This window comes from Sphingobium sp. C100, assembly GCF_000508185.1.
Lineage (GTDB): Bacteria > Pseudomonadota > Alphaproteobacteria > Sphingomonadales > Sphingomonadaceae > Sphingobium.
Map to the genome: position 1 here is coordinate 1 of NZ_AYOY01000136.1, position 57,671 is coordinate 57,671.

Genomic DNA, 57,671 nt, shown 5'->3' on the forward strand with positions numbered 1-57,671 from the left:
CCGCCGCAGCCGGGGCACCGCCGACAGTTTGCGCGGAGGCGGTGGCGGCGAGGCTGGTGGCTGCGAGCAGGACGGCGGGGAGAAGGCGTGGGGATTTCATGGGTCAGGCTTTCTTCGGCTTGGTGTGTGTTGCCGGTGTGCCGGCGGGGTCTTCGGCATGCGGCGCACTGGCGTCAGGCGCGCTCGGCTTTTCCCTGTCGGAAGCATCTGCGGGTGACGATTGCGTGACGGCGACGTGCGAGGACGCAGACAGCAGCGCCTGGCGATCGAGCAGCGCCCGGAACCGGTCGAGCGAGGCGAGGTGATGATGCACCAGCGCGAGAATGCCCTGGCGGTGCCAGGCAACCACCGTCTCATCGTCGAGCGCGTTGAACTTTTCCGCGTCAACGATCTGGAAGCCGTCGAGCCCGAGCTTGCGGCCGTCCGGCAGCGTCGCATCAGCGCGCCGGTCGATCAGCAGATCCTTTTCCCTAAGTGCAGTGGAAAATAGCGCCGTCAATTGCGCATCGCGCCCGAAGGCCGCGCAGAATTCCAGTGCTTGCCTGGTCAGTTCGCTCGGCTCGCCGTCCTGGAACAAGGCCGCGCCTTCACTGCCGCCTTGTGCCACGCGGTCTGACCCGCTGTCGATGGCGAGGCTGAACCCGTCAAACCCCGGTTGCGTGACGAATGTGAAGGGATAACGACGGACATAGGCTGGCACATAAGCCTCCGCCGCCCAGCGCCCATTTTCGACAAACAGGTTGCGCAGCTCGAGGCCCAGCACCGCAACTGGCTGCGCGCCGTCCGCCGCGAACACGATCGGATAGCTATGCGCGGCGACCGCGATCTCACTGACCACGACCGGAACGAACGGCGTGTCATGGGCGAAAGAGGCATCGCCGCTCTTCAGCCGCCAATCGGCATGGATCTGAGCATGCAGCGGTTGCAGGGCCTTATAGAACAATGGAAGCATCGGGGCGCTTTCAGGCGCAATTGTAGTTTTGGCGGCAGGCTCTGCCATGATCTTCAATCTCCGAAATTATGGTCCGGGATGGCGGTTGGGAACGCCGCAGTCCCGGTGGGACAAACCGCTCGCAAGCGGCTCGATGTCGGTCAGGGGTTCTCGCCGAAGCCTAGCAGGCGAACCTGCACGATGACCGGCACCTCAGGGCGGACCTGCGGCCGAGAGCGCTCGGCGAGCTGGGCCGCTTCGTTGACGATCGCGCTGGTTGCGTTCGACGCTGCATTGAGAGCGCCGACATTGACCACCGGGATTTGCGGAATGCCGACCGCTTCGCCCGACACTTCGATATTGGCGGCGTTGACGACACGCAAGGCGGCGATGTTGAGATCGCCCACCACGCGGATACCGGCGTCGCCCGCGTTCACCTCGCCAAAGAAGGCCAACAGGTCGAGGCGACTGGCTTTGCGATTCTCATCCTCGCCATCAAAGGCATCCAGAACGCCGATACCTGCACCCGTGTTGGTGCCGAAGTTGTTCAGCGTAACTGCACCATCAGCATCCATCAGGTAGGCGAGCGGGGCGCTGCGCACACTGGTCTTAGATCCGAAGCCTGCCGTGATGTCCCCATACGACGTCCACATCAGGACATCGCCGCCCCCAAGCGTGAACACCCGCGAACTGGCGAGCGAGATTGTGCCATTAGCGACGATATTAAGGTCACCACCTCTGGAGGTGATGACGCCTGCATCGTTCACTCTAGTCACATCGATCTGCGGATTGCCGATGTCGACCCGCCCGTAGGGCGCCAGCAGCGTGATGTTTCCACCCGAGCGCGTCGCGATCAGACCGTTATTGATGACGATGTTCCCACCCGCCGGATTATCGCGCGATTCAAGCCCGGCGGTGCCGGGGAACAGCTGGTGCAAGGCGTCGTAGCCACGAGTGTATTGCTGATAGCGCGCGCCATCGGGATCATTGTAGTCGATACCGGTCGCCTGCAATTCGGAGATCAGCACCTGTTGAAGGAAGGTCTTCCGGCGAGTTCCGGGCAGGGTATTGAATAGCGCGAGCCTGTTCTCAGGAGTGACGTCGGTGAACCCCTGGTCCGAGAGCCAAGTCTCCAGTTCTTCCTCATAGGTTTGGACGACTTTACCCGCGTTCGTCGGATGGCTGAGCCCGAAGGTGGGGTCCGCGAGATTGGATGGGTCAAGATAGAGTGCGGCAAAGGCACCATAGTCGTTGCCCTGCGCCGTGCCTGCGGCGACAATGATCTCCGCACCCCGGTCGGGCAATGCCGGATTGCTCAGGTTGCCATTACTGAGGAGCCTCCCGTCCGGGCTGCGGTGGACATAGTCGCGTCCTGCTTCCACCCACAGCAAACCTGCGCCTGCGATGTTGGTCCCTGTAAAGCGGAAATCGCGGCCGGCAATCAGCGTTGAAACGTCGCTATCGCCGTTGTGCTGAATATCGAGTAGCGGCTGCACAATGTCTTGGCCAGCGTAGATGTAAACGGGCTTAGGCGAAGTCAGCTCCCAAGTCGCAAAGGGGTTGGTGGTTTGGAGCGGGTTTGCGATCGAGCCGGTGAGCGCGATCAGCCTCACCGGCTCCGTATCGCTGGTGTGCAGTGGCGTGAAGCCGCGATACTGATTATTTCCGACGTTTGAGAAGAAGTCCTGCTGGCTCGTAGACGCCAGCACCGAGACCCCCATCGTCCCCTGTGGCGCCAGCGCATTCCTAATATATTCGGATGCTGTGTTACCTATTACGATCCGACCTCCGCCGTACGCTTGGCTGTAGCTATTCCAAATGTCCCGCTGGGCAGCGACTTCGAACGTCCCACGCGGGGCCGAAGCGAGCTTAAGGCCTGGTTCCAAGCCTTCAGTTATTTCAGTTGCCGGAGACAGAATCACGTCGCCCGTAAGCGCTGCGATCCGCATTGTCCCCGGTGAAACCTGCGTTGCACCCGCCGTGCCGACTTGGAACGGAGCAAGCAACGTCGGACGGATTTGCCAAATGAGTTCCGGATTCCAGCGGCTCACCGCAGTTCCGGCATAACCATTGTCCCGGTATGCGGCATCGCCACCGACCGAAACGATTTCCACGGCGGCGCGATCGGAATACCCGACAAACGCGCTTCCCGTTCCACCTTGCGTTGTGCCGACCGCAGGGGTGGCACAAATGCCAACCAGATTCTCGCAGATTTGCGGCGACATTGTCGGGTCGTAAGCGCCTTCGATTGCGACGTCGCCACCAGCAGTAAACCGCGCGGTTGCGTCCATTAGTCCGATGACGGGATTGAGGCCGCGCTTCTCGGTAATCGGATTGGACTGCGTGATGTCTCGGATGATGACATCCGTCAGTGCCCCCTCGCCAATGCTCCCGGCCGCCGTCAGTTCGGCTTGACCGCGCCCGAGCAGGAAGAAACCGCCAAGGAGGCTGCCGCTCGTGCGGAGATCCAGGTCGCCGCCGCCTCGAACAACGAGATCTGCAGCAGAAGGATGCCCACCAACCGGCGTCGTCAAATGGCCGGTGGTCGGGATGGCAACCGTCAAGTCTCGGATATCGCCGCCAGCACGAACGCGCACACTACCACCACCCAAGGCGCCTACGCCTTCACGAAAGTTGCGGAAGACGATCGACCAGTTGGTCTGGTCTATGACGGTGGTGTTGGTCGCGATGCCATCCCAGGTGGCGTCTCCATAACGGAATAGCCAAGACGAGACGCTGTGGGTGGACACCGGAGCCACGATGGTCCCGCCCGCAGCGATGTCGATGTCGCCACCTTGCGTCGGGAACTCACCCAGAACGCGCGTCCCATCCGTTTTTTGTGTTCCATAGCCGCTGCGATCGAAACCCTCTTCGGTGCCCGTGCGCCGCCCGGCAGAGTAGATCGCCACGAGCGGTTCGATGTTGACATTCCTTCCTGCGCGAACGCGAATATCACCCCCCGTGCGGATCACCCGCGGCTGAGAAGGCTGTGCCTCGGGCGGATAGGTCAGCCCCTCCGGGAATACGTCGGCCGGCAGGACATAACCGGCCGGTATGTTGGTGGGCTGCAAAAAGTCGTTGCCGAACAGCGTGATCGTTGATCCGGCGGGGACAAGGGAGCCAAGCCGGGGATGGCTATTACTGGTATACAGATTGCCGTCCTCGGTCTGGATGAAATAATTGGACCCGAGCGCACGAAGGTCCCAATCGGCCTGAATGGTCAGAGAGATCAGCGGATCGGACGCCCTCGGTATGTCGAAAGCTTGTCCCGGTGCGATAATCACAGGAACCGACGCTACCGGATCCGGCGCTGTGAACAGCAGATCCCCGGCCGCCTCGAAACCGTAGCTGAACGACGAGCCATTGCCCAACTGCGCCTCAGGCACCACGCCGTCGAAGCCGGAGCTGATACTCGCATTAATGACGAGATCGCCGCCCGCCTCCAGCCCCAGCCAGCCCGGACCGGTGACGCCTGCGAGATCGATATCGTGCGCCACTGTCAAATCGCCTGCGCTGCGCACGACGATGCCAGCCCCCTTATTCCAGCCGGCTGGCACAGAAGCGCCCACCAGCCAGATGTTAGCGTCGTCCAGCAAGGTGGATACCAATCCGGCGTCCACTGTGTCGGCGGCATAGACGCGGCTGCCGATCAGGTTCTTTTCCACCGCGCCTGTTACAGTGCCGTTTAGGTCGGCATCTGCCCCAGTCGGCGTTCGGGCGGCACGGACCGAGACACGGCCGCCGCCGTCACGGCCACCTGAGACATCGATCACCGCCCCAGATGCAAACGTAACCCGGCCCTCGTCGGCCGCCAACTCGACATGCGCGCTCGCGGGTGCGAAGCTCGCCTCGTCTCCTTCCAGCGCCGCCGCGTCGATCCGCGCTCCGGATTCCAGCGCGACATTGCGCCCGGAAAGTTGCACTACACCGCCATCGCGATTGGCATTGCTGCCGCTTGCCGCGATAGTTCCGAGAATGCGGACGTCACCATCGTCCGCCCGCAACGTGACGCGATGCGCCTCGATGGTCTGACCTTGGGCGAGCACAATGTCCTGATCGCGAAGTCGTATCTCGCGGGAAGCGTTGAAACCGCCGCTATTGAGCACGGTGTTGATGCTCGCGAAATCAGCGGTGGCTGCATCTAGTGCGAATTCGCCGCCAGAATGCCCCTCGGCGGCATTCGCGACCAGCCGGCCTGCAAGCCTGGCGGTTCCGCCAGCCGTCACATTCACGACGCCGGCGTTGCCGCCCTTCGTCGCGCCGGATACGTCTATGCGCGAGGCCGCGTCGCTGACGACATCGCCGCTCGCGATGAGTTGCACTACGCCGCCGGGCGCGACCTTCACGACGTCGATGAAGTCCACAGCCGCGCCGGACACGTCCAGCACCGCATGTTCGCCCAGCGCGACGTCGCCGTCCCTCGCTACGAGCGCGATGGTTCCCCCGCGCGCCTGAGCGGCGCTGTCAAAGGCGAGGCTTGCGCCCGAAAGCGCCAGCTTGCCGCCAAGAAGCGTATCGGCATCCGCCGTTTGCTCCGACACCGCTCCGTGCGCGATGGACAGCGCCCCGGTGGCGTCGATCGCATAGTTCGAGCCGCTGCCCGCGATCACGCTGCCCACGGCGAGGTCTACGTCTCCGGCGACGGAGAGAGTGCCTTCGCCCTCCGTCCTGAGCGCGCCCGCCTGTCCGCCAAGTGCCGCGAAACCGTCCAGCGCGGTTGCGCCGGGGCCAAGCGCCAGCGTGTCCACGTCGAGGGTCAGGTGCCCGCCGCCGACGGCCGGCGTTGTGGCACTGCCGCCGGTGTTGTGGCACTGCCGCCGGTGTTGCGCAAGGTGAGTGTGCCAGCCGTCAGCGTCAGGCCCTCACCATCCGCGCTTTCGTCGCGCAGCAAGGCGGTGTCGAGCGTTATCGCCTGGAGATTCGCCGCGCCGTCGGCTCCGCGCTCGCCGAGGGCGACATCGCCGAACACCGCGATCGACTGATAGCCGCGCAGCAGCAGGTCGGCCGAGGCAGCGAGCCGTTCGAGCGTCGCCTGCCCCAGCGTCGTGCCCGCTTCACCTTCCGGCGTGGCGCCGAGGTTGATGCGATCGGTGGCGAGATCGAGCTGCGCGACATCAAGCGCGGCATTTTCGGCCAGAAGGAACCCCGCGCTGGCGTCGAGCGACAAGGAGCCTTCGGTTGTCAAGACACTGCCCGGCCCGATGGCGAGTGTTCCGGTTGAACCGCCGCCGCTGGAGCGGGTGAGGCCAACGCGTTCGCCCGCCGAAAGGCGGAGCAATGCGCCGTCGCCGGAAAGGAGAAGGTTGCTCGGATCGAATGAATCCGCCATGCCGGTCGCCGTCAGTCGCGCGCCTTCGCCGATGCTGATGCTATCACTCGCAAGCAGGAACAGTTCGCCGCCGCTGAACACGGTTCCGTCCGCGACCTGAACGTCGGTGGCGACGGTGGTTAGGGCGAGACCGGACCGGATCGGAGTACTGCTCTGCAGACCGTTCGGAACACCGGTGGTGCGCGGCCGAGTGCCGCCCAGTAGGACGCTGCCTGCGCCCAACGCTTCGATCTGACGGGCATCGACCCTAAGGTAGCCCTCAGGGATCGTGCTATCCGGATTGGCAAGAACGATCCGCGGGGCAACGATTTCCAGATTGCCGGCGAAGCCCTTGGCGGCATCGAACAGCCCTGTGCCTGCCAAATCGAGAGAATCGCGCGCCTTTATTGTTAGTGTGCCGGCATCTTTAAGCGTGCGCGTCGCGATACCGGCCGCCGCTGTCTGCGCTGCTTTGGTTTCGTTGAACGAATAGGTCGTAACCGCGCTGTATTGGCGCCAAGTGGCGCTATCCATCACCTCGAAGCTCGTCCAGAAGGGGTCACGGATGCCGGTATTGGCAACGGCGCGGTAGCCGCTGATGATGCGCGTGCCGTCATCCCGCTTGACCGCCGCGACCGGGGAAGCGAATTGCCCGCTGTTCGTCGCCGGCCGCACCAACAACGCGCCGTCGAGCACTGCATAACCTGCGGGTAACAGCGTGTAGTAGCCAGCAGAGAGTCCAGGCACGTCCTCCAACCATACCGTATCGCCGACGTTTAGGCGACTGTCGGCGAAGGGAGACGTTTGTCCTGCTATGCCCTCGTAGACCGGACGGTTCGGTGCGGGAGCATCGCCGAAGCTCGGCGCAACCGCAAAATAGCCATCCCCCGAAGTGCCGGATAGCAGGTTGCGGGTGCCGCCCGTGCCGGACGTGAACGCCCAACCCACGAGGTCGCCGCCCCCCGACACATCCAGCACCGAGCCTTCCTGCATGTCAACCGCAGCCCCATTCAACTCGATCGACTGGGTTGGCGCGCTGTCGGCGCGGGAGTATCCGCGGAACAAGCCGTCCTGAAGCGGATCGACCACGCCGAATGGCACTGTGATGCCGTCCAGCGCGGTCGAGGTCAGGCTGCCGGGAGCCAGCACGAGCCGTCCGGCGACCGGGTTGCCTTCCGCATCCATCGTGTCCACGGCTTCGAGCCGGAGCTGCCCGCCAGGCGATCGGAGCACACCAGCTTGCTCAATCACTGGCGCACGCAACGTAAGGCGCTCTCCGAACGTCAACGGCACAGTGGCCGCATTGCCGTTCGACGCGATGGTTATCGATTGTCCCGAACGAACCAGGAAGCCCGGATCCAGGTCATCTCGCTCGAAAACAGAACCGGGATTGGTCCCGACCAAACCTGTCGACACGTAAACCTGCGCCGCGTCGAAGCGGATCGCGCCCCCAGTCGAAAAGCCGCCGGAACGTGTGAGGCCGCTTGTGTCGGCGGAGTTGAGACCGGCGATCAGCCTGATGTCTCCCGCTGATCGAAGGTCCAGCAAGCCAAAACCGCCGTAAGCCGGTCCTAGGCAATTCGAGGTCGTGCAGTCGAAATTGATCCACCCAGCTAAGTCGATCAGTCCGGCATTGACTGTGAGTGTGCCGGATAGATTGTCCGCATAAGCAGGCACGGCGGCGTCGTAGAACGGGTTCGTGGTACCATTGAACTGCACATAGGCGGCCGAAAGCTCCACCGTCGCCGATTCACCTTCGGGGCTGGCGATACGCTGGATGTGATCTGTGCTCAGAGTGATCGAGCGCCGTGCAACAAGCGATACATCACCGTCAAACAGGATGCCGTGGGGATTGGTGTCATGCGCGAGTTCCAAACCCAACGAATCTAGACCTGAATTAGCCACACTATCTGCGATTAGCGTAAGATGTGATGCCGGCTCCGCCTCAGCATCATATGACTGGCGGACGAGAATGCCGGCCGCACCGCGATTGGTGGAATTTGTGACCGTCAAATTGCCCCCACGCCCCCGAGTACCTCCTGGGGCAAGGCGAAGGTCGCCGGCGATCAGGCCAGAGGCGGCAGCAATGGCGATTGAGCCAGCATCGCCGTCCACCTCCACTGAAGTAAACGGAGATTGCGCGCGCATGTTGAGGCTGCGACCGGCGTCGCCCGGTGCGACGTCAGCAAAGCCGTGGACACCTGACACGTCGAGAACGGCATAGGGATCGATCTGCACGGAATTGGCGACATTATTGCCGCCTTGAAGCGGAAGCCCGATATTGATCGTTCCCCCGGCGTGGACAAAGCGCTGCTCATATCCATCCGTCAGCAGCGTTTCCACATAGCCTGGGGCGAGGAGACGGGCAGCACTGCCAAGGCGAATCTGAGCCGATTCCCTTGCCACAGCGAGCGATATAGAGCCGCCGGGCGTCGAGATTGTGCCGTCAATCGAGAGGTTCGCCAGACTGTCGAGTACGACCCGCGACCCAGGTGTAAGGCGGATTTCAGCGCCTTCGCCCATCACGAAGCTTCCGGGATGATCGGTCAGCGTAGGCGGGTTGATCCCGAAACCCGATGACCGGCGATCACCATAGTCTAGGATGAAAGTAGACAAGGTCAGGTCCGTTGTCTGACGAAGACTTTCGGGGAGGTCGGCGGAGTTGACTAGTGTGACGCCGGTGTTCGGGCTTTGCGCGACCGTGCGCAAATCAGTGCCGCTGGCAAGATCGCGAACTGTGCCAGCGAGCGCGAGCGTATCGGCAGCCGGCTCGATGACCGTCCCTGGCTGGATCGTTATGCCGCGTGAGCCGGAGAGGCTGAAATTTGCAAATCCCTCCTGCGAGAAGGTGCTGCCGGCAAGGCGCTGGGGAAATGCAACAGAGATGTCGCTGTCGAGGATGGTGCCGGCGTCGAAGAACAGACCGGCGCCGAAAGTGATGGCGACATCAATCCTTGAGCCGGCAACCGCCGTCAACATTACCGGGTTCGCAAGCCTCAAGCCGTTTGGAAACACATCGGCGGGAAGCTCTGCACCAGAATCGAGAGTACCTGAAATAAAGTTGAGCACCGTGCCGGCCGGGACGACGGCGCCTCGGCGGTAAACCGAGCCATCGGTAGCGATAGCGGTGAATTGCCGGTTCGGCAAAGGCCAGTCGGCTCCCACCGTCACAGGATCGTTCCCGCAATCTGCTCCGCAACTGGAAAAACTTATGTAGGTCGATCCTGGCACCTTCACGCCAGCCGGAAGCGTATCTGAGGCATAGGTCGAGTCGAGTGGCAGCGGTTGACCCGGCGCGACTGTGAACGAGTCGGTTGTTCGGATTCTCGTAGGCGCTGGTGTTCCAGCTTCCAGCACGCCGTCGGCAATTGCGGCGAAGTCTCCCCATTGGTCCGCAACGGCAGCGCCACCGCCGCCGCGGAAATAGTCAGCCGTGACCAGTTTCAGGTCATTGTCGACCGACGCGTCTTGCTGGAGCACCGTGCCCTTTGCGAGCGTTGTGCCGGAAGGAATGGAGAAATCGTTCTCCAGCACTGTCCCCTTGGTGACGGTGAGCTTGATTTGGCTGTCGGCGGTTGCGATTCCGTCAGGGAACGCGGATGCTGGGATTTTCGTCCCTGCACGTATCGATCCGCTGATCTGGCCGATCTGAGTGCCCGCCGGCACCATGCTGCCGGGGCCAAAATAGTTCCAGCCAGTATCATAAATGGCTGGAAATCCTGCGGGAACGGTCCAGTCTGCGGCAACAATGATAGGATTGCCGAAATCAAAGAAATTCAAAGAACTGTCTGAGGCAACCGCGACATCAGGGGGGATCGTCCCGGACGTATACAAAGCGTCCACTGGTAGAGGCTGACCCGCCGGAACAACGAGATCACCCGTAAGCACCACATCTTTAGGTGCTGCTGTGCCGGCCTCCAGCACGCCGCCGGCGATAGCGGCGAGATCGCCCCAATCTTCACCGATCACCAAATCCCATGGTGTATCGATGATAAGCGTGCCGCCTTTGCCGGGCGCAGTGCCGATCAGACCCCCGTTCAGCGCCAGTTCTCCTCTGGCTATGCTAGACGTGGCGCCACTCAGCGTCGGTTCGCTGATGTCGAGCAGGATCGATCCGCCATCGCCCAGCGTCAGCGTCTTCCCATCCGTAGCGAGATGCGCGCCACCGCTCACGTCGATGAGCGAGCCCTCGTCGAGCGCAATCTTATAGCCAACGATGCTGACCGAGCCGCCATTAATCACTGGGGCTGTCAACGTCACTCCGCTGAGCGCTTCGAGCCAGTTATTGCTCCAGCGCCCCGCAACGTCGATTACGCCCGTTGAGCCAAGGTGAACGCTGGGCCGCAATGTCAGCGGCGTCTCATCGAGCGTGGCGTTGGTACTGCCGGTCAGCTTGGGCGTCCACGCCGCCACCAGCGAGACCGAGCCGCCCGGCGCGAGTATCGAGCCGTCCAGATTGGCCTGCCGTCCAGTGAATCTGAACGTTCCATGAGCGCCCAGATCAACCGTGACTCCTTCACCGATCGTGAGTACCCCACCCGTGGGCGGCACATCCTCGCGCCGGACAAGGTTACCCTCGGCGTCTTTCGCATAGCTCGCCTGCACTGCATCGCCGCTGTAAAGCGACACAGAGCCGAAAGTCTCTCCATCGAACCAGTTCGTTGGCAGCACGTGATCATGCGCAACGATGCCATCGACGAGCGAGGCCGCGTTGGCGCTGTAGTCAAACAACTCCGTGTCCGAGCTGAAATCGCTCGTGATCCGCGGCCCCGTACCCGCGATCGTGATGTTGCCACCAGTTGGTTCCAGTAGGAAGTTGCCGGACCAGTTGAGAGTTCCAAGCGCGGGACGCTCCCTCCAGATTTGCCCTACATCGGTAATAGATGCGCCAGCCGGCTTATCGACCTGATACGCCCCGGTGATGACACCGGCGCGCACTTCTCCATCAAAAATGCGCGCATGATCTGGAGCTTGGCCTCGGTAGAATCTATCGTCTGGGTTCGTGATCGTTTGAACATTGAGCGTTCCCGCCGAGCGGCCCTCGACATAGCCATCATACCAGGCACCCGAACGAATGCGTGAAAAGGCCGTTGTGAAGCGTTCAGTCACCCCCCACCGCGCATGACTGACGATGAAGTCGCCCTCGACGCCGGCATAGGCAACACCCGCCATCGCCTGCTCGATCGGCACGATCCGGCCATAGGCGTCGACAAGATTCGTGCTTTTCACGTAGCCGCTGTTGTAAAGGACGCTGCCACCCGAAAGGTCGATAGTCGAACCTTCACGGGCGATTATCTCCGCGCCCTTCATGGTGATCGAGCCGCCGGTGGTCATGAACTGCTCGACCGGGCGCTCGATCAGGTCATACCAGCCAGACAGATTTGCGACGCCAGTGCCGTCGGTCAACTTCTCGCCCAGCCGCGCGTCGAAATAGACAGTCTCGCCCCTTAGCGCGCTATCGCGCAGGACTGGATTGTCTGCGAGTTCGTTGGCCGTTAGATTGGCTTTGATCTCATTCTGCGCCATGTCGATCTCGACGCCGTTAAGACCGGAGACGTCCAGCGCCGCGCCCTTGCCGACGTAGAGGCGGCCCGGTTCGGCGTCACTTCCTTCACCATTGAAAGTCCCAGTGGATGACAGGAGATACACCCGAGCGCCCGGAGCGTAGAGCGTCGAATTATCCTCAAACATAATGTTGTGGGCGTGGACTTCGATCTGGGATGGCCTGAAAGAATTGCCGGCCTGTGCCTTGCCGCTGTCATCAGGGAGAATCGAAACAAAGCTCTCCGATCCGAACACCACATCGCCCCGATAGAACGGGCTTCCAACGATCACCCGGGGGTCGCTGACTTTGCCATAGGAAGCGTTGAGGATGATCGACCCGTTTGCGTCGATCGCCGTTGTGGCGGCGAGAACCCCATTCTGAAAGATGGACTTGCCTGTAAGGGTGATGTTGCCACGCTTCGTTTCAATCAAACCGCTGTTTTGAACCTGACCGCCATTCTCGGTGATCACGGCAAGTCCACGGATCGCTTCGGTGGGATCGCCCTCGCTCAGAGCCGCCCGCTTAAGACCGTCTTCAAGGTAAACTTCGCGCCCTGCGGCTAACACAACCTGTCCGTTTGACGCGATAATCGAGCCATGGTTGGTGACAGCATGACCGATTAGCACCGCCTGGCCGAGTGGGGCGACGTTGATCCGCGCGCCAGCCTCGACAGTCACGCCGTCGCCGCGCTCGAAAACGTCGATTGGACCGGCATCGATGGCTCCATCGCTAAAGGTCGCAGGCGGATATTGCGTTCCGGGCACGAGGCCATCCAGGAAGCGCTGATTCCGTGCTTCCAATGTTGCGGCATTGATGTCCAGGCTGGATGCGATCAGCGAGCGCACGTTCACCTGACTGGCGCCACCGAAAATCACGCCATTGGGATTGATGATATAAACCGAGCCATCGGCCTTGATAGAGCCGAGGATTTGAGTGGGATTCGCGCCGGGATCACTGACGCGGTTGAGGGCGATCCAGTTCTTGTTACCTTGCTGGTTGAACGTGAGATCGGTTTCACGACCGACGTTGAACGTCTCCCAGGTTAGGATGGCCTTTTCCTGGATCTGGTCGACGGCGACGTTCGTGCGACCGTTCGTGCCTTGGGACTGCGTCGGTCCCTTGGCGCCGACCCAGAGGCTGGGGTCGATGGTGATGTCGGCGGAAGGCTGAAGACCGCCCTTGCCAAGGCCGTTTGGAATGCTCGTCTGGGCCAGACGCGCCGCTTCACGCGCTGCATTCTGCGCGGCATCCATCTGCGCGCGGGCGCGGCTGGCGGCCTCGAACGACGCGCGGGTGCGCTGCGCCGCGGCTTCGGCCTGCGCGTTGCGGCTGGCGGCGTTCTGCGATGCTTGCGCGGCCGCCACCGCTGGATCGACCGGGCGGCGCTCGCCCAGATTCTGCGCATGGGCGTTGCCGGCACCAATAACCGTCAGGGCAGCCAGCGATGCACCGATGAGAAGACGATTGCGACGATTACGATTGGTGGCGGTCATCGGGGATACTCCGGGTGATTATGGGCCGCGCCGTGGGCGGCACGCTGATGGGGGCAAGCGACAGGATCGGGACGGCGCATCATGGCCGACGACCCATCGGGTTGGTGACGACAGGCGGCGACACGGCGGGCGGCCGGATCGACACCCCAAAATTTTCTCTCAAACGCAGGCGCGTGCCGGCGCGGCTGGCGACGCCGACTTGCACATCGGGCGAACCCGCCTGCGCAACCGACAGATCTCTGGCGGCGTCCGCGTCGCGGCGCGCTATGCGCGCTGCTTCCTCAAGACGTTGGGTCGCACAATCGAGATGTCCGGCACGATGGCCCGCAATATCGACCTGCACACAAGGAGCAGGCGAGCGTACTCCGACTTTGGTCGCTGGCGCCGAATCACCGGCGACGGCTGAAGAGGAAACCGAGGGCTCTTCCTCCTGCGCGTGTGCAAGGCTGGCAACTGACGATGAAACGGCCAGTGCGGTCAAACCAGCCAGGAAAAGGAGGCGAGTGCGCGCAGGAAGTGAGCGCATCGGCATCAGGCGTGTGGGCGCGCAGGCCAGTTGAAACTCGGGTCGCCGCGCAAGGGGGGAACGCGGCGACCGGCTCACGGCGTGAACGCGCGGGAACGCTTTGTGCAGTACCTCGACGACGATGCTCCGCGTGACCCGACTCCGCCCTGGGGGAGCGAAGGACGGAGCCGGGTCGAGCGACCGCTGCGCGCGTGCGATCGAACGCAGTCGGGCCGACAGGATGATGAGCGTCGCCGTCGACATTGCGTCAGAACTTTGTGCTGAGGTCGACGAACAGGCGATCGACCGACAGCGGCGGCCCGGAGACCTCGTCCGACGACATCCAGCGCAGGCCAAGGAAGGCGTTCTTCGCGATGCCGTAATTGGCGCCGGCCAGCCAGCCTTTGACGTTGGTGCCGCCCAGGCCGAAGTCGGAATCTGCAAAGCCGTCGATCACTGCGTCCGAACCGAGACGGCGATAGCCAAGGTGGAAGCTCCAGTCGCCGCGCTCGGCCGACCAGTCACCCTGGCCGTAACCCATGGCAAGGCTGCCGACCGTCAAGCGTGCCTGCCAGCCGGTATCGCCACCTTGATAGTCGCCGCCGGTGGTGATCGTGCCGATCGTGGTGCGGGGCGAGAAGTTGTTGATCGCGAGCGGTGCGATCGCCTTGCGGTCGAAGCCGATATTCTTGACGAAGTCGCCTTCGAGGCGAATGCCGACTCGATCGGAGATGTCATATTCGAGCTGGCCACGCGCGGTGATCATCTCGAACTTCGAGGCGAGCCCAAAATACTGAACCTCCGGGCTCGTACCCTGCGGGACGGCGGGGTTGGCGGTGATGTTCCTGAGCACGGTCATGGTGTTGCCGAACTGTTGGAACGAGGGGCGCGTCGCATCCGTGTCGAACACATCCTGGTCCCAGCGTCCTGGTGAGGAGAACTGACCCTGGACCCCGTCATAATAGAAATATCCGCCCGCCAGCTTGGCGCGGATATTCTGGGCCGGGCGGAACTCGAGGCCCGCCTGCGCCGCGAACAGATATTTGTCGGTGGACTTGAACGGGCCGGCATCGCGCGAGCCGAAATTGAGATCGGTGTTGAATACCGGGAAGGCGCCGGCCGTGCCGAACAGGCTGAGTTGGTCGGAGACGCGGCCCGAACCCGAGATCGCCACACCGTCGAAGTTCATGTCGTTGTCGAAGATGAGGTCCGAGGTGAAGAACGGGTTGGCGAACCGGCCGAGATCGACATTGACCCCGGCGACCGGCTTCAGGCGGATCGATGCCCGATCGAGCCAGAAATGATATTTGCCGGTGCCCTCGGCGCCCAGCGTCTGGTTGGCCGAGATCGGGCCATTGTCGGCGCCGGTGGCGAGCCGGACATCGGCTGTGATCCAGTCGGCGATCTGGGCGCGGATGCCGAGGCGGGCGCGCAGGCGGAAGCGCTTACGATCCTCATTGGCATTGATATAGGGCGGGTTGACGTATCCCGGCGCGCCGTCGTTGACCTGGAAGCCTTCGCCGGCATTGATCGCGCCCCAGTTGGGGAAGTCGGGATAGTTCTCGTCATTGAAGAAGCGACCTTCGCCGCGCACGCGCACGTCGCCATAGAGGCTGATGCGGCGGGTCCACTCGGGAGTCTCGCCGGGCTTGGCCCAGCCTTCGGCCTGCGCCTGACCAGCCAGTTCGGTGCGGACCTGCTGGACGATCTGCTCGCGCACGACTTCGGGGACGTAGGGAATGGTCTGGGTGCCGTCGGCCGCCACCCCGCCAGCGGGGACGGGCGGCAGCGCCTGGGCCTGTTGTGGAGGCGCGGTACGGGCCTCCGCGATCATCGCATCGGCTTCCGCGCGGCTGACAAGGCCCTTGGAAACCATGATCTCAAGCAGCTTGTTTGGATCGACCGCCTGAGCGGCTGCGGGTGATGCAGCAAACACGGCTCCTGCGGCGCAGGCCAGCAGGGCGGTCTTTAACCGCTGCTTATGAGTGATGTAACTGGTCATGATTATCCCCTTCGAGAGATTGGCTGTCGGGTTCTGAGCGGACATCGTCAGGCTCCCGAGCGGGCATTGATTTCGAGCCGCATCACCGGAAGCCCGGCGGGCGGTCGTTGAGAAAGCTGGTGGCCGATCAGCAGGCGCTGGATTGCATCATCCCGGCGTGCATCACCGCTGCTGCGTTGGACACGGGCCTGGGTGATGCGCCCCTCGCCATCGACAGCGACAACAAGCTGAACCGAGTAGGCTCCCCGATTAAGATCCCGACCGCCGCGCTGGACAGCGGAACTGATCTCCCTGCGGGCCAGTTCACCATAAGCAGCGAACCCGTCGCCGCTTCCACCAGGACGTCCACCGATCCGCGTCCCGGAGCCATCACCGCGAGCGAGGCCATAATTGCTCGGCCCCGCGCCTTCGCGGGCGGTGAGCGCGCTGTCACCGGGCGTGGGATCGTTGTTCGCCTGTGGCGGTGGCGGGGTGTCCTGCGGCTGCTCGATCGGCGGCGCGATGGTCGGCTCGGGCGGCTGTTCGACTTGCTCCGGCTTGGGAGGTGGCGGCGGAGGCGGCGGCGGCGGCAGGATCACCTGCGTCGTCTTCATCTCGTTCGGCCGGTCGGTGACCGACTGCCAGCTGAGCATGTTGTAGACGACCGCGATCACCAAGCCGGCGCCGACGACGGTCAGGACACGGCCGAAGGTGACGGGCGATTTCCTGCGGCGTGGTCCCTCTGGCACCATGAAGGATGCGGCCGCCATCACAGCGCCCCCATCGACGCACAGCGCTCATGGACGATGCCGGCGAGGAAATGGCGGGCGCCGGTCCAGTCGGCGTTCCAGCCGGAGAGATCGAGGCCGTAGCGAGCGGCCTCGATCATCATGACGAGTCCGCCATCTCGACCGAGCCGTGCGCTGCGACGGGGAGCGCTCGCGCCGACCCGAGCAGAACCGCGATCGCCGCGATCAGCAGCAGGAGAAGCGCCAGCAGGAGCCAGCCCCGACCGCTGCGCCGCCACCAGGGCTTGCGGAAGCTGTGTCGTGACGGGCGCAGGGCCGACCGTTGATCGGTAAGCCGGCTTCGCCAACGGAACCAGGAGAACATCGATCATCACTCCCTCCCGGTTCACTGGCCGCCGCCCGGCGGGCGTGTGGATGCCATGCCGAGCGAGGGGACGCCGACCTTGGAGCAGAGGTCGAGCACCTGCATGACCTTGTCGTACTGGACCGCCCGGTCGCCGCGCAGGATGACCGCGAGGTCCGGCGTCGTGGCGATCGACGAGCGCAACTGGCTCTCCAGTTCCGCCATCGACACCGGGATGGCGTCGATCGACACCGTGCCGTCATTGCTGACCGCGATGACCCGGCTCTTCTGCGCTTCCAGCGTCTTGGCCGAGGAGGCGCTGGGGAGATCGACCTTGATCCCCTGCACAGCTGCCGTCGTCATCAGGATGAAGATGATGAGCAGCACCAGCACCACGTCGACGAACGGGGTGATGTTGATCTCGTTATAGGGCTTCTTGCCGCCCCCGACCTGCATACCCATGGCCTGATCTCCTTACTTGAGGTTTCAGGCTGCCTGGGCCGCGGCGGGAACATCCTGCCACGTCTCGGCGATGCGCTTCTCCAGCTCGTCCACGAAGATGTCGTGGTCGGCGGTGATCTCCTCGATGCGGCTGAGCAGATAGTTGTATCCGAACAGCGCCGGGATCGCGACCGCGAGGCCGGCAACCGTGGCGAGCAGAGCGGCAGCGATACCAGGCGCAATCGCATTGATGTTGACCTCGCCGGCAGCGGCCACGCTCGCGAAGGTGATCATGACGCCCAGCACCGTGCCGAGCAGGCCGATGAACGGACCGCCCGAGATGGCAATGGTCAGCAGCACGAGGCGGGCGTTGAGCTTCTGGCCCTCGCGCACCCGGCCCGCATCGAGCGCCGAGCGGATCGCCGCGATCGACTGGGCGCGGATCGCGAAGCGCGAACCCGTCGCCTTGCCTTCCTTGAGGCGCTCGGTCAGCTCGCGCCGGCCGATATTGTAGAGCCGGCCCAGCGTCGAGTCCGCCGCCGTGGCGCCCGGATCGAAGGCGGGCAGTCCGTCATGGTCGCCCGAGCGCCGTGCCTGGTTGTTATAGGCGTCGAGAAACGCTTCGTTCGCCGAGCGGACCTTGCCGATGAGCAGGCCCTTGCTGATCATGATCGCAATCGCCACCAGCAGCATGAAGGCGCAGATCAGGATCACGACCCAGGCGTCGAAGGTCAGCGCGCCGAACAGGATGCCGAAGTGGCCATGCCCGCCGCCGGTCTCGACCTGCTGCGCGGTATCGGCAACAACTAGCTTCGAGGACTGGCCTTCGCTGCCGGCGGCAAGCTGGAACGCGGCCTGCGGCAGCGCCACGCCAGCAACACGGAACTCGTCCACCTCGCCGGCAAAACCTTGGCCGAGGACGGGAGCGCCGGTGGAAGCAGCGAGTGCGCCGGTGACTTCGCCAGCGGGCTGGCCATTGATGTAGAGCAGGGTCTTCGCGCCATCGTTGACCAACGCAACGTTCGCCCAGGCATCAGCGCCGAGCGCGCCGCCGGCTGAGCGATTGCCGCCCTGATCGATGAACAGCTGACCACCCTCGGTGACAAGGCTGACCGCGCCCGGCAGGCTGAAGAGCGTGCCGTCACCCTTCGGCTTCACCCAGAAGCTGATCGAGAGAGGACCGCTTGCGAAAGCGGAGGCAGGCAGCGTGACCGGCGAACCCGTGAGGAGGAGGCTTGATCCGATCAGGCCACCCGCGCTCCGAGTTTCACCGCCCTGGGCATTATTGCCATTGGCGGTGGCGTCCCGAGGGGCACCTTCGTCGTTGAAGTGATAGACGAGGCGGTAATCCGCGCCATAAGTGCCGGCGATATCCTGGCCGGGCTTGGCGTCCTTATTGCCGTAATAGGCATAGATCGCCGAAGCTTGCCCCGGCTGAAGGCCCTGGACATCGACCCAGACCAGCGCCTGCTCTTCCTTGGGCGACCACTTCTCGATGTGGAACTTGAGCTGGGTGCGATCATCACCCGCGACAAAGCGCAGGTCCGAACCGTCCGCCTTGACGTCTTTGAAGCTGAAATTACCGCTGTGCAGCCGGATCAGCACCGGCGCGCGCGCGACCTCGCCGGTCACGCCGGCGGCCTGTGTGTTGAGGTTGATCTTGGTGCGATAGCTGTAATCGGCTTCCCACCAGGCATGGGCCGGCGAAGCAAAGGCGACCGTGGCGGCAGCGGCCAGGAGCGTTCCGGCCACGCCCTTCTTGAGACGTGTAAAGACTGACATGGTTAGAATTCCCCCTGGATGCGGAAGCGGATGAAGATGTCGCCGGACTTAGAGTCCGGCCCCGAGATCAGCGGCACACCGGCATCGATGGCGCCGGTGAGATGATTGAAGAGCTTGATCCGGCCACCGAGGCCGGTGCTGACGAGGCTGAAGCTGTCGTCCTGGCTTGGCAGCGCACGCTGGAGACCGGCCCAGCCGGAATCGAGGAAGGCGTGCAGCCGCAGCTCGTTGACGAGGTCGCTGCCGAGCAGCTTGGCAAAGTCGGGCGAGCGCAGTTCGGTCTGGAGCGCGAAGCCATAGTCGCCGATCGCCTCGGACTCGTAGTAGCCGCGCACCGAGGACATGCCGCCGAGGCTGAAGCCTTCGTTCGAGATCAGGGGATCTGGCGACCATTGGCCGGAGAAGCGGCTGCTCAGTTGCAGGCCCGGCCCGAAATCCTGCACGCGGCCCGCATCGAGCTTGAGCACGAAGAAGCCGTCGCGCGAATAAAGCCGCTTGTAACGAAACGCCGCGGGTCCATCGCCCAGGCCGCGAATGCCGAGCGTCGCCGACAGGCTGATATCGCTCTTCGCCGTCTTGCCCGACCAGTCGCCGCGCCACGACAGGGTGGCGGGGACATATTTGATCGGGGCGCTATCGGTATCGGCGCCCAGGATTAGATCCTCACCGAAATTCTTGTAGTCGAAACCGAGGGTCAACGCATGATAAAAGCCCTCGCGGCTGCCCAGCGACTGGATGAGGCGGACACCGACGATGTCGCCCTTGCCGATCACGCTGGTGCCGCCGACCACGGCGATGTCGCTGTCCGAGTGGACATAATAGGCGAGAAACTGCGTGCCCTGCCCGAGAGGCATCAGGTAGTTGCCGGAGAACACGGTGCCGTCGTCGGTCCGGCGCGGGGCGGTCTGCGCCGACAGGCTCAGGCTATGGCCAAGTCCCCAGAGATTGTCGTGGCGAAGTGTCGCCGAGGCACGCAGGTCACTGGTCGCCGCCGAACTGAAATTGTTGAGTTCTGCCGATGCGTGGATCGGTGAGGTCTCCTCGACCGTCAGCACCACGTCAAGCGTGCCGGGTGCAACACCCGCGCGCATCTCCGGGTTCACCCTACGGCTTGCGATCTGGTTGAGCGCGATCACGTCGCGCTGGAAAGCGGGCAGGTTGGGCGTCGTACCCGGCGTCAGGGAGGGTGCCGCGGCGCGGACCGCATCAGGCTTGCTCGAGCCTTCGACCAATACCTGGCCGATGGTTTGTTGCTGAACTTCGAGTTGGAGGATGCCACCTTCGACCGACTGCTCGGGCAGGATCACCGACACCGCGACATAGCCGGCGTCCTCGAACGCCTTTTGCAGCGCCGCACGCGCCGCCTCGACATCGGCCTCCGTGCGCCCAGGTCCCATATGTGGATATACGGCACGCTCGACCTCCCGAGGAGCGAGCACCGTGTTGCCCTTCACTTGAAAGGCACGGATGTCGAAGCGCGGTGCCGACGCTGCCTGCGCAGCACCTGGCACTTCCTGCGCAAATGATGGCACCGCCATCGAAGACAGCGCGAGTGCAAGCGCAGCCGTGCCTGGTGCAAACCGCCAGCTATGTCTCTCGAACTTCAAAACCACACCCCCCGCCAGAAGCGCCGCCACGACATGAAGCCGGACGGCACACGGTCACTCTCGTCTCAGATACGGGCGTTCGAAGACTCGATTGCTGCAATGCAGCGCCCGTTGACGTCAGCGTGTTAGAAGGGGACGGTTCCGATTCTCAAGGATAAAACTTCCGCAATGTCGCTTCGTATAATCCAGTCCAAACACTATGAAAGTTGTGTTACAAAGAATCTTGGAATATCATAGGATTCAACAGGACGAATCAGCGATTTATCGCGGGTATATCTTGGATTTTACTTAGAGCAATAAAAGGGGTTCGCCCTGAATATGATTCAGGACGGTAAATTTTTCATGCTCCCCCTAATTCAAGGGGCGATGTCAGTCGCGGCGCGACCGGAATGCTCGCGTGCGCGTTTGGCTCGGCGTTTCTCCAAAATGCCGCTGGTAGGTTCGATTGAGCATGCCCGACGCGCCAAATCCGGCCGCGATCGAGAGTTCACCTATCGATCGGCTTTCGGTCACGCTCTCGAGGCGCGCCCGGACCCACTCGATCCGCGCTTGCAGGACGAGCTGCGTCACCGACATGCCGAGGCAAGTGCTGAAATTGCGGCGCAGCGTTCCCGCCGTGACACCGGCAACCGCCGCCAGATCGGCGATCGTCCAGGTCAGCACAGGATTCGCGCGAATATGGTCAACCGCCCGCTGCACCGACCGCGCCAGGGGAAACAGGACCGCTTCCTGAGGGCTGGCGCGCAGGGCATCGACCAGATTATCCAAAATCCGCTTCTCGGTCATCTCGGCGGAATTTTCGTCGGCGATTGCCTGGGACGTGAGCGCGAACCGGCAATCGATCGCGGCGAGGCGCCGCGCATTGCCATACACATGCGAGCTGACGGCCTGGATCGACGCGCGCGGGACATGCAGGATCAGCGCCCGCGATCCGGCAATCCACACACTGGTGATTTTCTCCGTACCGGCGACGAGCAGCGCCATGCCCGGCTCGAGCGTGTGACTTTCGCCATTACCGACGATCACGGCATGGCCGGCAAGCGGTACGAGGACATGCACCATCGCGTCGGTCGGCGTAATCGATACCGCGCGCTGTCTGCCGAAGAGGCGGCGATCGAGTTCGACACGACCGATCTTGACGCGCTGCCGCGCACGGTCGTCATCGCCGGAAGCGATCCGCAACGGCGCGCGACCGCGCGCGGCGCCAACAGGCAGCGCAATAGCCCGCGGCTCAGGGTCGCAATAGTCCAACATGCTCGTGTGCAAAATCACCGCCATCTCATCGACATTCAAAAGCTCGACAGCCGGGACGACGCGATCGCGAACGCAAAAATGCGCGGGGGCAAAGATTATTTTCGGTCAGCTCATGGCGAGCGGTGGAAAGGCACCGGAATCCGCCGATTATGTCGCGCGCAGCAGAACTGTCATCTTAGCCGACTATTCGCGCGCTGGGGTGGACCCTTGTGCATCATTGCCATGTCAAAAATCAGCCGCGCGGCGTGGCGATGATCGAAACCGTATCGTCCCGACTTTTCGCGATCATCCTGTCGCTGCTCGCACACGCAGCGCTGATGGCCTTCCTGTTCCTACTCGATCCTTTTGCAGGCGACGGGGGACGGTCCCGCGTGCGCGCCCAGAGCGAACGCGTGCTGGTCGTCGAGCTGCTCCCGCTCGATCGAAACGATGGCGGCGCCGTCGCCAACCAGCCCTTGACGCCCCCGGAACTGCCCAATGATGCCGTGCCCGCCGAGACGCCCGTTCGTCCGCCCCGGCACCTCACGAGCAGCATACCCGATCCGCTCAGCCCCGGCGGCTCCCAGTCCGTGCCGGCCGCAAACGCGGTGCGCGAGCCAGGTCAAGCCACCGCCGATCTCTCGGGCGCGACCGCGCTTCAGTATCGCGACCTGCTCCTCGCCCATATCGCCCGCTACCGCCAATATCCCGAAGAGGCCCGCCTCGGCCGCAAGCAGGGCACGGCCTGGGTCCGCTTCCTCCTCGATCGCGACGGGCGGGTCCTGAAAATGTGGTTGGAGCGCGGGTCAGGCATTGCGGTGCTGGACAATGAAGCGATCGCGGCCGTCCGCCGCGCAGCGCCGCTGCCCGCCATTCCCGGCAGTTTGCCGGCGCAAATCGATATCACGGTCCCGATCGAGTTCAGGATCGAATGATGCAGCCGCCCGCGCTCCCTGGATATCTGCCGATCGCGCGCGCCACCTCCCGTCGGCGGCACCGTGGCTGATCATGACCCGCGCGCCTCATCAGTCCGTCGGCGAAGGGAGAAACTCCTTCGCGCCGCTCTGCCGTTTCTGCTTTTGGCAGCGCCCTTTGGCTCACCGACCTGGGCACAGCAGGACACGCCGCCGGCGCCGTCCGAGCGGAAGCGCTATGACATCCCCGCGCAGCCGCTCGACCGCGCCCTCACGGAACTGGGCACCGTGAGCCGCATCGACATCCTCTACGAAAACGGCGTCGTCGAAGGGAAACGGTCGTACCCCGTCAGCGGCACCCTCTCCGAGCGCGAGGCGATCGCCGCCATGCTTCAGGGCACCGGGCTTGCATTCCGGTTCACGAGCGTCACCGCGGTCCTCGTCTTTCCGCCCGAACGCCCGCCGGAACCCGGCATCGACGCCTGGGTCAAAGCCGAAGGCGCGCCGCGCCTCGTGCTCGATACCTTGCGGGTCACCGCAGCACCGATGATCGGCGCGCCGTCGCGTGCTCGCTTCGAGCCGTTCGGTCGCACCGTCCAGGCCGCCATCAACCAGCGGCTGCAAAACGATCCGCGCACGAGCGCGCGGCCGTTTCGCGTGCGCCTGACGGTCGAGATCGATCCCGCCGGGTTGGTTCGGCGCCCGACGATCATCCACTCCAGCGGCGATGAAAAGCTCGACCGGGATATTCGTCTCGTGCTCGATGGCGCGCGGATGCCGGTCCCACCGCCGGCCGATCTGCCGCAACCGGTGTGGTTCGAGGTGGCGGCGCGATGATGCGCGATTCTCTCCGAGCCCTCCAGGCGCAGATGGTGCTGGAATCGACAGCATCTGCGCTTTCCTATCCGCTGTCGGCGCGAGACGATCGGGGGCAGCCATGACAGCTGATTCGCGCCCCGGAGATCGAGACGATGCGGACAAGGAATCCCCCGTATCGGAAACGACGCGCCACCAGTTGCTGCGCGCGCTGCAGGACCGCTATGCCGAACTCAAGTCTAGGCTCTCGCGCAGCTTCGCGCCCGATCTCGTCGAAGACGCGCTTCATGACACCTGGCTAGGGCTCCAGAAACCACGCGATCTCAGTCCTGTCCGTGATCCAGCGTCCTATCTGTCGCGCGCGGTCGCCAACCGGGCCCGGAATATTCTCACCTCCCGCGACCGCGTGCTCGACTTCTCCGACATCATGGACCTTGTCGACGTGGTCCACGAAACCCCCGGACCGGAGATCATCGCCGGCGATCGCCGCGAGATCGAGCGGATGCAGGCTGCCCTCGCGGAGTTGACCGAGCGCCAGCAGGACATTTTCTACGAGACCTTCGTCGGAAACGAATCCCATCACGCCCTGGCGGAGCGTTATGGCGTGACCCTGCGCACGATCCAGAAAGAACTCCAGCGCGCCGTCGAACACTGCGCAAAACGGCTCGGACGACAAAAATCGTTCGCAACCGGCCTGCCGAAATTGTCATCAAAGCAGGGAGACGATGAATGAAACCCCACCCAAGCGGAACCGCGCTGCATCCATGAACCACGACGATGCCTTGAATGACGATCTCGACCCCCTGATGAAGGAGGCGCTGCAATGGATCGTGCGCCTGACCTCGGGGGCCGCCACGACCGCCGACGCGCGCGATTTCGCGCACTGGCGCGGCCAAGACCCGGCCCATGAGGAGGCGTTCCGCGAGGCCGCCGCGTTCCGACAGGCCGTGCGCGCGATGAACCTGCCGCACCCGGCCGCGCTGCGTGCCGCCAATGTGACGCCCATCCGGCCCCGAGCGCGGCCCGTCCTCATGAACCGGCGCGCCATGCTCGCCGGATCGGGCGCGATCGCCGCCTCTGCCGCCGCTGTCATGGTCGCCAATCCGCCGCTCGGACTCTGGCCTTCCCTGGCCGAACTGACCGCCGACTATCGCACCGGACAGGGCGAGCGCCGCGACGTCAAACTCGCGGGTGGCGCCACCATCGATCTCAACGCACGGTCCGCCCTGTCGGTCATCAATGACGGCCATGGCATCAGCCTCGTCAACGGCGAGGCCTTTGTCGACCTCCCCGAGACCTCGCGGCCGTTTCTGGCCCAGGCAGGCGGCGAACGCTTCGCCTCGCGCGGAGGCAGCTTCAATATCCGCACCAGCGAGCGCGAAACCTGCGTGACCTGCCTCTCCGGCGCGATCACGCGGGAACGTGGCGATGTCTCGCAAGCCCTCAAACCCGGCGAGCAGTTCATCGCATCGCCGTCAGGCGAGACCAGGGTCGTTCAGGTCGATCCGGTCCGAATATCCGGGTGGCGGCAAGGATTGCTCGTCTTCCGCAACACGCCGCTCGCCGAAGCGGTCGAGGATATCAATCGCTATCGCAGTGCCAGGATCATCCTCACCAGCAATGATATCGGCCGACGTCAGGTCAATGGCATCTTCCACACCGACCAAATCGAAAATGCCGTCGCCCAGATCCAGCAGCTTCTGCACCTTGGCGTGCGCGAACTGCCGGGCGGCATCGTCCTCATGGGCTGACGTAACAATTCTGTAAAAAGCTGTTCGCGTACAAGTCCTCCCATCTGTCTCAAGATGGGAGGCAATTCGCGTTCTTCTCACATCGATGCGACCCGTATCTCCCTGGCGACGGCTGAAGCGCGCCACATGACGCCGCTGCCCCCGTAAAATCTGGCGCGCGAAGGAGGACGCTGATGGTCAAGAGACAGCTGCCCAGGATGATCCGGATCGAACGGGAGACAGCCTATGCCCTTTGATCTCAATCAGCTTCGCTACGCCCTCTGCGTTTCCCAACACGGCAGTTTCCACCTCGCCGCAAATGTCCTTGGGACGTCGCAAGGGCTGCTTGAGGGCGAAGTGTCCGCCCTCGAAGCGCGGATCGGCCTGACATTATTTGAGCCTGTCGGTAACGAGCTTCGGTCCACGCAGCGCGGCGCGCATTTTCTCCATGATGCCGAGCATCTGCTATGGCGCGCGGAACAGGTTGCCCTGCGCCTTTCCGGCGCGCGCTCGGTGGTGCGGCAATCTGTTTATCCCTTTCACGCCCCGGACGATTCTGGGCCGGCATGCGCCTGCGCTCCTCCCACGGCCGCAGCAGAGCCCACGATCCACCCCGTGAGGACCGAGATCCGGTCTGTCGCCCCAAGTGCCGACGATCGGACGTGCCGATACGCCGACCTCTGCCGGGCTCTGCTCGCCGCGCACAAGCGTGCCGGGCGCGCGTTCGGCAATGATTTGATCAGCGATCCGGCAAGCGAAATGTTGCTGGACCTTTATGTGCGCGAACATGAAGGGCAGACCACGTCCATCACCAGCTTCTGGGGCGCGGCAAGCAGCGCCCTGGGGACCGCACGACGATCGCTCACCATGATGGAACGGCGCGGATTCGTCGTCCGCACCGGCGATCCGAGCGATGGCCGGAGGGTATTGGTCCAACTCACCCCATCGGCTCGCGAGCAGCTCGAGGAATGCTTCGAGGTGATCCTTTCTAGCGCGGCTCTCCTGGTTGAAGAGGTGGCAACAAGCATCCCCCGCCGATTGGCCGGATGACGGCGCCGTCTCTTTTCGGAGAGGAGGATGAGGGGCGTTGGCGAAAGGACGTGTCGCCAATGCCTCATGCCATCGCCGCGAGAAACCTCGACCTCGAATCCGCCGCCGCGCGCATCGTCAAGCAATTGGGTGGAACCTGGACCGGGCGCGGCGGCCTGTGTCTGTGCCCGGCCCATGCCGACCGTCGCCCAAGCCTCTCGATCCGCGTCGGCGCGTCCAGCGTCTTGTTCCACTGCTTCGCCGGCTGCGACCGGCTCGATGTCCTGCGGGCGGTCCGCCGCCTGCGGCTCGACATTCCGACCGCCGATGCACCGCTTGTCCAGCCGTGGCGACCGCGTGACGCGGCCATCGCCGCACGCGCTCGCAGGCTCTGGGACGACGCCATTCCACTGCTGGCCTCACCCGGCAGACACTATCTGGATTGGCGCGGTCTAGGCGGCACTTGCCCTGCCTTGCGCTTTCATCGGCGAACGCCGCTGGGTGGTGGCCGATCGGTGCGCTTCCGACCCGCGCTCCTCGCCGCCGTGCGCTCAGGCGCCAATGAAGTCATCGCGCTCGAGCGGCTGTTTCTGGATCTCCCTGGCGGACTGCCGGCCGCCGATCTCGATCCTCCCAAGAGGCTGCTCGGACGACCGCGCGATGGCAGTGTCCATTTTGGGGTGCCGGGAGCCACTCTTGGGCTCGCCGAAGGCTGGGAGACCGCTTTCTCGGCCCATACCCTGCTGGGCATTCCGGTCTGGGCGACATTGGGCAGCGAACGCTTCGCGCAGGTCGCCGTCCCCGATCGCGTGACGCGGCTGATCCTGCTTCCCGACAATGATCAGCCCGGCCGCCTCGGCGCCGGGAAAGCCGCTGTCGCCCACGCGCGCCAGGGCCGGACGATCGATCTGCTCTTGCCGGCTCGCGGTCACAACGACTGGAACGACCAGCTCCGCAGTGGAGGGAAGAGAGAGGGGATTTGGGTGCGGAAAGCGGCCTGATGGTCAGGATCGCGCCGCACAGGAGTAGTCACAATGACCTATCCCATCCTCTACGTGCCCGCGGTAAATTGCCGTGTGGCCGAAGACAATGTCCGCAAGCATTCGAATGCCGACGCGGACGCCCAGTTCGAGGCCCATCTCGGCGAGACCGGCATCGTCCTCCAGAACCTCATCGGCGTGCCGATCAAGCGCCGCAAGGATCATTACGACATCTATGCCGGCGGCCGCCGCCTCTCGCGCACCCTCGCCAATATCGAGAAGGGCGTGCTGCCGAAGGACTTCCAGGTGCCGGTGATGGTTGTGCCGAGCGCTGCCGACGCCATCTCGATGAGCCTGGCCGAGAACTTCTTCCAGCTCGCGATGAACCCCGCCGACGCCTGCACCGCGTTCCGCACGATCATCGACAAGGAAAAGAAGACGGTCGCCGACATCGCCAAGCGGTTCAGCCTGACCGTGCGGTTCGTCGAAGGACGCCTGCGTCTCGCCAATCTCGCGACCCCGGTGTTCGAGGCGCTGGCCAGGGGCGAGATCACGCTCGATATCGCCAAGGCCTATGCCAAGACCTCCGATCCGGTCCGTCAGGCGGCCGTGTTCGAAAGCCTCGCCGGCACCTATTACGCGAACAACGTGGCCGAGATCGAACGCCAGGTCAGCGCCGGCAGCTATAATGGCGGCCATCCCAAGGCACTGCTGGTCGGCCGCGACGCCTATCTCGCGGCGGGCGGCACGATCGACCGCGACCTGTACTCCAATGCCGAAAGCGAACTGTGGACCAACCGTGAACTGCTCGATCAACTCGCCGATGAAGCCCTTGCCGAAGCTGCCGAGGCGATCCGCGAGCGCGAAGGTTTCGCCGAGGTCCGCACCATCGCAGCGACCCATGTGCCCTATACCGCGACCATGGGCCTGCGGCGGATCGACGGCATCCTGCCATCCCTCACCGAGGAACAGGAAGCCCGTCAGCAGGCGATCAAGGCCGAGATCGAGGAGATCGAGGAAGCCGCCGCGGACGAACACGACTATAGCGAGGAACAGCTCGAACGGATCGACGCGCTCGAGGAAGAACTCGGCGCGATCCAGGACCGCCAGGCGGTCTATGAACCCGAGCAGAAAGCACGGGCGCTCGCCTATGTCGTGATCGGCGAGGACGGCCAGCCCATGGTCGAGGAAACCCTGTTCGTCGCGGCGTCGGACGAGGACGACGAGGATATCGATCCCGAGAGCGACGGGGATGACGGCGACGGCGCGGACGATACGGACGCCGCCGAGGCGCCCCGCAAGGCCTCGCTCAGCCAGAAGCTGGTCGATCGGCTCGCGCTGATGCGGACCGAACTGGTCGCGCTGCATGTGGCGAACGATCCGCACTTCGCGATGGATCTGGGAACCTTCATCATGGTCGACGGCGCCCACCGCAAGTTCGCCGGCGCCTATGACCTCGCGTCCGGGCTCAAGGCGCCGCTGCCCGATCGCCGGGTCGGCAATTACGTCAGCGAAACGGCCGCTGCGGAAGGCTGGGCGAAGCTCGAAGCCGACCTCGATCATGGCTGGCGTGACGGGGACGATGCGGTCGCGCGCTTCGATGCGTTCCGGGCGCTTCCCGACGAGGCCCGCGCGGCCTGGTTCGCCTGGGCGATCGCGCGCACGATCGAGCCGGTGACTGACAGCGGTTCGGGCGCGCCGTTCCTGCGCCATCTCGGCCGCAGCCTCGACATCGATGTCGCCCGCTGGTGGCGGCCCACCGCCCGCAACTTCTTCGACGCGGTGACCCGAAACTGGATCCTCGACCTGTTCGGCGAGATCGGCGGCGAGGATCTGAGGTCTCGCTACGGCGCGGCAAAGAAAGCCGACCTCGCGGCCTCGGCCGAGAAGCTGTTCGCCGGCCAGACGATCATCGAAGCCGGGATCAAGGACAAGGTGGTCGCTTGGTTGCCGCAGCCGATGCGGGTCGAGGAACCGGCGCCCGTCGAAAGCAGCGGTCCGACCCGTGCGGAACTTGCCGCCGCCATCGGTGCGCGCGGGGATGTCTCGCTGACCGACGAACCGGCCGACGAGCCGGTCGAGGCGGCGAACGATGGGGCCAATGACGTCGACGGGGATGATCTGGCCGAAGCCGCCTGATCAGATCCTTCCGCTTCTCTCGGGCCGGGGCGCGTCGCGTTCCGGCCCATTTCTTTTTTCGCCCGTGTTTCTTCGCCTCCGCTTCCGCGGACCGATGGCGCGTGCGCTTCTCCCGGAGATCACCATCATGATTATCCAGCTTGCCGCGGGCCTCGACGCCCGCGGCGCCGATGCCGCCCGCAAGGCAGCCGGCCTCCATAGCATCGCCCTTGCCATCGCCGATCATCTTGCCCGCGCCGGCACGCTGTCGCGACAGCATCTCGCCCGGCTGATGCGCGAGACCTTCGGCGCCGACGACGCTTCCGGCGCCTGGTCGATGCGCGACGCCTATGACGCGCTCGAAGCCGGCCAGGTGCTGTTCCTGCAGGGTCATGAGGCCTCGCCGCTGGCGCTGTCCGAGCCGGCCGCGATATTGCGCGCGCTCGCCGATCTCGAACGCGGCCTGCCGACCCAGACCTATCGTTCCGAACATCAAGTCGATTTCCAACAGTTCAGCACGCCCGCCGCGCTCGCCTGGCTGACCTCGCTCTGCGCGCGGGTGACGGCGTCGGATGTCGTGCTCGAGCCGTCTGCCGGGACCGGCATGCTCACCATGCTCGCGGCGCGCGCGGGCGCGGTGCTGCATCTCAACGAACGCGACGCCCAGCGCGCCGACCTGCTCGCCTATGTCGCGGGCCAGCCGGTGACCCGCTATGACGGCGCCTCGATCGACGACTGGCTGCCGGCGAGCTTCGCACCCGACGTCGTGCTCATCAATCCGCCTTTCTCGCGCAGCGAGGGCCGCGGCCGCGATCGCCATGCCGGTGCCCGTCATCTCCGCTCGGCGCTGGTGCGATTGCGCGAGGCTGGCCGCTGCGTCGCGATCATGCCGTCGAGCTTCACCGCCGATGGTCCCGGCCGCACCGGCTATGCGTCGGTGCGCGAAGTGGTGTGTCCGCGCGCCGAGATCGACGTCCTCGGCGACGTCTATGCCAAGCACGGCACCAGCGCGCGCATCCGGCTGCTGATCTTCGACAAGGGCTGGACCGGCGAGACCCGCCGCATCCTGGCCGAGACGCTGGCTGACGCTCTGCCGCACGTCCTCGCGCTGCCCGAGCGTCTGGGGCCATCCACGCCGCCCGCGACGCCGGCACCCGTCGTTCCTCCCAAGCCGGTCTGCACCCGCAGGCCGGCTTTTTCGATGTTCACCAAAGGGACTGCGCCGCGCCCGCTCGCGCCGCCGGTCGTCGCGAGCGTCGATTCCGCCGCGCAGCCGGTAGAGTTCATCGTGCGTAACGAGCCACTGCCGATCGGCGAGACGGCGGGCATCTTCGCGCCCTGGCGACTGTCGCGCATCGAGATACCCGGCGCGGCCGAGCATCCCGACGAACTGGTCGAGACGCTGGCGATGGCCTCGGTACTGCCGCCGGTGCCAAGCTATGGGCCAGCCCTGCCGCCGGGCAGCTTCGCGGCGCTGTCGAGCGCCCAGCTCGAAACCGTCCTGCTCGCGGGCAGCGCGTTCGCGCGCGATCTGCCGGGCCGCTATCTGCCAAACGAGGCGGGCGACCAGCTGTTCGAGAAAGGGGGAGGCCATGTCTATCGGCAAGGCTTCTTCGTCGGCGACGGCACCGGGGTCGGCAAGGGCCGCGAAGCCGCCGCCTGCCTCATGGACCAATGGTGCCGCGGTAACCGCCGGCATGTGTGGATCTCGCTCAATGGGCCGCTGTTGGGCGATGCGCGCAGGGACTGGGAAGCGCTTGGCGGCATGGCCGTCGACATCCAGCCGCTCGACGCGATCGGGCTCGGGCAGCCCATCACCCTGTCGGCGGGCATATTGTTCCTGACCTACAGCACCTTGCGCTCGGTCCGCGACAAGGGACCCTCGCGCCTCGACCAGATCCTCGCCTGGCTGGGCGACGACTATGAAGGACTGATCGTCCTCGACGAATCTCACGCGCTCGCCAATGCCGCGCCGTCGGCCAGCGATTTCGGGGATGCGGTCGCCTCGCAACAGGGGATCACCGGCCTGCGCCTCCAGAACGCCCTGCCACGCGCCCGCATCCTCTATGTCTCGGCGACCGGCGCCACCACGCCCGCCAATCTGGGCTATGCGCAGCGGCTCGGCCTCTGGGGCGCGGGCACCGCGTTCGCCACCCGCGCCAATTTCACCGCCGCCATGGAGAAAGGTGGCATCGCCGCGATGGAGGTCGTCTCGCGCGATCTCAAGGCCACCGGCCTCTATACCGCGCGTTCGCTCTCCTATGCCGGCATCGAATATGAGCCGCTGGAACATAAGCTAAGCCCCGCGCAGATCGCGATCTACGATGCCTATGCCGACGCCTGGCAGGTGGTGCATGCCGGACTCGACGCTGTGCTCAAGGCAACCAATGTCATCGACCGGGTCGGCGGCGACACGCTGAATGCTCAGGCCAAGGGCGCGGCGCTGTCCCGGTTCGAAAGCTCCCGCCAGCGCTTCTTCTCCGCGCTATTGGTGGCGATGAAGATGCCGACGCTGCTGAAGGCGATCGAGGCCGAGCTGGCGCAGGGCCATGTCGCGGTCGTGCAACTCGTCTCGACCTCCGAGGCGATCCTCGAACGGCGGCTCGCGGCGATGTCGCCCGACGAACGCGCCAATTTGGATTTGGACTTGTCTCCCCGCGACGTCCTTGTGCGATATTTGACCGACGCATTCCCCATCCGGCAGATGGAGGTCTTCAAGGACAATAGCGGCGAGGTCCGCTCGCGCCCCGCCAGCGACGCGGACGGCAATCCCGTGCTCAGCCAGGAAGCGGTCCGCGCCCGCGATGCATTGATCGAGAAACTGTGCGCGATGCCGCCGGTCGCGACCGCGCTCGACGAGCTGATCCGCCACTTCGGCACCGACCGGGTGGCCGAGGTCACCGGCCGCTCGCGCCGCATCGTCACCGATCGTTCGGGACGGCAGAAGATCGAACGGCTCAGCCCGCTGGCCCGGATCGCCGACACCAACGCCTTCCAGAATGGCGACAAGGAGGTGCTGGTCTTCTCGGGCGCTGGCGGCACCGGGCGATCCTATCATGCCGATCGGGGGTGCAAGAGCGCCGGGCGACGCCGCGTTCATTTCCTGCTCGAACCGGGCTGGCGCGCCTCGGCGGCAATCCAGGGTCTAGGCCGCACGCACCGCACCAACCAGACGACACCGCCGATCTTCCGACCCGTGACCACTGACTGCAAGGGCGAGCGCCGGTTCATCAGCACCATCGCCCGGCGGCTCGATGCGCTGGGTGCATTGACGCGCGGCCAGCGGCAGGCCGGCAGCCAGAACCTGTTCGACCCGGCCGACAATCTGGAAAGCGATTACGCCAGGGACGCGCTGCACCAATGGTATCATCTGCTCCACGCCGGAACGCTCGCCAGCACCACGCTCGACGCGTTCGAGACAATGACCGCGCTCAAGCTGACCCAGGGCGACGCCGGCGAACTGCTGGAAAAGCTGCCGCCGATCCAGCGCTGGCTGAACAGGCTGCTGGCGCTGCGCATCGCGACGCAGAACGCCATCTTCGAGGAGTTTTTCGCGCTGATCCAGGCGCGCATCGATGCGGCGCGCGAGGCGGGAACGCTCGATCTCGGCGTCGAGACGATCCTTGCGCGCAAGGTCGAGCTGCTCTCCGACATCGTGATCCACCGGGATGAGGTATCGGGGGCGGAGACGCGACTCCAAAAGCTCCAGTTGCATCTCAAGCGCAACGTGACCGGGTTCGAGCGGCTGATGAGTGTGTGGGGCGAGACCGACGACATCGCGTATCTGCGCAACTCTCGCTCAGGCCGGGTCGCCTTGCGTGTGCCCTCCTGGTCGACGATGGACGAGGATGGCCAGCCGATCGCAATGTGTCAGCTCATCCGGCCGACGGGCCAGGATCGAACCCGGTTCGAAAGCCTTGCCCGCAGCTTCTGGCAGCGGATCGACAAGAACGCGTTCGAACAGTTCTGGCGTGAGGAAGCCGATCAGGCGCGCGAACAGGTCGAGATCGAGACCGTCCATATCGCCACCGGCCTGCTGCTGCCGGTCTGGAACAAGCTGCCCGAGGACGATGTGCGGGTCTGGCGGATCGTCGACGAGGCGAGCGGCCAGGCGCGGCTCGGCCGCATCATCTCCGCCGAAATGCTCTCCGAAACCGCCGCCAGCTTCGATGTCGCCGACGCGGTGAAGCTCTCGCCTGCCGACATCATCGCTGCGGCGAGCGGGATCGACGGTGCCCCGATCGACGCCTTGCCCGGCGCGCGGCTCTGCCGGGTGCGTGTCAATGGCCAGCAGAGGCTCGAGATCCGGGACTATCCCTATGAGCGGCTCGACTGGTTGAAGTCACTTGGCGCGTTCACCGAGATCATCAGCTTCCGCACCCGGTTGTTTCTGCCGCCGGATAAGGCTGAAACCATGCTGGAGCGTATGTCGGCGTTGTGACTGGCAACCGGCGGGGCGGCTTAGCGGCCGCCCTCTGTCCCACCGCGGCGTCGCAGTTCGTCGCCCACAGCGCGGCCGTCTCGCGTGCAGGCGGCCACAACGCGATCGTAGCTGCGCCGACCGGCCGTGCAGACCAGTCGTCGGCCCATCGCCAGCTGGCGGAGCAGCGCCTTCGCGCGTTGTCCGCCGCGTTCGTTCAGCTCCGGGGCGTTGAAATCCGCTAGGCGGACCTCGACCCAGCGATCCGGTTTACCCTTCGGGCCGATGCAAAGGCTATCGCCGTCACCGACATAGCGCACCACGCCGCTGAACACGGTGCCCCGCGCCGGAAGCGGTGCGGTACAGGGATCCGCGTGCGCAGCCGATGGAAATGCCACGAGAGCCATTGCGAGCAGCGCCGATCGAACGGTCGCTCGACGGTTGGGCCTCACGCGGGCGGCGTCGCCTCGCCTGCTTTCCTGCGCGGGCGGCGAACGGCGGGCGCCTTCGCGGGCTTGGTGGCTTTTGCAGGACTTGCGGCTGGGGCCGGCTCAGGCGCTTTCGTCGCCGCCTTGCGACCGAGGCCGATCTTGTGCGCCAGCGCGCGGCGTTTCTCCGCGTAGCTCGGCGCAACCATCGGATAGTCGGATGGCAGATTCCACTTCGCGCGATAGTCTTCGGGGGTCAGCTGATAATGCGTCATCAGGTGACGCTTGAGCATCTTGAGCTTTTTCCCGTCTTCCAGGCAGACGATATAGTCAGGCTTCACCGATGCGCGGATCGATACCGCCGGTTCGGGACGGACTTCGATCGGCGCCTGCGGGGCGCCAAGGCCGCTAAGCGCGCCGTGAATGTTCTGGATCAGCAAGGCAACATCGCCAACCGCCACACTGTTGTTGCTGACATGGGCCGCAACAATATCGGCGGTCAAAGTAACCAGTGTCGCTTGCCCGTCGGTTGTCTCAGTCATTGGTTAATCCTTCTCGAAACAGGGAAGCGCCGGTGGGCCTGTCGCTATCGCTGTTCATCGGCATTGTGAAGCTGAACTTGCTTCTCACCCCGCTTCAGATGCTGCCGGATCAGCAGCAATTCGGATCGGCCCGGTCTGGAGGGAAGGGAGAAGGTGAATGGTGGGTTCGTGCCGGGCAAATGCGCCGGGGCGCGGAGTCCCAATCCTCACCAGACAGGAGTTATCCAGATGGCAATGCTTGCCCAGGCTTCCGCTTCCCCGGCAGTAGGAAGCTACCGCGTCGACGTCTCGCGCGGCAAATCCAATAGCCGCGTCTCGTCCGAATGGTTCAACCGGCCCGACGATGAACGCTTCCTCTCGCTCGGCGACCTCTACGACAGCGTTCACCGCCGCGCGGATCGCGCGCACACCCAGATCGTCGAAAGCCGCTCGATCCGGGTCGAGGCCAGCCGCGACCAGCCCGAACGGCTCGCCCTCATGCTGCCCGGCAACGACCGCCCGATCGCGCCGACCAACTGGTCCTTCGGCCAGGCGTGCAGTCTCGTCGGGGCGCCTGCGTCCTATCTGCGCAACCTTCCCGCCGCGCTTGCCGGCATCAATCTTCAGCACGGGCTACTCCATCACCGCGGCGAACAGGTGAAGCTCCTCCAGACCGATGACGGCCGCACCGAACTGCGCGCGATCACCGGACCCGACTATGGCCGCATCTGGGATCACGAGCTGGTGTCGGCGGTTATGCGCTTTGCCGGCAACGGCACCGGGGACACGCGCTGGAAAGTGCCCGGCGTGCTCGACTGGGCGACGCATCAATACAACCCCTATGTCGACGTCACCAAGGAGACGACCACGCTCTATGCGTCGGACCGGGACGTGTTCCTGTTCCTCGTCGACGACACCCATCCGATCGAAGCCGGCAAGCTCTCGAATGGTGATCCCGATCTCTTCTTCCGCGGCTTTTATTGTTGGAACAGCGAGGTCGGGGCCAAGACGCTCGGGATCGCGACTTTCTACCTACGGGCGGTCTGCGCCAATCGCATCCTCTGGGGCGTCGAGCATTTCGAGGAGATCAAGATCCGGCATTCCAAGTTTGCCGCCGGACGCTTCGCCCAGCAGGCCGAACCGGCGCTCGCGCATTACGCCGACGCCTCGCCGCGCGCGTTCATCGACGGCATCCGGTCGGCGCGTGAGCGCGTCATCGCCCGAACGGACGAGGACCGCACTGACTTTCTGCGCAAGCGCGGCTTCTCGAAATCCGAGACCACGAAGATCATCGAAACCGTGCTCAATGAGGAAGGCAAGCCGCCCGAGAGCGTCTTCGATTTCGTCAGCGGCATCACCGCGCTCGCCCGAACCAAGACCCAGCAGGATGGCCGGCTCGAACTCGAAGGCAAGGCCCGCCAGCTCCTCGAGCAGGTTCGCTGATCGCGCGCTTCCACCTGGCCGGCGCTCGACTTCGACAGGGTCGGGTGCCGGACATCCCCATGGAGACATTCCGATGGCCGATTATTTCACCTCCATTGCATTCGAGATCGCGGTGAGCGCGGCGGAAGCCGATCTTCTGAGCGAATGCTTCGAAGTCTCGCACACAATTGTCTGCGGTTTTCCCGGACGAGAGGAAGACGGGCTTGACGCGGCAAAGGGCTACTACGCCGAATGCAGCGACGCATTCCATGCTGCATTTCCGCCACTCGCACAGGAAGAAGACCCGTTCGCGGGATTCCTGCAAATCTGGACCGACCCGGACTTTCCGACCTTCGACGCCGATCTCTCGATCGAAGATGATGCCGATGGGATGCGCAAACGCGTTTTCATCCATGGTGACTGCGCAGACGTGGCTGCGATCGCCTCCGGAATCCAAGCGATATGCCTCTCGGCCTTGCCCTTCGGGTTCGAGTGGTCGACCAGCTGCTCGCGTGCCCGTCCCGGATCGCGGGGCGGCGGCTATTTCGTGATCACGCCCACCGAAATCCTGGGGGCGGCACGGAATGGCTGATGAGCGAAGCCCTCAAGGCGTTGCCCAACGAGCCGGCAAAGACGCTCGATTTGCCGATCATGACCAGCGCCAGCGCCGCGAGCATGGGATTTGCTCCGTTCAACGACGTCCCGACGCTCCCGATCGACATACCGGACGGCGGATTCACCGTCAGCGCCAAGTCGAGCGAGGGGCTGCGCGTCACTTTCTACTTCGGTCCCTATCGCACCGATGGCCCGCCGCGCTTTGTCGATATCCAGTATCACGAAGCCGGAATGACCGTGCCGGACGGCGGAGGGGCTCCCGCGCCCGTGTTCGACATGCTGACGATCGCGGAAAAAGGCCGCCATCCTTACGACAGCCGCAAGTCCGCCATATCGGACAAGCCGTCGATCGCCGTCCTGCTGCTTGATCGCCCCGACAATCCGGCCTGACGCGCTGGTCCACCCACCATCATGAAACCCACGAGACCCGGCCATCGCGCCGGGTTTCGTGCATTTGAAGGATATGATCCATGCATAGCGAACCGAGTTCGGCGGCCGCGTCGACCGCGCCTCTCTACAGCCAGGTCACGTTCGATGACCGCGGCAACTTCCTCTACCAGGGTGATCTCCAGCGGCCGGGCGAAAGCCTCGCCGCGATCGTCGCCCGGCTCGAACCGCATCTGCGCGTCTCTTTCCCCAACGCGCGCTTTGCAATTCTCACGCAAAGCTTCTCCGGCGGTCGCAAGATCATCGCGGAGGTTCTCGACGCGCCCGAGGACCTCACCGGGCGGGACGCGCAAAACGCCTTCATCGTCACGGTCAAGGATCAGATCGAGCGCTTCGGCTTTACCCGTTCGAACATCTACCAGGACTCGCACCACTGCGCCTTCTTCTGCGAGGTCCGCATAGGACAACCCTATTGGGCGGCGTTGGCTGACCGGCGCGGATCAGGCAGCACGGTCGCGAGCATCGTATCGCTCGCCGCGTTCAAAAGGCGGGTGAAGCCAGGCGACCAGCTGAAACTCATCAGCGCACCGGGCTGGCATCGCGCCATCGGAACCACGCGGACCATCAAGGCCGTTCGGTCGAAAGATATTATCCTTGAGGGATCGAGCTATCTCACCCTCCCGCGTGCGGCGCAGTTTGCCTGTGACGGCACGCTGGTGCGGATCGCGATCGGCACCGAGGACCGTCCGGACGCTCATCTCTTGTACCAATGGCTCCCCGCCAAAGCGGCCTGAAGCCAGTCGTCTCGCTTCCAGCGTGACCGGCCGGGCACGCCGGATTCTCACCCCGCGACTGCGGGCCATTCCCGGCCATATTCCACCGAGGAGTAATATGATGAAAATTGACGAGATCGACACGGCATCGCCGGAACAGCTTGCTCCGATCCTGCATGCCGCCCTCCAGCGTTTGGGGCAACTCGGACGCACAGGCGCCGTCGCGCTCGCGGCGCTCGTTGGCGACGATGACGCCGACTTCGACGAGGCATCGGGCTGGATCGAAGACATCGCTTCCGGCGGGCTGCGCCGCTGAAGCCAGCAAGCATCCACCGACGCGAGAAGCCCGGCCACCGCGCCGGGCTTCTCATAGGCGCGCCCGCGCCGATCATCTCCCGAAAGGAATAGCCATGACCACCTCAGCCGCGCGCTATCGCGTACTTGAGCAGATCTACGACCTGCTCTCGAACTATCTCGTCGACGAATGCCCGGAAGATGAGCATTGGGAAGACTTCGACCCTGAAATCGACGGCCTCCGCACCACGGCAAGCGACCTGCTGGGCGCCGAGGCAGTGTCGCTGGCGGCAGCTCCAACCGAGCCGACTATCTTCTCCGTCGAGATCGAGTTCGTCAGCGGCCAAGAGCGCTTCGCCTCGGAGACCTACCGTATCGAGGCCTATGATTGGAGCCAGGCAAAGCGGGTCGCATTCGATCTGGCATCCGGCAGCGTCTACAATGACGAGCAACGCATATCGGATTTTGCCCGACGCGCGATCGACCGGACGCTCTCGGAGCCGGCCCCGCCATGCGACGAAGATGTCCAGTCGGAGGCCTCGACCCGTCCCGATCTGGATGCCCGCGCCGCAGCCGCGGTCTCGTCACGAAAACGCAGGCAATGACCACGGGCCTGCGAGTCACCTTGTCCAGGACCGAGTTGGACACGCTCCTGACCCTGCTGCGACACAGCGCGGCGCATCCATCGGGCGATCGGCCGTGGCTTCTGTCCGGCCGGCAGGCGACTCTAGCTCCCACGATCGTCGACCAGCTTGAAAAGGGACTGGTATCGCTCCGCTTGAAACAGGCTAAAGCGCGATCAAGGCGTGAAGCCCCGCGGCGGGAGGCCGAGCGCCGAGCGGCCCGCGAACATCATGCGTCGATCGACGGATATACGGTCTGGGGCATGTCGGGTGATTGGGCCGATATCTCCGACGATCCCGACAGGCGCCAATGGGCCGATCTGTTCCACCTGGACACCGTCCCGAGGACGCAGGGTGAAATCAGACGTGGCGTTTGGCGGATCTTCATCAGCAAAGGCCGGATCGGCTCCGAGGATTCCGTCGTCCTGCCCGGCGACTGCACCCTGACCGCGGACCGCGACGAGATTGCGGTTCTGGCCAGCCGGATCATTTCCTCGCATGCGCCATAATGGTTCGCCGAATTCCGCCGTGCCGCCGCGTGGAGGGAAGGTGGTGGTGAAGGGCGTGCGGCGGGATGTCCGTCGCCCGACCGGAGACCTGTCCATGCCAAACACTGTCCACCTGCCGCAGCATGCCGCGCTTGCGGTGCCCGAGCACCTCGCTGCCTGCGTCATCGCCCTTACGGCAGCCGAATATGAGGCCGCGACGATCCTGGCCTTCGATCCTGAGGCCAATATCTCTCCCGCCGCGCTGCAATCGGCACAGTCCTACGAGGACGACGCCCTTTACGGTCTTGCAGCCAGCCACTTCGAAGATGCCACATGGCGCCGGCTCGCCCGCGCCTGCGTCAGCGATGCCGATCATTACGATGACGCTCAATGTCTCGCGGTCTTCCTCGCCGAACGCTCTGACCCATCCATCGACAGCGCCGCGATGATCCAGGCCAGTCGATGGAGGGAAGGAGGTCGGGGACGGTGAGGCGCGATGGCCGTTATCGGTCGGATCAGCGCCTCGCTTTCTCTTACGACGAGGTGACTCATGGAACTCATTACCGCCGAAATCCGCGGAGCCCTTCTCGCCAATGGCCGGCGCGCCGCTCAAGGCGAGGATATCGACCCCTTGCCGGTCGTGAAGCTGTTCACGCCCGACGCCAACGCGACATGGCTTCTCACCGAGGTGGATGTCGAAGATCCGGACTTGCTGTTCGGCTTATGTGATCTTGGCGTCGGCAGCCCGGAACTTGGCTGCGTTTCGCTTGCCGAGCTTCAGCATATCCGCGGCGCGACCGGCATGTCGATCGAACGCGACCTCTGGTTCGAGCCCAAACAGTCGCTCAGCGCATATGCCCGCGAAGCCGTCGCCGCCGGCTATATCTCGGCCTGAGCGTCCACCTCGCAAGATCAGTTTTGCGAACCCGAGCCGATGGGCTGGCCGCATCGCGTGCCGGCCCTCGTGCCCGTGGGAGCGCCGACAATAGCCTAGGGCAAATGCCATGCACATCGAACTGCGCAATATCGAATATAGCGAGGCGCTTTCGATCGATTCCACCGCTTACGCCGCGGAGGTCTGGATCGACGGCGAACTTGCCTTTCGCGCCCGTAACAGCGGCACTGGCGGCGCCGACTTCATCACCCGGCAAGGTCGCCGGACGGAAGACGAGGTGAGCGCCTGGCTCAAGGCGAACCGGCCGCGACCCGTCATCGACGGCGTCCGCATCGATCATGATCTGGAATGGGAAATCGGCCTGCTGCTGAACCGGGCATTGGAACATCGGCGTCTGATCGAGCTGATGCAGACCCATCTGGTGACGATCGAGCATGGGCAGATCTATCAGTATCCGTTCGGTCGCTACGCCCGCGCCAACGTGCGCCTAGCCGTGCTGCGTGCCAATCCCGACGCCATCATACTGAACGACGCGGGTGAAGCTGGCTTGCACATGGCCCTCGACATCCTAACCGCCAACCATTGAGCCGACCGGACCATCGCCTAGGTCGGCCGGAAGTTTGGTCAGCCCACCAATCTCGCCACCCTCGATTCAGGGAGCATCTCATGTCCCGCAACTCGCCCCTACGGGGAAGGCTCGCTTCGTTCGAGCACGCCTATGCCGTCGCCGTCCAGAGGCGCCGGGAAACCGGCCGCTATCAGCTCGTGGTTCGGACGAACAATCCGACGCAACCCTTCCGTGTCACGAGCACCTCTCCCGAACCCGATGAAAATCTTCTGCTCCAGGTCGCGTGAAAATCGACCGATCAAAGAAAGGACCACCACGATGTCGACGAACGCTACGAACAAGGCAATGGTCCGTCCTGTTTGCCGCAACTGCGGAAGCAGTGAAATCGTCCGTGATGCCAGCGCCCGGTGGGATGTCACTGCGCAGGACTGGTCACTCACCGGCGTCTACGACTGCACATTCTGCGACAACTGCAACGGTGAAGGCGACAGTTTGGCCGAATGGATTGAAGCAGAGAGCACTAGCCCTGCCAATGTTCATCGTGACCACGCCTGAGGAGGATATCCATGGCCAATCGTGTTTCAGCGTCGATCGAATTGGGCGGATCGCTCACTGCGACCGACTATATCGAATTGTCGGAGATCATTGCCAGTGAAGGCCTGTCAATTGAATGGGACGGCGAACCCTTCGAACCTGATCATCGCGTTGCCGGTGCGCGGCTCAGTCTCTACGCGCATGAAGTCGCGTGGGGGCGGTTCGAAAAGCTCGAGACGTGGTGTGTTGAAAAGCGCCTGGTCTTCGCCAGATGGTCCGGCGCCTATGCCGGCGAATGGGGAGCCGAACGTGTCGTGTTTACGGGCGATGGCGCACCTGTATCATTCGCAGCGGATGAAGACGACACTGTCGTGATCAACCGTGGCACGGTCGAAAAGCTCGCATCGCTGGACGCAATCATCGCATACTTCGATGCGGCTGACGTTCGAGTTCCGCCACTGGTAGTCGAGGGGGACCCGAGCGAGGCACCTTCAGCGCAAATCAGCAATCCAACATCCCTCCAAGGTCCGCGTATCGGTCCTGCATAAGTGCATGTTGGATCGGGTGAGGACAGGCCGACAGGAAAGGACACGTCCAGCGCCGCAAGGGTGACCCCGAATGCTGAATGCGCTGGAGTCCAGCAGTAGCCCAACAGGTCCGTCAATCGCCGGCATCCCTCAAGCGCCCTTTGGCGGGAGGGGGAGGATGGATGAAGGCGGCGGTCTTCAGAGGAAGGCTGCGGATCGCGAGATGCCGCTCAATCCAGCAGCAGTTTCGATTGATCGTCACATGCTGCTTCCAGCATCAGGATCTTCATCATGCGTCTCACAGATGACCTCGCCGCCCGCAGACGGCTCTATACCTTTCCATTACCGACGGCGCCGGTGGTGGTGTTGATCGACATTCCCCGCCACTATGCCAGCGAGTCTCTTCCGCTCGGCCGATTTTATCCCATCATCGTCGAGACGGCGGAAGAGTTGGTCGAACTCGAAACTTTTCTGACAGCCGAACGGTCTGAGCCCGTCCCACCCGACCTGCTTGCGCGGCGTCCGAGCCACCTGGCCGCAACCTGCATCACCTTCTTCCAGTATTGCCCATCGGAACCCGGTTGGCCCTGGCTGCTGCTCTGCCATTGGCCCAAGACCTATACCCAACAGGTCGAGGAAGATGGCGAGATGCTGGCCCGCGATGCCTACACGATCGAGATGTTCACTGGGCAGTCGCAACTCCTGGCGGCGACCGCTCAGTTTGCCCGGATCCTCGGTTCAGAGGTCCGTATTCAAACCGTGCCCACCGAGGGCGTCGCCGCGGGCTACGCCTGACTGCATCTCCAATGGTTCCGGCCAGAAGCCGGTGAGTTAGACCGAACGGTGCTTCGCGTTCTGACGTTCCCGCGCAAGATCGAGAGCGTGGGACAGACGCATGGCAACCACGCCGTCCTCGGGGTCAACGAGGAGGTCCAGTGCCTCCTCCATCAACGCAATGGCCCGTGTCAGACCATCGGGTTCCTGATTCATGATCGTGCCCTTCCTCAAATCGCTCAGCCGGCTGGCACCCTCTACCAGAGAGGGTGCCGGCCCCTGAGCCGGACGATCGAAAACGCGACGATAGACGCGTGCCTGAACCTTTAGCTGCGAACAGCCTGGACATGCGCACAGGCCATCCGGCCGCGAAAAGCCATGCAGCCAGCTCTATCGTTCAGAGTTTCGACACTCCGGCCCACCACCGGCAGGCCGCGCTCCTATAGGCAGAACCCGGTTTGCTGCCAAGCGAACCGGGTTCAGGAATTCAGATTATCAAGCGGGGGCGCCTGGACCCGCTATTGGGGCACCCCAAATGAGGTCGATCAGCTCGATGCCAGACGCGCGGATTGCACGGGACGGAACATCTCCGCCCGGCTCTTCATCAGATCGGTGAGCCAGCAAAGATGCGACGCAGCGTCCGGGAGAGGGAGTTCGGCAACCGTATCGAACAGCGCCCGCTGGTAGGGAGAGCTCCGATCGAGAATGTCCCTAAGCCCCAGCCGGGCTGGACTCTCCTCGTCGACGATTTGTGCATTAGCCTCTCGCGCGGCGTCGAGAAACGCCTCTGCAAGCTCTTGCGCCTCGTAATAGCCGCCGTCGAGACCTTCGGACCGCGCAACATGCGCCAGCTTGCGGCGCACGAACACGATCTCAGGGTCACCTGTTGCGTCATCGAGCGGCAGGTTGAAGTCGAAATCAGCGAGATATTTTTCGATCATAATGCACCCATGCTTTCGGAGCGCATCAGAACATTTTGCGAACAAAATTACAAGCGGACAATCGCGCCGGTTGTCCCGGACAGGCGCAATTCGTGGTTGCCCATGGTCTCTCGCACCCGTTGGCGGCCTCCCCATCCGAAGCGCATGCGGCCACCTTGGCGCGGGGCGCGGCGAGGACGCCGCACCCCGCAATCACCGTCGAACCAAGTCGTTCATCGCATCCAGAGCCACCTTTCGCAGTGTCTCGGCGTGACGGAACCGAACCGCTGTCGCAAGGGCTGCCTCCGGGCAAGAAGTTCTAGGAGATAAGAGGCCTGTCGACGGAATTACTTGATCCAAAGGTGTCGACAGGCCTCTTATCTCCTAGAACTTCTAAAGCCCGCAGCGCGACGTCCCTTGCGCCATCGGTCCGGTCCCGCCCCTTGAGCCCCGGCGAAAGGCGGCTCCGGATGCGATGAACGACGCGCCAGGCCTCGTTCTCCGATGATCAGGCAGGAATGCCTCCGGCATGCTTTTCTTGATTGAGGGCCGCTATCGCGTCCTCTTTTGTGGCTCAGGCTCACCAGACACGATGAAATCGTGTCAAGAAAACAATCACATAGATGGAATGGAGCGGAGGAAGTATAAAGAAGGTGCGGAAGGGAAAGGCCCGGAAGCAAGAAATGAAGGAGTAAAGGACATGAATATCGGTGAGTTTAACTTGAAGAATGGCCGCCTTCTCGGTTGGATTGCCACGCACACGATCGATCTTCCCCGCTTGGGGTTGCGTTCGGTCGAAAGCGAAAACGACCAAGCCCCGGTTTACGAAATCCTCGCGCAGAACGTCAGCAACCGCTGGGTTCAGATCGGGGCGCTTTGGGAAGCCACATCGAACAAGACCGGCGAAATCTTCCTTCAGGGAAACATCGACGATCCATCGATGCCGGAACCGCTCCCCATCGCGTTGTTCGGCACGCGAGAAGAGGGCTTCAATGTCGCATGGCGCAGGCCCAAGCGGCGGGACGACTTCGCGCCTGTTACGCGCTCGAATGGTGACAGCTACCGCGACGAACGCCCCCGCAACGCGGGCGGCATGGGGGAAAGCACCGCTGATGACGGCGGGGAGTATGTCGGGCCGGACGCCACCCAGAAGCTGGACGACGAAATCCCGTTCTAACCCAAGCCAACGACGGGCCGGGGGAGCGCTGGAACGCTTCCCCGGACCCTGACCGATGCAAGATCAATGGAGTAAGCACCCATGAACAAGACCACGGCTAAGCGCAGCATTAGCAGCTTTACGGACCTGCCGGAACTCTACGCGGAGATGACGGCAACGGACGCCTTTGAAGCCTCGTTCGGCGATCCCTTGCCCCTGACCATCATCGAACCCGGCGAGGATGCGGGCGAACATTACATGCCCGACCCGCTCGCGGCACAGGCGGAATGTGGCGGCATCATTGCAGCCATGTTCGACCTGTTGACCGACACCCGGCTTGACCCGCTCGCCCCGGAAATCGCTTGGGGTTTCGTCAACAGCTTCCACTTTACCGCCGGAAAACTGGAACGGTCCGAAGACCGCCTGGCCGATACTATCCGCGACATGACGCGGCGGCTCGACCCCGGCGAAGTGTTCAACAAGGAGCTTGAAGACAAGCAACTTGAATGCCAGTCGCTTGCCGAGCAGCGCGCCGCAGTCGAAGCCATGCGCGACTATGCCGCCGCCATGTATCAGGCATGTTCGGGCCGCGCATGGACCCCGACGAAAGGCTCCAAAGCCTCCCACATCACGACCGCCAGCCAGATCAGCGCGCTAGACTTCCTGCGCGCCCGTGCCGAAAAGCGCCGCGACCGATACGAGCCGCAGGGTCCGGTCGTCGTCGTATCCGGGCCTACCGACTGGCACGATTGGGAAATCATCTGGAACCGGCTGGACGTCATCCATGCCCGTATCCCGCACATGGCGCTTGTCACCACCGGCCAGCGCACCGGAGTAGATGCCTCCGCCGCCTCTTGGGCAGCCCGCAACGGCGTGTTCTGCATCAGCTTCGATCTGCAAGGGCGCGGGAAAGGCAAGAAGCGCGCGTTCGACCGCAACAGGGACATTCTGGACTTGCTGCCAATCGAGGCGATCCTTTGCGAAGGCTCCGGCATCCAGAACCATCTATACGAACTGTTCAACCCCAAGTCGGGCGGACGGCGCGTGCCCACGCATGTCATCATGCGCGCCAGCCAGAAGGCCGCAACGCCCTTGCCCAAGACCCGCAGGCGCTTCGCCGCCTGACCCACCGCGCAAACCGCCAGAACATGGCCGATGCGGCTTCGCGCCGCATCGGCTTTTCTTGTGCAACAGGCCGCCGCCGCACCTGACGGCGCGGCGGCAAGGATCCCAAGAAAAGGGAGAGCGCACAGGGCGCGCGATCCCCGCTCAGGGGGAATAGTCGTGGCCCACGACATCCCCGGTCAGGACTTGGGAAGCGCCGCCTTGAGCGCGGCAATCGCGGTCTGCCCGTCCAACTTGACCAGAAGCCCGACCGCCTCGCGAAACTCGCGTTCCCCGATCGACTCCACCGGCAACGCGGTGACGATCGCGCCATAGCGTTCGCGCACGCGCCGCCGCGTCGTTTCCATTTCCTCAGCCAGCTTGCGGCTCTTCTCGGCCAGATCGGCGAGCCGCTCCCTATCGGACATTTTCGGCATGACAGCTTTCCTCATTCACTGCCGGTCCGTCCGCCGCCCGCCTTGTCGCATGACAGGCCGCGCGTCGCAATCGCCAGAGCATCGGCAAGAGAGCCGCCCGCACCATCATTTGGTGACGCAGCGACGCCGTCGCAGCGTGGCGAGGGACGCACGCCGCTTCGGCGTTTGTAATGCACCCTACGCACGGGTGCCTTGACCAGAAAAACACATATAAACAAAGCGTTGCCCTGGCAGACGTGTCAGCCAACAGGCATTGTCCCTGGCTGACACGTCTGCCGGCTCAGCGTGGGATATGCAAAAAGCCCAGCATTTCCTTGTCCTTCCGCTGGCAGACAAGTCTGCCACCTGCGATTTTCTTGTGATTTCGGGGCCTTTGGGCTATAAGGACAACGCTTCAAGACCGTCCAGGCGAAGCTCCATCGGAGCACCGCCTTGGCAAGAGTCACAATTCGTATCGACGACGCCCTCTATCTCCGGCTTCAACGCCGGGCGCGCAGCGTTGGCGTCAGCGTCGCCGAACTCCTCCGCCCCGCCATCGACCAGGCCGCCGATCCTCGAAGCGGCTATGTCTATACCACCCAGGACGAGATCCTGTCCGGCGTCATCCAGACGCTCGCCATCGTCGCTGCTTCGATCCGGCGGAGATCCCCGGAAACGCTCGAAGAGGGCATGGCCGACGCCAAGCAGATGCTCAGCGATCGCGGCCTGCTCCCACCGGAGGAGCGGTCATGAGCATCTTCCGCAACGATACGCTGGGATCATGGACACGGGGCGGTCAGGCCATCGTTCACAATGTCCGGATGACCACGCAGGTCTTCATCCAGACCATGCTCGCCGGGCTCGCAATCTGGGCGCTGGGAACGGCGTGGTATGCGTTCGAGAAGTCGACCGACTACCATCGTTTCGTCCTCGTGAAATTAGTCGAGGCGACCTTCAAGGAAGATGCCGCGCCGGGGACACATGATCCCGTCCGTTTCCGCACTCCAGAGGGGAAAGAATACTGGACCTCGGCCGACCGCCTTCTCGAATCCCCTATCGCCAAGCAGGCTCTTAAGAAGCTCGAAAAGGATCTCATTCACGGGGCCGCTATCGCCGGCGGTGGAGCGATCCTCGCCCTCATCTGGGCATGGTTCTACTTCACCCGCACGGGTCGGGGCCTGGGCTCCAACGAGTATATCCGCGGCGCCCGCTTCGGAACCACCGCGCAAGTCCGCCGCGCGCTCTGGCGGCAGAAGAAAGGGAGTTTCGCGATCGGCGGCGTCGCCATGCCCGATGCCTTCGAACCGGAGCATATTCTGATCTGCGGCGCTCCCGGAACGGGGAAGACCAACCTCATCACCACCATGCTCGAAGGCATCCGCAAGAGCGGCAAGCGCGCCATCGTCTATGACACCGCCGGGAGCTTCGTCGAGAAGTTCTACCGCGAGGGACATGATGTCCTCCTGAACCCCCTCGACCAGCGCACCGACATCTGGTCGCCCTGGGTCGATGTGCCGCGGGACTATCACTACGACCAGATCGCGGAGTCGACGATCCCCGACAAACATGGCGATCCCTTCTGGTCGAAGTCGGCCCGCGGCACATTGGTCGCCGTCTTGCGCAAACTCGCCCGGCAGCAGCACACCCTGATTTCGGTATTGCTCGAGCGCGTGCTCCGCTCTCCGGTCGCCGATCTCGCGGCCTTCGTCAAAGGCACCGACGCTGCCGCCTTCATCTCTTCGGAGGGGGAACGGACCTCGGCGGGCATCCAGGCCGAGCTGGCCTCGGTGATGCGCAGCTTTTCCTATCTCGACGACACCACCGACGGCTTCTCGATCCGCAACTGGGTCGAGAATGAGGAAGACGATAGCTGGCTGTTCATCACCGTGAAGGCGGACCAGCTCCCGTCGCTGCGTCCCCTTATCACCGTCTGGCTCGACATCGCGATCAGTGCGATCATGAGCCTCGCGCCCAACCGCGATCGACGCCTTTATTGCGTGATCGACGAGCTGCCGACGCTCCAGAAGCTACCCTCGCTCTCCGACTTTCTTGCCCGTGCCAGGAAATATGGCGGGTGCGGCATCCTGGGTTTCCAGAGCTACCCGCAGCTCGAAGCCACCTACGGCATTCAGGACGCCGCTGCGATCACCGGCTATTGCTCGACCTGGATCGCGCTGCGCGCCAACGACACCGCCACCGCGAAACATGTCAGCGAGAATCTCGGCCAGGTTGAGCAGGTCGAGGCCAATGAAGGCATGTCCTACGGCGTCAACGACATGCGCGATGGCGTGAACCTGTCGCGCATGCAGGTTACCCGCCCGCTAGTGATGCACACGGAGGTGACGAACCTGCCGAACCTGTCCGGCTATCTGCGCTTCGGGCGCAATCTGCCGGTCCTTCGCTTTACCGATCGCTTCAACCCGATCGCTACTATCTGCCCCGCCTTTGTGGAGCGTGTGACGCCACCCAACAGGTTGCCGGTCGGCGGTGCGATCATCGGCCAGATGCGGGCAGCAGCACAGGCGCGCGCCGCCGCTGCGCGGGACGCAGGCAACCGCCCACCTGATACGCCGCCAGCGCCGCCCCCTCAACCGGATCTGTTCGACGAGGAAATCGACCCGGCCGATGCGACGGGTCGTGAAGCCCCGTCCCATGTGCCGTCCGATGACAGCAAGGCAACGCCCGGCGAACCGGTCTCCGAACCGCCCACGCCAGATGATCCGGCCGGGCCTGTCACCTTCCTGGGGGCGGCGCGCGGTCGGATGAACGTGCCCTTGGAGGCGCACGCAAGATCCGATGGCCCCCGTGACCGGGCGAGGCCGGCATGATCCATCCCCGCCGCCTCAAGGGCACGCCCACCAATCTCGCGCGGTACTACACGATCGGCGACTACTATTCGAAAGGGAGCGACGAACACAGCGAATGGGGCGGCAAGCTCGCCGCCGAACTGGGGCTCGAGGGCAAGGTCGATCCCGCCCGGTTCGAAGAACTGCTGTCAGGCAAGGTCGGCGACCAGCAGCTCGGCCGCCGCCGCAAGGAAGGTGTCCAACACCATCCTGGCTGGGATTTCGCCGTCAACGCCCCCAAGTCGGTCTCGATCATGGCGCTCGTGCATGGCGATGAACGGATCGTCGCCGCCCACGAGCGAGCGGTGGGAGTGGCCATCTCCTATCTTGAGGAGAATGCCGAGCTGCGCCGCCGGGTCGAGGGCGAGATCGTCCACGAGACCACCGGCCGCCTGCTGTTCGCGCGGTTCACCGAACATAGCAGCCGGGAACTGGACCCCCATCTTCATACCCATGTCGTCGTCATGAACATGACGAATACGGCCCACGGCGAAAAGATCGTCAGCCTCGAAACCCGCGCCATGTTCACCGAGCAGATGGTCGCGGGCCAGGTCTATCGCAACGAGCTGGCCTATTCCCTGCGAGAGATCGGCTACGAGGTCGAGTTCGATCCCAGGCGCGGCCTGTTCGAGATCCGAGGCGTCCCCGAAGCGATGGTGCGCGACATGTCCCAGCGCGCCGAACAGATCGAGGCGCACGCCAGGGAGCATGGGCACGTCGGGCAAGCCCAGCGCGCGAAGTCCTTCTACGCCACGCGCCGGGCCAAGGAGAAGGTGGGGCTCGACGACCTCCATGCCCGTTGGACCGATCGCGCACGTCCCTGGCAGGCGGAGATCGACCGTGTCTCTGAACAGGTGCGTGAAAAGGGTGAACAATCGATCATCCCAGATCCCAGAACCGCCGCCCGCGCGGTGCTGTTTGGCATCCGCCAGACGGAAACGCACGAGGCGGTCAACAATCTTGGTCGCTACTATCGCACCGCGCTTGCCTCCCATGTCGGTGAAGTCCGGCTCGGCGAGGTGCGCCCCCTGGTCGCGGAGCAAGAAGCCAGGATAAAGCTCCTGCGCACGATCCGGCAAACAGGCGACCAGACCCTGCTGAAGGGGCGGACCAGCCTGCGTACCGTCCGGCTGGAACTGGCGCTGTCCGAACATTTGTCCCTCGCCATGGGAGATGCCGCGCCTGCGGCCACGCCGGAACGCCTGGTTGAAGCCGCGCGCGCCGCCGGTCTTACCGAGGCGCAGAGCGCCGCCCTGAACGGGATCGCGCTGGGCACGGACCGGTTGGTGGCCATCCAGGGGGTCGCGGGGTCCGGAAAATCCACGCTGGTAGGCGCGCTGGTGCAAGCCGTTCGGCCAGACCGGGAGGTAATTGCACTGGCACCGACATCGTCGGCGGCGGCCGATCTGGGTGCCAAGGCCCGGATCGAATCCCGAACGGTCGCGGACCTGCTCGCGACCGGCGGCCGCGACATCACCGACCGCCATATCCTCGTCCTCGACGAAGCGGGGCAGCTCGGCAACCGCCAGGCCATGCGCATGCTTGAGATCAGCCGGCATACCGGTGCGCTGTTGATTCTCATCGGCGACACCAAGCAGACGGGCGCGATCGAGCAAGGCAAGGCTTTCTGGCTTCTGCAGAAGCTCGGGATGCCAACCAACCTGCTGACCGAGTCAAGGCGTCAGGAAACCGATGCGATGAAGGATGCGGTCTCCCTGGCGCGCAAGGGAGACTACGCCGCCTCGCTCGGCGCGCTCGATCGCGTCACCACGGCGGCGACCAGCGAAGATCTGGCGAAGGATATGGTCGCGGCCTGGACCCGGCTCAAACCGTCAGGACGTGCCGCCACCAATATCCTCGTGCTCGACAACGCCACCCGCCTCATCGTCAACAGCCAGATCCGCGAAGTTCTGAAACGTGAGGGGGCCGTCGCTGCCGAGGACCGGCGGTTGGAAGTGCTGACGCCCTCCGGCATGTCGGATCAGGAGAAGCACTTCGCGCGCTTTTATTCGGGCGGACAGGTCGTCATGTTCAGCCGCGACAATGCGGGCCTCGGGATCGCTCGCGATGCCGAATATCGCGTCGTCGGCACTGGCCGAGACAGCAAGGGCCGACAGGTCGTTCGCCTTGTCGATCAGAACGGCCGGACCATCGCGTGGAATCCACGTCTCGGCAAAGCCGGCCACGTCAACGTGTTCATGGCGGAACAGCGCGACCTTGCCGAGGGCGACCGCATTCAGTGGCGCCTGGTCAACAAGGACCTTGGCCTCAAAAACGCCGAGCGCGGAACGGTCCAAAAGCTCGACGGAATGGTAGCGACGATCCGGTGGGATCGCGACAAGCGGGTGGAAACAGTTGACCTCGGCATCCACAAGACCTGGGACCATGGTTACGCGGAGACCGTCTATTCCGCACAGTCCAAAACCTATGCCCGCGTCTATGTGCTGGCGCCTGTCGAATCCGGGCTCGTCAACGGCCAGAACTACTACACCGCGATTACCCGCGCCCAATATGGCGTGAAGCTCTGGACCGAGAGCCAGGAGCGGCTCGCCGCGAAACTGGCCTCGCGCTCCGGCGAAAAGACATCGTCGATCGAGGGCCTCGGACGCCTGCGGACAGACAGCCATCGCGTGCGCGGGACTCGCCACAAAGATCGTCTCGATGAAGCGCGGCGAAGCAACGCCGAGAAACGAGATGTTCGCCTCTCGGAGCGCGAAGAGCGCGAACGGCAGACCCGCGAACGCGCCAACCGGGAGCCGCGCGGCATCGGCGAAATCCTTGCCAATCGTGCCCATGAAGGCGCGACCGCGCTCGATCGCTTCCTGCGCGGGACCCTCTCGCGCGGCCAGGACCAGGGCTCGGCTCGCACCGACACTTCCGAACGCACCGATCCCGCACCGCACACGCCGCAGCCCCAACCCGACCATGGTCATGACCATGGCGGGCATGACCGATAGGAACTCCCATGACCATGACGCAGTCCTTGTTGATCCTCGCACTCGTCGCTGCTTTTTTGCTGGTCTACCGGCATTATCGCGCACCGATCCGGCATCGCTGGCGCCGACGACAGGCCAGGGAAATGCTCAAGCAATTTTGCGGACGCGACCGTGATCAGCCCGCCGTCCTGCACTTTTCCCGTCTGCGCGGGATGGATGCCCTCGCGTTCGAGGAGCTGCTGCTCGAAGCGTTCGAGCGCCGCGGGTTCCGGGTCATCCGAAATCATCGGTATAGCGGTGACGGCGGCATCGACGGGCAGGTCGTGATCGCCGGCCGCACCTGGCTCATACAGGCGAAGCGCTACGCAAGCGCCATTCGGCCCGAGCATGTCCGCGACTTCGCGGCGCTCTGTTCGCGGCATGGCCAACCCGGACTGTTCATACATACTGGCCGCACCGGTGGGCAGAGCAGAGAGGCGCTCGCGGGCCTCACGGACATCGAAATCATTTCCGGACAGAGGCTGCTTGCACTCTTGACTGGTGCACCCTTTGCGGTCCCGAGCCGGACGAGCAGCGGACCGTCGGAACGCCACATGCTCGGTGGGTCGCGGCCGCGAGATCGTGGGTGGTCATCATGAGCGCCCGTCGCCAGCATCGCCCATTCTGGCTGCTATTCTATGCCGTGATGGCATTTGTAGTTGCTCCCACCGAAGCGACAGCAAAATCCTCCAGAGAAGATGACGTCCACATCGGGCGCTGCATCAAGGCGGCCGCGCGGGGCCGGCCATGGCTCGAACAAACGCTATGGGGCCTGCGCGACCAGGAAGCGGGATGGCTGGGCGCCGAGATCACCAACAGCAACGGCAGCCATGATCTCGGGCCGTTGCAGATCAATAGCTGGTGGGTGCCGCGCTTTGCCCGGCTGCTCGGCCGTGAAGAGCGACACATCCGCCACTGGTTGCGCTACGATCCGTGCTTCAATGCCGAGGCCGCACGCTGGATATTTCTCGCGGCTTTGGAGCAGACCGGCGACTATTGGAAAGCGGTCGGCGTCTATCACAGCCCGACGCCTTGGAGGCAGCGACGCTATGCCCTGCTGGTCGCGGGACATATGCGCGAGCGGTTTAATAGACGGTAAGGAACAGGCTCGACATAATTGAGATGTACGCCCGGCGATACCACTCCACTTTAAGCGCGCCAAAGAAGAAACCGATGACCGACCGCTCCCTGTTCCGATTCAGCCCGGAGGACGACTTTCCGCCCTTTCCCAGTGAATCGGCGCAGCGCCAGAGCCATGGTCTTGCCTCCTTACTGTCCATCCTGATCGAGGCTGCGCGATGCAACGTCATCGACGCGCCAGGCAAGGCGCCGGATGATCCCTCGATCGTCGATGAGTTCGGCCGGCTGGTCGAAGCGGCACACGGCTTCGAGATCGCGCCTGGTGTTCGCTTGGTCGACCATTTCTGGACCCATGGCGAGCCGTTTCGACGCGGCGAAGTCGCCGAGCGGCTGCGCGATAGTAGCAAGCATTCTGCCATGTCTGTCGATGGTTTCCTGGCGCTCTACGGAACCGACGTGGAGAGCCCGATACTATACGGCCCCAATATGATGCCCTTTCGGGTCAGGCAGGCGATCGAGATGCCATCAGGTATTCCTGGCCCATTCCTTGTTCTGGTCGGATGTCGATTAGCGCTTGACGGGTGCGCTGAAGCCCCACTCGCATACGCCCAGCCGATCTTCCATGGTCGCCGGTTCATGCCGGTGGCGTCCGAGCTGGAACGCGACGTTCTCCGGGCACTGGCGCAGCTTCAGGTGGCGCTCGACGCGCAGGGGGTTGATTGCAGGATCGAGCGCGTCATCGGGAAACCCGCCCGCCGAGATGCACCGACAATCGAATTGACCATTTCCCGGCAAGACAGCGTCATCCGCACGGTGCGGTTCGCGGTCCACGCCGATGAGACCATGGCGCCACCCTCCCGTGAGATCGGTTTTATCGTGACACCAGCGACATGGGCGGATGGTGGCTTTGTCACCTGGCTGGAACGGACGATCGTGCGATAGCGCATCAGCCTCCATCTGGACAACTTGTGCAGATTATCTATATTGGGCAGAAAGGATGTGCCCATGACTCACGCAACGCTCAGAACCCGCCGCGACGCTGTTGAAGCAGTCACGGAACTATTCCAGCAAAAGGTCGGCGCGGCCAGCATGGTGGCGCTCAGGGAACTGGCGGCGGCCCTCCAACGGCCGAGCCCGGTTGGCGATACGCTCGCGCGTGCGGTGGTTTCCATTCTCGACGAGACGCCTGCCGCGCGCAAGCTCCCTGGGAGCGGGCTCGGTGAAGTGTTGTCCCAGACCGATGCTGACGCACGGCTCGACACACTGACGGTCGATGACGAGAACGATGAATGGGCCGCTACCGAATTGCTGGGCGCCGGCGAGACGGCCGCACGGCTGGGTATCGCGCGAGCCTCCCTCGATAACTGGCGGCGCGCTCACAAGATTCTCGCCTTTCGAAAGGGCGTGCGCAATTTCGTCTATCCGGCGCGTCAGTTCGCGCGCCAGGGGCCGCTTGAAGGTCTCGATCGAGTGCGCCAGCACTTCGATGCCGACGACACGGCATGGGAGTGGCTGGTGACGCCGAACCGGTTCACTGGCGGCATCGAGCCGATCGAATGGCTGCGCAAGGGCAAGGTCGATGACGTTGCGCACGCGGCCGAAGGCGCGCTTGATTACCAGTGAAACTCGACCTGTCGCGTATAGCGGCGCGGACCGCACCGCTGGATCTGAATGCCTGGCCGCGTATTTTCCCGGCCAGGCATCGCACGACGCCAACCGAGGCTGGGTTCGGCTCGAGCCGCTTCTCCAGCCCGAACGATCAGTTTCGTGTGCTTTATGCGGCGCAGAGTTTCCGAACTGCCTTTGCCGAGGCCGTCGTGCGCGATCGGTTTGTCGGAAAGCAGCGGCGGTTTCTCTACCGCCCCTATCTGGAGGAGCTTGTCGCGACGCAGATCAATACCATCCATCCACTCACATTGGTCGATCTCAGCGGGCCGGCGGCGTATGAAATGGGCGTCGATACCGATGCCAAGGGCGCACGAGCCCACCTTACCGGTCAGCGGTTCGCCGAGGCGCTGTACAAACAGACCAAAGCCGATGGCATTCTGTTTTCTTCGCGCCTGACGAACTTGCCTGCTGTGGCCATCTTCGATCGCGCATTTGGGAAGATTGCGGGCTCGTCTTCGGTGGATCTTCTTCGTCTCGCGGCAACCGCTGACGAAGTCGCTTGCTTGGGTATAACAATCAGGCGCCGTGCAATTAGAAGTAGTTAAGGAACTGGGATTGCTATTTATTTTTTCGGGTGATGCGATATATTCACGCGGAAGGAATTTGGCATGATCTCGATTTCGTCAACCAATGATCAATCTGCAAAAACCGCTGGGAATGCCCACCTATCGGCTTCCGATTGGCTCTGGAGGCCTTGGTACGCCAAGCTCTGGTGGTCTGCGATACCGATCTGGTGGGCGGGGATGTCCGTAGCCTCGGCGTTCGAGCCGCTATCCCGCTTCTACGACAGTGCCGCGGCGGGCTTTCTCAACGTCCTGTTTTTTCCGATGACGGCGCTGATGATCCTTGGGGTCGGCTATGTCCGGCACTGGCTGGATGGCTTTGTGCGGCCCGGCGCTTCAACGACGGCTGATTCGGTCGGCATGGACGCAGTTCGTCAGCGCGATTTCTATCGTGTTGACCCATCTGTCGACATCTTTGATCCAAGATCAGGGACAATATACATCGGCAATTCGGAGAACGAGACGCACGGCTAGCGCTTCTTGAAACTGCTATCACCGTCACCAGGGCTTCCATCGATATCGGTCGAAAAACGCCCGGATTTCAGGACGGATGATTGCTCGATGGATGTCAGCGGCCCGGTGATATCAAAGGTCTCACGACCGGAATCCGCATCGCCCAGATATCGGTTGCGCATGCCATCCGGTCCAAGAATCCGGTCTGAAAGCTCACGAGAGAATGTTGCCGCCGGATCGCTGGAACGTGCAGCAGCGCGCTCGGACGCCGCGATGGCGCTCCGAACGTCGTAATTGACGATATCCAATGACGACTGGGCGCGTTCACTGCTGATCCCGACGTCACTGCTATTGAACCCAAGTTGGCCACCTGCACGGCCAGAGGTGGAGCGATTACTCTGCGGAGCTTGGCTGCCTCCTCGGGATTGACCACGGCGTCCGGTGCCCCCCGACACCTCCGATTCCGAAGTGTCGACCGACCCGCCGATGTTAGCGCCTACTGTCGTACCCATCGTGACCTGATCCTGCGCGGATCGCGACAAGGACCGCTGCCAGCCCGTTTGCCCAATGATGGCTTGGACATCGCGCTGGAGCGTGTCGGCCACCTGTGGGTTGAGCCGCCAGTTACCGTGCCGATCCATCTCGAACCCGCCACGCAACCAGTTCTGCATCATGGCCTGGCCTTCGGCCCCGCCGCCCATAAAATGCTCGATCGTGTCAGGTCCGGCCTGCTTGCCGGCTTCGAACCGGGTGCTGGTGTCGCTGCGGGCGGATTGCTGGAACCCGACCGAGCTGGAAACCAGCACGTCGTTCTCGGCGAAGCTGAACCGCGCACGTCCGCCATTGGCGATCGCACCGAGCTGGCTCTCGTTGATGAGCCCGCCGCGCCACATCTGGGCAGCCGTCTCCGGCGTGAGGTTGAGGCTGAGATCGCCATTCTGCGCCATTGCGATCTCGCGCTTCGACATGTCGACTCCATGCTCTTTCAGGAGGCCTTGCATGCGCGTCAGCCGCTCATTCTCGACGATGCGGGTGAGCCGTTCGTTGCGGGCGCGATCGGCAATGCCGGCAGCGCCGCCCTCGGCCATGTCGGTCTGATTGCCAACGCCTTGGCTGAGCGTGCGGACGAAGCTGTCGAGTCGCGCCGCCTGGCGCACCGACATGCCCGCGGCGGCCGCGCCCTCTGCAAACCCCGCATTGTCGGCCTGCCGGCGCTGCTCGCCGATCCGCGCAGCCGAGCGGGTGCCGTCGTGACCGACCTCGCGCTGGGCATCGAGCTTGCCGGACCGTTCGGCAAAGTCATAGCCGGCCGCCTCGCGGGTGCGGCCGTAAACGCTCGTGCCTTCACGGCCTGCCTCGGCGGTCGCACCATCGGCCGTTCCGACCTGCACGGCGGCGTTATAGGTTTCGAGGGCGCGCAGAACCTGCGCCTCGTTGCGGCCGGTGGCGCGGGACAGCTGCGAGATCGCGGTGGAGCGCGCTTCGCCCGAAAGGCTGTTGATGAAGGAGGTGCGGCGGGACATCTCCTGCACCCCAATCCCAAGCATCGCGGCGGCATTGCGCTGCCCTTCGGTATTGCCGGTGCGGTGGGCCTGTTCGGTCCCGACATTGCGGCGCTCGATCCCGGCGACATTGTCACCGGCGAAGTCCCGACGGCCCTCCATCGCGCCGACCTGGACCTGCGCGCCGGTCAGGTCGTTGCGGAGCATCTGTTCC

At 63.9% G+C, this 57,671-nt stretch carries 48 protein-coding genes and 1 pseudogene (1 of these 49 running past the window's edge); 33 read left to right on the forward strand and 16 right to left on the reverse strand.

Annotation, left to right across the window (positions count from 1 at the left end; all coding sequences use genetic code 11):
* Window positions 1–103: 103 nt before the first annotated feature.
* The 10 genes from C100_RS33740 to C100_RS33790 all read right to left on the reverse strand — a co-directional run bounded on the left by C100_RS33740 (window position 104) and on the right by C100_RS33790 (window position 21,963).
* Window positions 104–952: a SapC family protein gene (locus tag C100_RS33740; RefSeq protein WP_235219051.1), complete on the reverse strand. Its 849-nt coding sequence runs from the start codon at window positions 950–952 to the stop codon at window positions 104–106.
* 140 nt (window positions 953–1,092) lie between these two features.
* A complete protein-coding gene (locus tag C100_RS33745) occupies window positions 1,093–5,679 on the reverse strand; it encodes a filamentous haemagglutinin family protein (RefSeq protein ID WP_024019453.1) in 4,587 nt (1,528 codons plus the stop codon).
* 8 nt (window positions 5,680–5,687) lie between these two features.
* Window positions 5,688–13,277 carry a filamentous hemagglutinin N-terminal domain-containing protein gene (locus C100_RS33750; protein WP_024019454.1) on the reverse strand — a complete coding sequence of 2,530 codons (7,590 nt, stop codon included), beginning with the start codon at window positions 13,275–13,277 and terminating at the stop codon, window positions 5,688–5,690.
* A 773-nt stretch (window positions 13,278–14,050) separates the two neighbouring features.
* A complete protein-coding gene (locus tag C100_RS33760; protein ID WP_024019456.1) occupies window positions 14,051–15,784 on the reverse strand; it encodes a putative porin in 1,734 nt (577 codons plus the stop codon).
* 47 nt (window positions 15,785–15,831) lie between these two features.
* Window positions 15,832–16,533 (reverse strand): TonB C-terminal domain-containing protein, encoded by a 702-nt coding sequence (locus tag C100_RS33765; protein WP_024019457.1) that lies wholly within the window; start codon window positions 16,531–16,533, stop codon window positions 15,832–15,834.
* Entirely contained in the window at window positions 16,533–16,883 is a 351-nt protein-coding gene (locus C100_RS48275; RefSeq protein ID WP_152536445.1) for a hypothetical protein, read from the reverse strand. Before C100_RS48275 ends, C100_RS33765 begins: the two co-directional genes overlap by 1 nt.
* A 14-nt stretch (window positions 16,884–16,897) precedes the next feature.
* Window positions 16,898–17,317, reverse strand: a complete 420-nt coding sequence (locus tag C100_RS33775) for an ExbD/TolR family protein (RefSeq protein ID WP_024019460.1) — start codon at window positions 17,315–17,317, stop codon at window positions 16,898–16,900.
* A gap of 24 nt (window positions 17,318–17,341) precedes the next feature.
* Window positions 17,342–19,078, reverse strand: coding sequence for a DUF2341 domain-containing protein (locus C100_RS33780; RefSeq protein ID WP_024019461.1), 1,737 nt, complete (start codon window positions 19,076–19,078; stop codon window positions 17,342–17,344).
* 2 nt (window positions 19,079–19,080) lie between these two features.
* On the reverse strand, window positions 19,081–20,715 hold the full coding sequence (locus tag C100_RS33785) for a ShlB/FhaC/HecB family hemolysin secretion/activation protein (RefSeq protein WP_235219052.1): 1,635 nt from the start codon (window positions 20,713–20,715) through the stop codon (window positions 19,081–19,083).
* Between the two features lie 339 nt (window positions 20,716–21,054).
* Window positions 21,055–21,963 (reverse strand): AraC family transcriptional regulator, encoded by a 909-nt coding sequence (locus C100_RS33790; RefSeq protein ID WP_031309209.1) that lies wholly within the window; start codon window positions 21,961–21,963, stop codon window positions 21,055–21,057.
* A 227-nt stretch (window positions 21,964–22,190) separates the two neighbouring features.
* Here C100_RS33790 and C100_RS47470 point away from each other — a divergent pair, with 227 nt between their 5' ends.
* From C100_RS47470 to C100_RS33830, 8 genes are all read left to right on the forward strand, one after another.
* Window positions 22,191–22,853, forward strand: a complete 663-nt coding sequence (locus tag C100_RS47470; protein ID WP_235219056.1) for an energy transducer TonB — start codon at window positions 22,191–22,193, stop codon at window positions 22,851–22,853.
* A 63-nt stretch (window positions 22,854–22,916) separates the two neighbouring features.
* Window positions 22,917–23,669, forward strand: a complete 753-nt coding sequence (locus C100_RS33800) for a TonB C-terminal domain-containing protein (protein WP_152536447.1) — start codon at window positions 22,917–22,919, stop codon at window positions 23,667–23,669.
* A 100-nt stretch (window positions 23,670–23,769) separates the two neighbouring features.
* Window positions 23,770–24,381, forward strand: coding sequence for an RNA polymerase sigma factor (locus tag C100_RS47870; protein ID WP_024019466.1), 612 nt, complete (start codon window positions 23,770–23,772; stop codon window positions 24,379–24,381).
* 31 nt (window positions 24,382–24,412) lie between these two features.
* Complete coding sequence (locus C100_RS33810) at window positions 24,413–25,399, forward strand: FecR family protein (protein WP_052028259.1); 987 nt, start codon at window positions 24,413–24,415, stop codon at window positions 25,397–25,399.
* Window positions 25,400–25,624: 225 nt separating this feature from the next.
* Window positions 25,625–26,428 (forward strand): LysR family transcriptional regulator, encoded by an 804-nt coding sequence (locus tag C100_RS47475; protein WP_024019468.1) that lies wholly within the window; start codon window positions 25,625–25,627, stop codon window positions 26,426–26,428.
* 59 nt (window positions 26,429–26,487) lie between these two features.
* Window positions 26,488–27,408 (forward strand): DUF7146 domain-containing protein, encoded by a 921-nt coding sequence (locus C100_RS33820; protein ID WP_024019469.1) that lies wholly within the window; start codon window positions 26,488–26,490, stop codon window positions 27,406–27,408.
* 33 nt (window positions 27,409–27,441) lie between these two features.
* A complete protein-coding gene (locus C100_RS33825) occupies window positions 27,442–29,526 on the forward strand; it encodes a ParB/RepB/Spo0J family partition protein (protein ID WP_024019470.1) in 2,085 nt (694 codons plus the stop codon).
* A gap of 127 nt (window positions 29,527–29,653) precedes the next feature.
* Window positions 29,654–33,946, forward strand: a complete 4,293-nt coding sequence (locus tag C100_RS33830) for a strawberry notch family protein (protein WP_084625364.1) — start codon at window positions 29,654–29,656, stop codon at window positions 33,944–33,946.
* Between the two features lie 20 nt (window positions 33,947–33,966).
* Here C100_RS33830 and C100_RS33835 read toward each other — a convergent pair whose 3' ends face one another.
* Window positions 33,967–34,260, reverse strand: a complete 294-nt coding sequence (locus C100_RS33835) for a thermonuclease family protein (RefSeq protein WP_235219053.1) — start codon at window positions 34,258–34,260, stop codon at window positions 33,967–33,969.
* A 113-nt stretch (window positions 34,261–34,373) separates the two neighbouring features.
* On the reverse strand, window positions 34,374–34,895 hold the full coding sequence (locus tag C100_RS33840; protein ID WP_024019473.1) for a MucR family transcriptional regulator: 522 nt from the start codon (window positions 34,893–34,895) through the stop codon (window positions 34,374–34,376).
* 228 nt (window positions 34,896–35,123) lie between these two features.
* Here C100_RS33840 and C100_RS33845 point away from each other — a divergent pair, with 228 nt between their 5' ends.
* The 14 genes from C100_RS33845 to C100_RS33895 all read left to right on the forward strand — a co-directional run bounded on the left by C100_RS33845 (window position 35,124) and on the right by C100_RS33895 (window position 42,795).
* On the forward strand, window positions 35,124–36,317 hold the full coding sequence (locus tag C100_RS33845) for a hypothetical protein (protein WP_024019474.1): 1,194 nt from the start codon (window positions 35,124–35,126) through the stop codon (window positions 36,315–36,317).
* A 73-nt stretch (window positions 36,318–36,390) separates the two neighbouring features.
* Window positions 36,391–36,888 carry a hypothetical protein gene (locus C100_RS33850; protein ID WP_024019475.1) on the forward strand — a complete coding sequence of 166 codons (498 nt, stop codon included), beginning with the start codon at window positions 36,391–36,393 and terminating at the stop codon, window positions 36,886–36,888.
* Window positions 36,888–37,301 carry a hypothetical protein gene (locus C100_RS33855; protein ID WP_024019476.1) on the forward strand — a complete coding sequence of 138 codons (414 nt, stop codon included), beginning with the start codon at window positions 36,888–36,890 and terminating at the stop codon, window positions 37,299–37,301. Before C100_RS33850 ends, C100_RS33855 begins: the two co-directional genes overlap by 1 nt.
* Before the next feature lie 80 nt (window positions 37,302–37,381).
* The gene (locus C100_RS33860; RefSeq protein ID WP_024019477.1) at window positions 37,382–38,092 is read left to right on the forward strand and encodes a hypothetical protein; all 711 of its coding nucleotides are present in this window, start codon (window positions 37,382–37,384) and stop codon (window positions 38,090–38,092) included.
* Between the two features lie 97 nt (window positions 38,093–38,189).
* The gene (locus tag C100_RS33865; protein WP_024019478.1) at window positions 38,190–38,387 is read left to right on the forward strand and encodes a hypothetical protein; all 198 of its coding nucleotides are present in this window, start codon (window positions 38,190–38,192) and stop codon (window positions 38,385–38,387) included.
* 94 nt (window positions 38,388–38,481) lie between these two features.
* A complete protein-coding gene (locus C100_RS47480) occupies window positions 38,482–38,970 on the forward strand; it encodes a hypothetical protein (protein WP_024019479.1) in 489 nt (162 codons plus the stop codon).
* Between the two features lie 35 nt (window positions 38,971–39,005).
* Window positions 39,006–39,497 carry a hypothetical protein gene (locus C100_RS33870; protein ID WP_024019480.1) on the forward strand — a complete coding sequence of 164 codons (492 nt, stop codon included), beginning with the start codon at window positions 39,006–39,008 and terminating at the stop codon, window positions 39,495–39,497.
* Between the two features lie 40 nt (window positions 39,498–39,537).
* The gene (locus C100_RS0124545) at window positions 39,538–39,966 is read left to right on the forward strand and encodes a hypothetical protein (RefSeq protein WP_139181663.1); all 429 of its coding nucleotides are present in this window, start codon (window positions 39,538–39,540) and stop codon (window positions 39,964–39,966) included.
* Between the two features lie 60 nt (window positions 39,967–40,026).
* Window positions 40,027–40,371 (forward strand): DUF2958 domain-containing protein, encoded by a 345-nt coding sequence (locus tag C100_RS33875; protein WP_024019482.1) that lies wholly within the window; start codon window positions 40,027–40,029, stop codon window positions 40,369–40,371.
* Window positions 40,372–40,480: 109 nt separating this feature from the next.
* On the forward strand, window positions 40,481–40,957 hold the full coding sequence (locus tag C100_RS33880) for a hypothetical protein (protein WP_024019483.1): 477 nt from the start codon (window positions 40,481–40,483) through the stop codon (window positions 40,955–40,957).
* Between the two features lie 80 nt (window positions 40,958–41,037).
* The gene (locus tag C100_RS49115; protein WP_084625362.1) at window positions 41,038–41,226 is read left to right on the forward strand and encodes a hypothetical protein; all 189 of its coding nucleotides are present in this window, start codon (window positions 41,038–41,040) and stop codon (window positions 41,224–41,226) included.
* A 31-nt stretch (window positions 41,227–41,257) separates the two neighbouring features.
* A complete protein-coding gene (locus C100_RS48280; protein ID WP_139181664.1) occupies window positions 41,258–41,494 on the forward strand; it encodes a hypothetical protein in 237 nt (78 codons plus the stop codon).
* Window positions 41,495–41,505: 11 nt separating this feature from the next.
* Window positions 41,506–42,021: a hypothetical protein gene (locus C100_RS33890; protein WP_024019485.1), complete on the forward strand. Its 516-nt coding sequence runs from the start codon at window positions 41,506–41,508 to the stop codon at window positions 42,019–42,021.
* A 270-nt stretch (window positions 42,022–42,291) separates the two neighbouring features.
* Window positions 42,292–42,795, forward strand: coding sequence for a hypothetical protein (locus tag C100_RS33895; protein WP_031309240.1), 504 nt, complete (start codon window positions 42,292–42,294; stop codon window positions 42,793–42,795).
* Window positions 42,796–42,831: 36 nt separating this feature from the next.
* On the opposite strand, the gene C100_RS48850 is transcribed toward C100_RS33895, so the two are convergent.
* A complete protein-coding gene (locus C100_RS48850; protein ID WP_024019487.1) occupies window positions 42,832–42,990 on the reverse strand; it encodes a hypothetical protein in 159 nt (52 codons plus the stop codon).
* 329 nt (window positions 42,991–43,319) lie between these two features.
* Window positions 43,320–43,715 carry a hypothetical protein gene (locus tag C100_RS33900; protein ID WP_024019488.1) on the reverse strand — a complete coding sequence of 132 codons (396 nt, stop codon included), beginning with the start codon at window positions 43,713–43,715 and terminating at the stop codon, window positions 43,320–43,322.
* Window positions 43,716–44,394: 679 nt separating this feature from the next.
* Here C100_RS33900 and C100_RS33905 point away from each other — a divergent pair.
* Together C100_RS33905 and C100_RS33910 are read left to right on the forward strand one after the other, a co-directional pair.
* A complete protein-coding gene (locus C100_RS33905) occupies window positions 44,395–44,871 on the forward strand; it encodes a DUF736 domain-containing protein (protein WP_024019489.1) in 477 nt (158 codons plus the stop codon).
* Window positions 44,872–44,952: 81 nt separating this feature from the next.
* The gene (locus C100_RS33910) at window positions 44,953–45,975 is read left to right on the forward strand and encodes a DUF2493 domain-containing protein (RefSeq protein WP_024019490.1); all 1,023 of its coding nucleotides are present in this window, start codon (window positions 44,953–44,955) and stop codon (window positions 45,973–45,975) included.
* Between the two features lie 179 nt (window positions 45,976–46,154).
* On the opposite strand, the gene C100_RS33915 is transcribed toward C100_RS33910, so the two are convergent.
* Window positions 46,155–46,391: a hypothetical protein gene (locus tag C100_RS33915; protein ID WP_031309242.1), complete on the reverse strand. Its 237-nt coding sequence runs from the start codon at window positions 46,389–46,391 to the stop codon at window positions 46,155–46,157.
* Between the two features lie 432 nt (window positions 46,392–46,823).
* On the opposite strand from C100_RS33915, the gene C100_RS33920 reads away from it, so the two are divergent.
* From C100_RS33920 to C100_RS0124560, 9 genes are all read left to right on the forward strand, one after another.
* Window positions 46,824–47,123, forward strand: a complete 300-nt coding sequence (locus C100_RS33920) for a ribbon-helix-helix protein, CopG family (RefSeq protein WP_024019492.1) — start codon at window positions 46,824–46,826, stop codon at window positions 47,121–47,123.
* Window positions 47,120–49,198, forward strand: coding sequence for a type IV secretion system DNA-binding domain-containing protein (locus C100_RS33925; RefSeq protein WP_024019493.1), 2,079 nt, complete (start codon window positions 47,120–47,122; stop codon window positions 49,196–49,198). Before C100_RS33920 ends, C100_RS33925 begins: the two co-directional genes overlap by 4 nt.
* Window positions 49,195–52,173, forward strand: a complete 2,979-nt coding sequence (gene mobF / locus C100_RS33930) for a MobF family relaxase (RefSeq protein ID WP_024019494.1) — start codon at window positions 49,195–49,197, stop codon at window positions 52,171–52,173. The genes C100_RS33925 and mobF overlap by 4 nt, the downstream gene beginning before the upstream one ends.
* An 8-nt stretch (window positions 52,174–52,181) precedes the next feature.
* Complete coding sequence (locus tag C100_RS0124550) at window positions 52,182–52,790, forward strand: restriction endonuclease (protein WP_024019495.1); 609 nt, start codon at window positions 52,182–52,184, stop codon at window positions 52,788–52,790.
* Window positions 52,787–53,290 (forward strand): lytic transglycosylase domain-containing protein, encoded by a 504-nt coding sequence (locus C100_RS33935; RefSeq protein ID WP_024019496.1) that lies wholly within the window; start codon window positions 52,787–52,789, stop codon window positions 53,288–53,290. Before C100_RS0124550 ends, C100_RS33935 begins: the two co-directional genes overlap by 4 nt.
* Before the next feature lie 74 nt (window positions 53,291–53,364).
* On the forward strand, window positions 53,365–54,213 hold the full coding sequence (locus C100_RS47485) for a hypothetical protein (protein ID WP_024019497.1): 849 nt from the start codon (window positions 53,365–53,367) through the stop codon (window positions 54,211–54,213).
* A 63-nt stretch (window positions 54,214–54,276) separates the two neighbouring features.
* Entirely contained in the window at window positions 54,277–54,894 is a 618-nt protein-coding gene (locus tag C100_RS33945) for an antitoxin Xre/MbcA/ParS-like domain-containing protein (RefSeq protein WP_024019498.1), read from the forward strand.
* Window positions 54,891–55,484 carry an RES family NAD+ phosphorylase gene (locus C100_RS0124555; protein ID WP_024019499.1) on the forward strand — a complete coding sequence of 198 codons (594 nt, stop codon included), beginning with the start codon at window positions 54,891–54,893 and terminating at the stop codon, window positions 55,482–55,484. Before C100_RS33945 ends, C100_RS0124555 begins: the two co-directional genes overlap by 4 nt.
* 63 nt (window positions 55,485–55,547) lie before the next feature.
* The gene (locus C100_RS0124560; RefSeq protein ID WP_235219054.1) at window positions 55,548–55,976 is read left to right on the forward strand and encodes a hypothetical protein; all 429 of its coding nucleotides are present in this window, start codon (window positions 55,548–55,550) and stop codon (window positions 55,974–55,976) included.
* On the opposite strand, the pseudogene C100_RS33950 reads toward C100_RS0124560, so the two are convergent.
* A pseudogene (locus C100_RS33950) lies at window positions 55,973–57,671 on the reverse strand (conjugal transfer protein TraG N-terminal domain-containing protein) (its annotated part continues 431 nt past the right edge of the window); the annotation flags it as partial. The gene C100_RS0124560 and the pseudogene C100_RS33950 overlap by 4 nt on opposite strands.

What these genes read in the sequence shown, in the direction of transcription:
- C100_RS33765 (WP_024019457.1), bottom strand. Translation starts at nt 16,533, where the DNA reads ATGGCGGCCGCATCCTTCATGGTGCCAGAGGGACCACGCCGCAGGAAA.
- C100_RS48850 (WP_024019487.1), bottom strand. Translation starts at nt 42,990, where the DNA reads ATGAATCAGGAACCCGATGGTCTGACACGGGCCATTGCGTTGATGGAG.
- C100_RS48275 (WP_152536445.1), bottom strand. Translation starts at nt 16,883, where the DNA reads ATGATCGATGTTCTCCTGGTTCCGTTGGCGAAGCCGGCTTACCGATCA.
- C100_RS33775 (WP_024019460.1), bottom strand. Translation starts at nt 17,317, where the DNA reads ATGGGTATGCAGGTCGGGGGCGGCAAGAAGCCCTATAACGAGATCAAC.
- C100_RS33935 (WP_024019496.1), top strand. Translation starts at nt 52,787, where the DNA reads ATGAGCGCCCGTCGCCAGCATCGCCCATTCTGGCTGCTATTCTATGCC.
- C100_RS33825 (WP_024019470.1), top strand. Translation starts at nt 27,442, where the DNA reads ATGACCTATCCCATCCTCTACGTGCCCGCGGTAAATTGCCGTGTGGCC.
- C100_RS33790 (WP_031309209.1), bottom strand. Translation starts at nt 21,963, where the DNA reads ATGGCGGTGATTTTGCACACGAGCATGTTGGACTATTGCGACCCTGAG.
- C100_RS33830 (WP_084625364.1), top strand. Translation starts at nt 29,654, where the DNA reads ATGATTATCCAGCTTGCCGCGGGCCTCGACGCCCGCGGCGCCGATGCC.
- C100_RS33890 (WP_024019485.1), top strand. Translation starts at nt 41,506, where the DNA reads ATGGCCAATCGTGTTTCAGCGTCGATCGAATTGGGCGGATCGCTCACT.
- C100_RS0124560 (WP_235219054.1), top strand. Translation starts at nt 55,548, where the DNA reads ATGATCTCGATTTCGTCAACCAATGATCAATCTGCAAAAACCGCTGGG.
- C100_RS33925 (WP_024019493.1), top strand. Translation starts at nt 47,120, where the DNA reads ATGAGCATCTTCCGCAACGATACGCTGGGATCATGGACACGGGGCGGT.
- C100_RS47475 (WP_024019468.1), top strand. Translation starts at nt 25,625, where the DNA reads ATGCCCTTTGATCTCAATCAGCTTCGCTACGCCCTCTGCGTTTCCCAA.
- C100_RS33915 (WP_031309242.1), bottom strand. Translation starts at nt 46,391, where the DNA reads ATGCCGAAAATGTCCGATAGGGAGCGGCTCGCCGATCTGGCCGAGAAG.
- C100_RS33860 (WP_024019477.1), top strand. Translation starts at nt 37,382, where the DNA reads ATGCATAGCGAACCGAGTTCGGCGGCCGCGTCGACCGCGCCTCTCTAC.
- C100_RS33820 (WP_024019469.1), top strand. Translation starts at nt 26,488, where the DNA reads ATGCCTCATGCCATCGCCGCGAGAAACCTCGACCTCGAATCCGCCGCC.
- C100_RS33840 (WP_024019473.1), bottom strand. Translation starts at nt 34,895, where the DNA reads ATGACTGAGACAACCGACGGGCAAGCGACACTGGTTACTTTGACCGCC.
- C100_RS33905 (WP_024019489.1), top strand. Translation starts at nt 44,395, where the DNA reads ATGAATATCGGTGAGTTTAACTTGAAGAATGGCCGCCTTCTCGGTTGG.
- C100_RS33900 (WP_024019488.1), bottom strand. Translation starts at nt 43,715, where the DNA reads ATGATCGAAAAATATCTCGCTGATTTCGACTTCAACCTGCCGCTCGAT.
- C100_RS33855 (WP_024019476.1), top strand. Translation starts at nt 36,888, where the DNA reads ATGAGCGAAGCCCTCAAGGCGTTGCCCAACGAGCCGGCAAAGACGCTC.
- C100_RS33865 (WP_024019478.1), top strand. Translation starts at nt 38,190, where the DNA reads ATGATGAAAATTGACGAGATCGACACGGCATCGCCGGAACAGCTTGCT.
- C100_RS48280 (WP_139181664.1), top strand. Translation starts at nt 41,258, where the DNA reads ATGTCGACGAACGCTACGAACAAGGCAATGGTCCGTCCTGTTTGCCGC.
- C100_RS0124550 (WP_024019495.1), top strand. Translation starts at nt 52,182, where the DNA reads ATGACCATGACGCAGTCCTTGTTGATCCTCGCACTCGTCGCTGCTTTT.
- C100_RS33740 (WP_235219051.1), bottom strand. Translation starts at nt 952, where the DNA reads ATGCTTCCATTGTTCTATAAGGCCCTGCAACCGCTGCATGCTCAGATC.
- C100_RS33880 (WP_024019483.1), top strand. Translation starts at nt 40,481, where the DNA reads ATGCACATCGAACTGCGCAATATCGAATATAGCGAGGCGCTTTCGATC.
- C100_RS33850 (WP_024019475.1), top strand. Translation starts at nt 36,391, where the DNA reads ATGGCCGATTATTTCACCTCCATTGCATTCGAGATCGCGGTGAGCGCG.
- mobF (WP_024019494.1), top strand. Translation starts at nt 49,195, where the DNA reads ATGATCCATCCCCGCCGCCTCAAGGGCACGCCCACCAATCTCGCGCGG.
- C100_RS33750 (WP_024019454.1), bottom strand. Translation starts at nt 13,277, where the DNA reads ATGACCGCCACCAATCGTAATCGTCGCAATCGTCTTCTCATCGGTGCA.
- C100_RS33875 (WP_024019482.1), top strand. Translation starts at nt 40,027, where the DNA reads ATGGAACTCATTACCGCCGAAATCCGCGGAGCCCTTCTCGCCAATGGC.
- C100_RS49115 (WP_084625362.1), top strand. Translation starts at nt 41,038, where the DNA reads ATGTCCCGCAACTCGCCCCTACGGGGAAGGCTCGCTTCGTTCGAGCAC.
- C100_RS47870 (WP_024019466.1), top strand. Translation starts at nt 23,770, where the DNA reads ATGACAGCTGATTCGCGCCCCGGAGATCGAGACGATGCGGACAAGGAA.
- C100_RS33845 (WP_024019474.1), top strand. Translation starts at nt 35,124, where the DNA reads ATGGCAATGCTTGCCCAGGCTTCCGCTTCCCCGGCAGTAGGAAGCTAC.
- C100_RS33910 (WP_024019490.1), top strand. Translation starts at nt 44,953, where the DNA reads ATGAACAAGACCACGGCTAAGCGCAGCATTAGCAGCTTTACGGACCTG.
- C100_RS33780 (WP_024019461.1), bottom strand. Translation starts at nt 19,078, where the DNA reads ATGTCAGTCTTTACACGTCTCAAGAAGGGCGTGGCCGGAACGCTCCTG.
- C100_RS47480 (WP_024019479.1), top strand. Translation starts at nt 38,482, where the DNA reads ATGACCACCTCAGCCGCGCGCTATCGCGTACTTGAGCAGATCTACGAC.
- C100_RS33810 (WP_052028259.1), top strand. Translation starts at nt 24,413, where the DNA reads ATGAACCACGACGATGCCTTGAATGACGATCTCGACCCCCTGATGAAG.
- C100_RS33895 (WP_031309240.1), top strand. Translation starts at nt 42,292, where the DNA reads ATGCGTCTCACAGATGACCTCGCCGCCCGCAGACGGCTCTATACCTTT.
- C100_RS47470 (WP_235219056.1), top strand. Translation starts at nt 22,191, where the DNA reads ATGATCGAAACCGTATCGTCCCGACTTTTCGCGATCATCCTGTCGCTG.
- C100_RS33760 (WP_024019456.1), bottom strand. Translation starts at nt 15,784, where the DNA reads ATGACCAGTTACATCACTCATAAGCAGCGGTTAAAGACCGCCCTGCTG.
- C100_RS47485 (WP_024019497.1), top strand. Translation starts at nt 53,365, where the DNA reads ATGACCGACCGCTCCCTGTTCCGATTCAGCCCGGAGGACGACTTTCCG.
- C100_RS33945 (WP_024019498.1), top strand. Translation starts at nt 54,277, where the DNA reads ATGACTCACGCAACGCTCAGAACCCGCCGCGACGCTGTTGAAGCAGTC.